This window comes from Yersinia sp. 1252 StPb PI (assembly GCF_048593885.1).
GTDB classification, from domain to species: Bacteria; Pseudomonadota; Gammaproteobacteria; order Enterobacterales; family Enterobacteriaceae; genus Yersinia; species Yersinia enterocolitica_E.
Map to the genome: position 1 here is coordinate 1 of NZ_JAZGQE010000019.1, position 42,877 is coordinate 42,877.

Below are 42,877 nucleotides of genomic sequence, written 5' to 3' on the forward strand. Positions count from 1 at the left end.
ATGTAAATTACTGTATGAGCATATATAAGATACTTTATGTGAATATCTTGTTCACGCACTTATCTATGGGCGTTATTAACTGAAAGGGAGGGAGGGAATTAATACTTTTGCATTTATACAAGGATGAGACTCATTTTACCTGATAAGAGTAATGATGAGAACATTGGCATCGTTAATAGTAAGAGAATAAAGATATTTTGAGGTATGCAAAAGTATCAGCAGGATTCTTCTATTAATCATGTCATCTGCATAAAGATCAGTGGAGTTAAGCATGCTTGAACACAACTTAGTAGCCGACGACCAAGTAACTAAAAAGAAGGTAGTGATGTTCACTTAAGAAGTGTCGACCTCAATTTATTAACGGTTTTTGATGCTGTGATGCAAATGCATAATGTAACACGTGCAGCCCAGTCACTGGGGATGTCCCAGCCTGCGGTGAGTAACGCAGTCGCCCGCTTGAAAGTGATGTTTAATGATGAGCTGTTTGTTCGTTATGGCCGTGGTATCCAGCCTACCGCCAGGGCTCGTCAGTTGTTTGGCCCGGTTAGACAAGCTCTACAATTAGTTCAAAATGAGCTACCCGGTGCTGGCTTTGAAGCCAAAAAAAGTGGGCGAATCTTTAATCTATCTATTTGTAGCCCGTTAGATATTAGATTGACGGCACAAATAATAGAAAGTGTTAAGCAATTAGCGCCTAATGTTCAACTCATTATCAAATCTTATTTGAATGATAATATTGAGCATCAGTTACGTTATCAAGAGACCGAGTTTGTGATAGGTTATACCAAGTTTGAGCGCCCAGACTTCCATTACTTATCAATATCTAATGATGAGTCCGTTTTGGCGGTCTCAAAAAATCACCCCCGTATTGATAATTCAATTACGCAAGAACAGCTCCTTTCAGAGTCACACGCGGTAGTGTCATTGGATAAAATAGGTTCTTTCAGTGAGCATTATTATGAATCAGAAATAAGTGCTCAAACTATTGTATATGAAAGTACCGATATGAATAGTGTGCTTAATATTGTATCCCAAACTTGCTTTGTGGCTATTGCCCCTCGCTGGCTTGTTCAAACATACAGTGAAGCACTTAATCTGAAACTTATCTCTTTACCTTGGAAGGAAACATGCCGCCCATGTTATCTCACGTGGCACGAATCTACTGATAGAGATAAAGGCCATCAGTGGATGAAAGAGTTACTCAGCCAATTGGATACTCCTGAGTAATTACTTTTGTTAACCCCTGCTGCTGGAATCATATTATTTTCAGTGGCAGGTAAAGGTAACAACTAAATTAAAACATATTTTGTTTCCAGCCATTGGTCAGTTCAATACAACGTTATTGCCGTGTTTACCCCTCACTCCTATGGTTCTAAACGCTCTCTTTTTCATCAAAGTCAATTTCAGCTCACACTTCTACTCTGAATTTTGTTTGCCATAGCCAATAGAGCAGGTAGACTGCGCGAAAAAAAGTGAACACATGTAAGCTGAATGCCAATTAGTGGTAAGTTACAGTACACTTTAATGGATAATCAATACCCAATAGATTTCAAGGTGTAGCAAGGCGGTAAATGAAAGGCTCCCAATGAACGGACTCCGTCACGTGATTTGGATGAGCACCCGCCATCACACAGTAGCAACTTGGAAGACAGCAAGTATATAGCGAGCGGCGATGTTATGACCCACACATTAGAGCAATACCACCTTGTGCGCCGTCTGCGCCAACAAATCAGCCACCGTGCTGACCAGATAGCTTGGCGTGAATGGTCACCCGAGGGTGAAAAACAACTAAGCTGGCAGCAGGTTGACACGCATGTCACCCGGATTTCAGCAGCTTTGTTATCCCTCGGGGTTGCCATTCAGGAGCGCATTGGGATTTTTGCCAACAACAGTATGACTTGGTCGTTGGCGGATTTAGCTATTTTACAGTTGCGTGGCGTCAGCGTCCCACTGTATGCCACCAATACCAGCACTCAGGCGGCTTATGTGCTCAATGATGCCGATGTGCGTATTTTATTTGTCGGTGGACAGACACAATTTGATGTTGCCGCAACACTAAAGCCGCTGTGCCCGCAACTTGCTCAAATTATTGTATTAGACCCCGCAGTCGATTTGCGCGGTTGTGAATACGCCCAACACTTAGCTGATTTTGAGCAACAACCTGATGCGGTCCAACAGCACCTACTCACTACGCGTATAGATAGTTGCGACTTAAATGATTTATTCACACTGATTTATACCTCGGGTACCACGGGTGAACCTAAAGGTGTGATGCTGGATTACCGTAATATGGCAGCCCAGCTTTATTTGCACGATCAGCGCTTAACCCTGACAGCAGAGGATGTCTCTCTTAGTTTCCTGCCATTATCCCATGTGTTTGAGCGGGCGTGGAGCTTCTATGTAATGCATACCGGCGCACAAAATGTCTATATCAGCGACACTGATTGGGTGCGCTCGGCGATGCAGGTAGTAAAGCCGACAGTGATGTGTGCCGTCCCTCGTTTTTACGAGAAGATATTCAGTGCCATCAATGACAAAGTTGCTCTGGCAAAATGGCATCGCCGGATATTGTTTCGCTGGGCGGTAGGCCGGGGTGAGCGCAAATTCCAAAGCCTGCAACGTGGGGAAACATTATCATTGTTATCCGAACAGCTGTACCAGCTGGCGGATCGTCTGGTGTTGAGGAAATTGCGAGGGGTGTTGGGGGGTAGAGTGCGCTTTTTACCGGCCGCCGGTGCTCGGTTAGATGACAATATCATCCTGTTTTTCCAGTCCATCGGTATCAACATTAAGTACGGCTATGGCATGACCGAAACCTGTGCCACCGTCTCTTGTTGGGAAGAGCAAGACTTCCGGTTCGGCTCTATCGGTAAGCCATTACCGGGGATTGATGTGCGTTTGGGCGCAGAGAATGAAATTCAGGTACGTGGCCCGATTGTGATGCGTGGTTACTTTAATAAACCGCAACAGACGGCAGAGTCGTTCACCGAAGATGGTTGGCTCAAAACGGGGGATGCCGGGGCGTTGGATGCTCAGGGTAATTTGTTTATCACCGAACGGCTGAAAGATTTGATGAAAACCTCCGGCGGCAAATACATTGCGCCGCAAATGATTGAGGGCACACTCGGTCAGGATCGTTTCATTGAGCAGGTCGCGATTATTGCCGATACGCGCAAATTTGTCTCAGCGCTGATTGTGCCCTGTTTTGAATCAGTTGAAGAGTATGCTCGTTCGATAAACCTGAAATACCACGACCGGTTAGAGTTGTTACGCCATAGCCATATTGTCGGTTTGTTTGAACAAAGACTGAAAGATATGCAAAAAGAGTTGGCGATGTTCGAGCAGGTTAAGCGCTTTACGTTGTTACCACAGGCATTCACCATGGAAACCGGTGAACTGACACCGACGATGAAATTGCGTCGCAAAATCATTCTCCAGCGTTATCAGAATGAAATTGATTCGATGTACCGTGATTAATCGATAGTGTTATTACGTTGCTGTCTGTTGTTAACAGGCAGCCGCTGTTTTTCTGAACGTTCAGCACTTTCGCCACCTGGCTCGGTATCGCCCCCGGTTTTTTCTTCCTCCGATGCATAAAAATTATCAGCCTAATTAAGTTCTATGATTGGTCATCTTGACGGTGTTTAAACTAAGATCACTCCTTAACAGGCAGTGTTTTATGTTTGGAATGCGAGCAAAAACAGAGTGCGACCAACAGAATTGTCTTTAGCGCAGCGAATTGCCATTTGCCTGCCAGAAAATCTGACGTTATGTTAATAAGTTGGTTACGTTAAAAATAATAAATATAGGAATCAGGGCGTAGTGCCTTTCCTACAGGATCCCGTGGAAATGACTTCCCGTTATCCAATGAGCAAACAAAGCCTGGAGGCAAAACCCATGGAGATGTTGTCAGGAGCCGAGATGGTTGTCCGGTCGTTAATCGACCAGGGCGTGAAGCATGTATTCGGTTATCCCGGCGGGGCCGTACTTGATATCTACGATGCCCTGCACACGGTCGGCGGCATCGATCACGTGCTGGTACGCCATGAACAAGGCGCGGTTCACATGGCCGATGGTTATGCTCGGGCAACCGGTGAGGTTGGCGTGGTGCTGGTCACTTCCGGCCCTGGGGCGACCAATGCCATTACCGGTATTGCTACCGCGTATATGGATTCTGTACCGATGGTGGTGCTTTCCGGTCAGGTACCTAGCTCATTGATAGGTTACGATGCTTTTCAGGAATGTGACATGGTGGGGATCTCCCGCCCAGTGGTGAAACACAGTTTTCTGGTGAAGCGCACTGAAGATATTCCAATGGTATTGAAAAAAGCCTTCTATCTGGCATCGACTGGCCGCCCAGGTCCGGTCGTTATCGATTTGCCAAAAGATATCGTTGGCCCTGCGGTAAAAATGCCTTACGCCTACCCGGATCAGGTTAGCTTGCGCTCTTATAACCCCACGGTACAAGGCCATCGTGGGCAGATTAAACGTGCGCTGCAAACTATTCTGGCGGCTAAAAAGCCCATCATGTATGTCGGCGGTGGGGCGATTAATTCTGCCTGCCACGAAGAGCTGCTAGCTCTTGCTGAGCAACTGAATTTGCCGGTGACCAGCTCTTTGATGGGGCTGGGGAGCTTCCCGGGCACTCATCGCCAAAGCGTGGGCATGTTGGGGATGCACGGGACATTCGAAGCCAATATGGCGATGCACAATACGGATCTGATTTTTGCCGTTGGCGTGCGCTTTGATGACCGAACCACCAATAATCTGGCGAAATACTGCCCGAATGCCACTGTGGCACACATTGATATCGACCCGACTTCAATTTCGAAAACCGTAAATGCTGATATTCCGATTGTTGGTGATGCCAAACAAGTCTTGGTACAGATGCTGGAGCTGCTGTCTCAGATTGATTGCACACAAGATTGCGATAGTTTGCGTGATTGGTGGCAATCCATCGAACAATGGCGTGCCCGTAATTGCCTGAGTTACAACAAAGACAGCGGAAAAATCAAGCCGCAGGCAGTGATCGAAACCCTACATCGCCTCACCAGCGGTGATGCCTATGTCACCTCTGATGTCGGTCAACACCAGATGTTCGCCGCACTTTATTATCCGTTTGATAAACCACGCCGTTGGATTAACTCAGGAGGCCTTGGGACAATGGGCTTTGGCCTGCCGGCAGCGCTTGGCGTTAAACTGGCGTTACCAGACGAAACCGTAGTTTGCGTTACCGGTGATGGTAGCATCCAGATGAATATTCAGGAGTTATCTACTGCACTGCAATATAACTTGCCAGTGCTGGTGCTGAACCTGAACAACCGCTATCTCGGCATGGTGAAACAGTGGCAGGATATGATCTACTCTGGCCGCCACTCACAGTCTTATATGGATTCGCTGCCTGACTTCGTCAAATTGGCTGAAGCTTATGGTCATATTGGTGTTTCCATCCGCACGCCGGATGAGTTGGAAAGCAAACTGGCTGATGCCCTGGCACAATTATCCGCGACCAAGCGTTTGGTATTTGTAGATGTGACGGTTGATGAAACGGAGCATGTTTACCCGATGCAGATTCGTGGTGGTGGCATGGACGAAATGTGGCTTAGCAAAACGGAGAGGACATAATTATGCGCCGCCGGATTTTATCAGTTCTACTGGAAAACGAATCAGGTGCCCTCTCAAGAGTGGTGGGCCTGTTTTCTCAACGTGGTTATAACATTGAGAGTTTAACGGTTGCGCCGACCGACGATCCTACACTTTCCCGCATGACGATTCAGACCGTAGGTGATGCCAAAGTTCTGGAGCAGATAGAAAAACAGCTACATAAATTGGTGGATGTACTGCGCGTCAGTGAGCTGGTTTCTGGCTCACATGTTGAACGTGAGATTATGCTGGTGAAGTTGCAGGCCAGTGGCTACGGGCGTGAGGAAGTGAAACGGTGTGCGGAAATATTCCGTGGGCAAATTGTGGATGTTACCGCCACGCTCTACACTGTCCAACTGGCGGGCACCAGTGATAAACTGGATGCATTCCTCAATGCGGTGCGGGAAGTGGCAGAAATTGTTGAAGTTGCCCGCTCAGGCATTGTTGGTGTGTCACGCGGTGACAAGATTATGCGTTAATGAAACTTATTAACACTGACTAATCTCCAATAATCAGGCTCGGCAGGTGTGTCGGGCTTTTTTTTTCTTATTTTTTAACCGAGATAGCGTTATAGGGCGGTTAAAGCGGTTGCTCAATAGTGAGTTCTGCGGTTAGATCTACAGTGTGCTATATCCGTAGTTAAACTATGTCTATAAATCGTGTGTTTTAGCCTGTAACACTGCGGTTTATTGGCGTATTGAGAAACGCTGGGATATTTAGCTCTGGCAGACATCATGCCTTTCATCACTTTATTGGGTTTATAAGGGGTTAATGTGAAACTGGATGAAATCGCGCGTCTTGCGGGCGTTTCGCGTACAACGGCCAGTTATGTCATTAATGGCAAAGCGAAACAGTACCGAGTCAGCGATAAAACAGTAGACAAAGTTATGGCGGTTGTCAGGGAACATAACTATCACCCAAATGCTGTTGCGGCAGGATTGCGCGCGGGCAGAACCCGCTCCATCGGTTTGGTGATCCCGGATCTTGAGAATACCAGCTATACCCGCATTGCAAATTATCTGGAACGCCAGGCGCGCCAGCGCGGTTATCAACTGTTGATAGCCTGCTCGGAAGATCAACCAGATAACGAGATGCGTTGTATCGAACACCTGTTACAGCGTCAGGTTGATGCCATTATCGTTTCTACCGCATTGCCCCCTGAGCACCCTTTTTACCAGCGCTGGGCTAATGATCCATTGCCAATAATTGCATTGGATCGGGCGCTAGATCGGGAGCATTTCATTAGCGTCGTCGGCGCGGATCAAGAAGATGCACTGATGTTGGCACAAGAACTGCGTGCCTTCCCGGCGGAATCTGTATTGTATTTAGGCGCGCTGCCGGAGCTGTCAGTCAGTTTCTTGCGTGAGATGGGATTCCGTGAGGCGTGGAAAGATGATCCACGTAAAGTCGATTACCTGTATGCCAATAGCTACGAGCGCGAAGCTGCCGGTGTGCTGTTTGCGCAGTGGCTTAAGACCCACCCAATGCCACAGGCGTTGTTTACCACCTCATTCCAGCTACTACAGGGCGTTATGGATGTTACCTTAAAGCAAAGTGGGCGTTTACCCAGTAATCTGGCGATTGCTACTTTTGGTGATAACGAGCTGCTGGACTTCCTTGAGTGCCCAGTACTGGCGGTGGCACAGCGTCACCGCGATGTTGCCGAGCGCGTACTGGAGCTGGTATTAGCCAGTCTGGATGAACCGCATAAACCGAAACCGGGTTTAACCCGTATTCGCCGCAATTTGTTCCGCCGTGGCAGTTTGAGCCGCAAGTAACCGAGTAATAAACATTTCGGTTCGCTTAATACCCAATAGATTTTATGGTGCAGGAGGCGGCAGCGGCCTCAACGAGGTGAGGCCTATGGATGGGCCGAGTAGTGAGCACAGCCAACACACCTGCACCATGAAAGATGACGGGTATTCAAATATAGCCCGCCACGCGGAACAATCGACGGCAATATTCCAGGAAATAGCCGTAAGCCACACCCATCGCCATCGAAACCAACGCGTTACTGGTAACCGCTGTAGTGATTTGCTCTAAATCAGCCCCGACCGACCACAAAATCATGGCATAAACCGGAGACTGGAAGCTGACATAGGCCAGTAAGTCTGCCAGATTCCGTGCCCAAAAATACTTGCCGGCATGATGACGCGCAAAGCGGATAAAGGCATCCCGATACACCCCATAAGGCCAGGCAATAAGGATATTGACCGGTATTGAAACCAGGCGAGAAGAAAGAGACTGCTGGAAGGTCATTCCCGAGATCACGATTTCAATTATCATGCCGATGACAAAACAATACACTACCAGTGCAAAAGTATCGGCTGCGGCACTACGCAGACGGGACCCAGTTGAAAACATTGTGATTAACTCCCTACTTGGGGGGAAAATCTGCTAAAACGCCAATTCATGAGATTATTAGCAGGATTTATATATTGCTCATCATTTGAATGACAGGTGATTGTATTGCTTTTTTGCTTTTGATGTAGTTTACAGTGCTATTGTTTGTAATATAACCAGCTCAAAATTTTTATTTTTAACATTTGGCTGATTTTTATACTTTGTACTGTGAGTAATTGAGCTTTTGGTGGTTTTTTAAATGGTAAGGTGTCTTGTTTTACTTTAAAAACAGATAGTTGTGTTTCTACGTTATCAGCCGAGGGGGGCCGGCAAAGGTCAGTCAAATTTAAAATAATGAGTGAGGCAAAAACTAAATCATTCAATTTTGCTAATTTAAGATTTATCTGTCTGAAGGCATTCATATTTCAGTGATGCCCGGAAATAGACACCAATAATTTATTTCAAAATAGATTAATCCCCGTCGGTTAATTGAAGTAAAATGTCGCGCCAGTAACACTTGTTGTTCTCAAGGTTATTATTGTGTTGCTGTGGGTTTTGCCGTCGATTACCGCTGTTTTTCCTTAGGAGACGCCAGCGGCAGCGGGTTTTGTGCTCAGGCTGTTTATTTTTAGACCGTACAATTTTCATACTAAAAATGAGACATTCCTTGCAGAAGGAAATAATGAGACAATTAATCGACAATTAATTATTTATTTAAGTAGCTGGAATTACTGGCGGAAAAATAGCCCGTTTATCATGACGTTAATTTCTATTACAACCACTAAAATAGCCCCTTCTACGAGATATATCTCAAAAACGGCCCATAAATATTGTCAAAGCGCATCGGCTCTGGCTTGACAAGGTTTTCATACCATCCGTAAACTCTTTAATGTGGGGATTTGTGGGGTAAAGTGGCGAATTGGGTCATGAAGGGGTAACTCAGTCATGTTTCGTGGTGCAACGATGGTTAACCTCGACAGTAAAGGGCGGCTTGCCGTACCTACCCGTTATCGGGATCTACTGAATGAGGAATCGCAGGGCCAGATGGTCTGTACCATAGACCTTCACCAACCATGCCTGTTGCTTTATCCACTCCCTGAATGGGAAATCATTGAACAAAAATTATCCCGTCTGTCGAGCATGAATCCGGCTGAACGTCGGGTTCAGCGTTTGCTGTTAGGGCACGCCAGTGAATGTCAGATGGATGGTGCTGGGCGCTTACTGATCGCAGGAACACTGCGACAGCATGCCGGGCTGAATAAAGAAGTGATGCTGGTTGGGCAGTTCAACAAGTTTGAACTGTGGGATGAACAGACCTGGTATCAACAAGTCAAGGATGACATCGACGCAGAACAGTCCACTCAGGAACCATTGTCTGAGCGGCTACAGGACTTATCGCTATAAGCATGGTAGATAACAACAAAATTGTAGATAACAACTACAAGCATACAAGCGTATTGCTGGATGAGGCGGTAAATGGCCTGAACATCCGCGATAACGGCATCTATATTGACGGAACTTTTGGCCGTGGTGGCCATTCGCGTCTGATTCTGTCCCAGCTTGGGCCAGAAGGGCGTCTGATTGCAATTGACCGTGACCCACAAGCTATCGAAGCGGCAAAATCTATTACAGATCCGCGTTTCTCTATCGTACACGGTCCTTTTTCCGAGTTAGCACATTATGTGCGAGAGCTGGACTTAGTGGGCCGGATTGACGGTGTATTGCTGGATCTCGGGGTTTCATCACCACAGTTGGATGACCCTGAGCGTGGCTTCTCTTTCATGCGTGACGGGCCGTTGGATATGCGCATGGACCCCTCCCGTGGATTATCTGCTGCTGAATGGTTGATGAAAGCCAGTGCTGACGATATCGCGTGGGTGCTGAAAACCTTTGGTGAAGAGCGTTTTGCCAAGCGTCTGGCCAAAGCCATTGTTGAGCGCAACCTTACTCAACCGATGACTCGCACCAAAGAGCTGGCGGATTTGATTGCCAACGCCAGCCCATTTCGCGAAAAGCACAAACATCCTGCTACCCGTAGCTTCCAGGCTATTCGTATCTATATCAATAGTGAGTTGGAAGAGATTGAGCGCGCACTTGATGGCGCACTTGAAGTCCTGGCCCCTGCGGGCCGTTTGTCAGTGATTAGCTTCCACTCTCTTGAAGATCGCATTGTTAAAAACTTTATTCGTCATCACAGCCGTGGACCACAGGTGCCGGCGGGGTTGCCATTGACGGAAGCGCAATTACGCAGCATGGGTGGGCGCACATTGAAATCGGTTGGCAAGATGATGCCTCCAGATGCTGAAGTGGCTGAAAACCCACGGGCACGAAGCTCGGTATTGCGTTTTGCCGAGAGGATTAAAGAGTGATAGGCAGCGAACGCCACGGTTTAGTTGGGGTCATCGGCGGTGATTTAATCCGCAATGCGAAGATCCCGTTGATTTTACTGATCGCGGTGTTGGTATCTGCTGTTTTCGTGGTAACCACCGCCCACCGTACACGCTTGTTGACCGCAGAGCGTGAGCAGTTGGTGCTGGAACGGGACGCGCTGGATATCGAGTGGCGTAACCTGATTCTGGAAGAGAATGCGTTGGGTGACCACAGTCGTGTGGAAAGTATCGCGACTGACAAATTGAAAATGCAACATGTTGATCCATCACAAGAAAATATTGTGGTTAAACAATAAATTTCTCCAATAAATAAAGGAATGAGTCGCCACCATGACGCCTAGCAGCCAAGGTAACGGATGAAAGCAACGCGCCCCGGGAAGTTAAAGCGCCAGGAAGAACAAGCCAGCTTTATTAGCTGGCGTTTTGCGTTGCTGTGCGGCTGTATTTTACTGGCATTGGTCGGTTTGATGTTACGTACTGCATACCTGCAAGTGATTAACCCTGACAGACTGGTGCGTGAGGGTGATATGCGCTCGTTGCGGGTACAGGAAGTGCCAACAGCCCGTGGCATGATCAGTGACCGTTCAGGCCGCCCGTTGGCGGTTAGCGTACCGGTTAATGCGGTTTGGGCAGATCCGAAAGAGCTGACCGAGCGTGGGGGGATTACGTTAGATACTCGCTGGAAAGCGCTATCGGATGCACTGGAAATTCCACTGGATCAATTGGCGGCCCGAATTAATGCTAACCCGAAGGGACGTTTCGTTTATCTGGCGCGTCAGGTTAATCCTGCGATTGGCGACTATATCCATAAACTGAAACTCCCCGGTATCTATTTGCGCCAGGAATCACGCCGTTACTATCCGGCAGGCCAAGTGATGGCACACATTATCGGTGTGACCAACATCGATAGCCAAGGTATTGAAGGGGTTGAGAAAAGTTTTGACCGTTGGCTTACCGGGCAACCGGGTGAGCGTACGGTACGTAAAGACCGCTATGGCCGTGTCATTGAGGATATCTCTTCTGTCGATAGTCAGGCAGCACATAATCTGGTGTTGAGTGTTGATGAGCGTTTACAGGCGCTGGTGTATCGCGAATTGAACAATGCGGTGGCATTCAACAAAGCAGAATCAGGCACTGCGGTGCTGGTAGATGTGAGTACCGGCGAAGTATTAGCAATGGCGAATAGCCCGTCTTATAACCCGAATAACCTGACCGGAACGCCGAAAGATGCCATGCGTAACCGGGCGATAACCGATATTTTTGAACCCGGCTCCACAGTGAAGCCCATGGTAGTGATGACGGCATTGCAGCATGGCGTTGTGAAAGAAAACAGCGTGCTGAACACCTTGCCGTACTTTGTTAACGGTCACCAGATTAAAGACGTGGCCCGTTATGCAGAACTATCTGTGACCGGGATCTTGCAGAAGTCGAGTAACGTCGGCGTTTCTAAGCTGGCGTTAGCGATGCCATCCTCAGCGTTAGTAGATACTTACTCACGGTTTGGGTTTGGGAAAGCGACCAATTTGGGGTTGGTCGGAGAAAGCAGTGGCTTATATCCTAAAAAACAACGGTGGTCTGACATAGAGAGGGCCACCTTCTCTTTCGGCTACGGGCTAATGGTAACACCGTTACAACTAGCGCGAGTCTATGCAACCATCGGCAGCATGGGGATTTATCGCCCGCTGTCGATCACTAAAGTTGACCCGCCAGTGGCCGGTGAACGCGTTTTCCCTGAACCGCTGGTTCGTACCGTGGTTCATATGATGGAAAGCGTGGCATTACCTGGCGGCGGGGGCACCAAAGCCGCCATTAAAGGCTACCGTATTGCCATTAAAACCGGTACCGCCAAGAAAGTTGGCCCGGACGGTAAATATATGGACCGATACCTCGCTTACACCGCCGGCGTAGCGCCCGCGAGTAACCCTCGATTTGCTCTGGTTGTGGTCATCAATGACCCGCAGGCAGGGAAATATTACGGTGGTGCGGTTTCTGCACCGGTGTTCGGTGCCATCATGGGCGGCGTCCTGCGTACCATGAACATTGAGCCAGATGCGTTACCCACCGGTGATAAAAGCGAATTAGTGATTAATACAAAAGAGGGTTCAGGTGGCAGATCGTAACTTGCGCGACTTACTCGCTCCTTGGGGGCTAGACGTCCCGGAGCGTGCGCTACGGGAAATGACATTAGACAGCCGTGTTGCCGCTGCCGGGGATTTGTTTGTCGCCATTGTCGGCCATCAGACGGACGGGCGTCGCTATATCCCGCAAGCCATTGCACAAGGTGTTGCGGCAGTGGTCGCTGAAGCCGATGGTGTAGCGCCGGATGCCCGTGTGGTAGAGATGCACGGCATTCCTGTTATTTATTTGCGTAATTTGAATCAACATTTATCCAAGCTGGCGGGGCAATTCTACCATCAGCCGGGTACAGCATTACGTTTGGTCGGTGTGACGGGGACCAACGGCAAAACCACCACCACCCAACTGCTGGCACAATGGAGTCAGGCACTGGGGGAAACCAGCGCGGTAATGGGTACGGTTGGCAATGGTCTGTTAGGGCAAGTGATTCCGACGGAAAATACCACCGGTTCAGCGGTTGATATTCAACATTTACTGCGCAATTTGGTTGAGCAAGGGGCTACTTTTGCGGCGATGGAAGTTTCTTCCCACGGTTTGATTCAGAACCGCGTAGCCGCACTGCCGTTTGCAGCAGCAGTGTTTACTAACTTAAGCCGCGATCATCTGGATTATCACGGTAATATGGCGAGTTATGAGGCGGCAAAATGGTTGCTGTTCTCCACCCATCAATCCGAACATAAAATTATCAATGCTGATGACGAAGTCGGTCGCCGCTGGTTAGGGCAGTTGCCGCAAGCTGTTGCTGTCAGCATGGAAGACAAAGTTCCTACGGGCTGGAATGGCCCGTGGTTATCGGCGAGTAACGTTCATTATCACGATAACGGTGCCAGCATCACTTTTGACTCAAGCTGGGGCGAAGGCCAATTAGAAAGCCGTCTGATGGGGGCGTTTAACGTCAGTAATCTGCTGGTGGCACTGTCAACCCTCCTTTCTCTGGGGTATCCGTTAGCACAATTATTAGCAACCGCACCAAACCTGCAACCGGTGTGCGGGCGTATGGAAGTGTTTAACGCGCCCGGTAAGCCGACGGTGGTGGTGGATTATGCCCACACCCCGGATGCCTTGGAAAAAGCCCTGGCTGCGGCCCGCTTACACTGTAAAGGCCAGTTGTGGTGTGTGTTTGGTTGCGGTGGTGATCGTGACAAGGGTAAGCGCCCACTTATGGGCGGTATCGCAGAACAACTGGCGGATCGGGTGGTCGTCACCGACGATAACCCGCGCAGTGAAGAGCCGCAGGCTATCGTGGCGGATATTCTCAGTGGCTTGCTGGATGCCGGACATGCATTGGCAATTCATGGCCGTGCTGAAGCGGTGACCAGTGCCATTATGCAAGCCAAAGAAGAAGATGTCGTGCTGGTGGCGGGTAAAGGACATGAAGATTATCAATTAGTGGGTAATCGCCGCCTGGATTATTCAGACAGAGTTACCGTCGCCCGTTTATTGGGGGTGATGGCATGATTAAGGTCTCACTGCATTTTCTGTCTACGCTGCTTAATGCTGAATATATTGACAGTGAAAACGTCGACATCACCGAAGTGACCATTGATACCCGTAAGGTCACACCGGAGTGTTTGTTCGTGGCGCTGAAAGGCGAGCGTTTTGATGGGCATGATTTTGCAGAAGATGCTGTTGCCGCAGGTGCAGGCGCTTTGCTGGTAAGTAAACGCTTACTGGTGGGGGCACCTCAGTTAGTGGTCAAAGACACGCGTCTGGCACTGGGGCAATTTGCTGCGTGGGTGCGTGAACAAGTGCCTGCTCGGGTGGTGGCTTTAACCGGCTCATCCGGTAAAACCTCGGTAAAAGAAATGGTTGCCGCCATTTTGCGTCAATGCGGCAATGTGCTGTATACCGCCGGTAACTTCAATAACGATATTGGGGTGCCACTGACTTTACTGCGTTTGACGCCTGAACATGATTTTGCCGTGATTGAGCTGGGTGCTAATCATGTGGGCGAAATCGCCTACACCACGGATTTAAGCCGCCCTGAAAGTGCTTTGGTTAATAATTTAGCGGCCGCTCATCTGGAAGGTTTTGGTTCACTGGCAGGGGTGGCGAAGGCTAAAGGTGAAATTTTTGCCGGGTTGCCTGCTAACGGGACGGCAATTATTAATGCTGATAGCAATGACTGGCCGCATTGGCAGGAAATGCTGCACAACAAGCGTGTTTGGTATTTTTCACCTCGCGGCGCAGAAGATATCGATTTCTATGCCAGTGATGTGCGTATTACACCACAGGCGACACATTTCACCCTGCATTCGCCATTTGGCACCATAGCCATCGAATTGCCACTGCCGGGGCGACACAATATTGCTAACGCCTTGGCTGCAACGGCGTTAGCCATGTCGGTTGGCGCTGATTTAGCTGCCGTCCGCCAAGGGCTGGCACAATTACAAGCTGTACCGGGCCGTTTATTCCCGATTCAATTATCGGCAGGTAAATTGCTGCTCGATGACTCCTACAACGCCAATGTCGGCTCTATGACTGCCGCGGCCCAAGTGTTGGCAGAAATGCCCGGTTACCGCGTGCTGGTGGTGGGGGATATGGCCGAATTGGGTGATACCGCCGTAGATTGTCATCGCCAGGTGGGTGAGGCGGCCAGGCAGGCGGGAGTGGATAAAGTGCTGAGTGTTGGCACATTGAGTCAAACACTGAGTGATGCGAGCGGCAACGGCGAACATTTTCAGGATAAGAACACATTAGCAGCCCGTGTGAGTGAATTGCTGCTCGAACATCCGGTTATCACCGTCTTAATTAAAGGTTCACGTAGCGCCGCCATGGAAAATGTCGTGCGTGCGTTACAGGAGAATGCATCATGTTAGTTTGGTTGGCTGAATACTTAGTAAAATTTTACTCGGGCTTTAACGTCTTTTCCTATTTGACGTTCCGAGCCATTGTCAGTCTGTTGACGGCACTGTTTATTTCTTTGTGGATGGGGCCGCACCTGATTGCTTATTTGCAGAAATTGCAGATTGGTCAGGTAGTACGTAACGATGGGCCAGAGTCACACTTCAGTAAACGCGGCACGCCGACCATGGGCGGCCTGATGATTCTGTTCTCTATCACCATTTCAGTGCTGATGTGGGCTTACCCCTCCAATCCGTATGTCTGGTGTGTACTATTCATTCTTATCGGTTATGGCATCGTCGGTTTTATCGATGATTATCGCAAAGTAGTGCGTAAAAACACCAAAGGGTTGATCGCCCGCTGGAAGTATTTCTGGCAGTCAGTGATTGCACTTGCGGCAGCATTCGCCATGTACAGCATCGGTAAAGACACCGCGGCTACCGAGCTGGTGGTGCCATTTTTCAAAGACGTCATGCCGCAACTGGGTTTGATGTATATCTTGCTGGCTTACTTTGTGATTGTCGGTACCAGTAACGCGGTGAACCTGACTGACGGATTAGATGGTTTGGCCATTATGCCGACCGTGTTCGTCGCCGGTGGTTTTGCCTTGGTTGCCTGGGCGACCGGTAACGTGAATTTCGCCGCATACCTGCACATTCCTTATCTGCGCCATGCCGGTGAACTGGTGATTGTCTGTACCGCGATTGTGGGGGCTGGGCTGGGCTTCTTATGGTTTAACACCTATCCGGCACAGGTCTTTATGGGGGATGTCGGCTCGTTGGCCTTGGGTGGTGCGTTAGGCACTATCGCGGTATTACTGCGCCAAGAGTTCTTATTAGTGATTATGGGCGGGGTATTCGTGGTTGAAACGCTGTCGGTAATCCTACAGGTAGGTTCCTTTAAGTTGCGTGGGCAGCGTATTTTCCGCATGGCCCCGATTCATCATCACTACGAACTTAAAGGCTGGCCAGAACCACGGGTTATCGTGCGTTTCTGGATTATTTCGCTGATGCTGGTGCTGATTGGCCTGGCGACGCTGAAGGTGCGGTAATTATGGCTGATTATCAGGGTAAAAAAGTAGTCATTATCGGGCTGGGGCTAACCGGCCTTTCCTGCGTTGATTTCTTTATGGCGCGCGGGGTTACGCCGCGTGTGATGGATACCCGTATTAATCCGCCAGGCCTGGATAAATTGCCTGAAAGCGTTGAGCGCCATGTCGGCGACCTTCATCAGCAGTGGTTATTAGATGCAGATTTGATTGTGGCCAGCCCAGGCATCGCGCTGGCACATCCTGCCTTGAGTGACGCCGCTGAGGCGGGTGTCGAGATTGTCGGCGATATCGAGCTGTTCTGCCGTGAGAATCAGGCACCTGTAGTAGCGATTACCGGCTCTAACGGTAAAAGTACCGTGACCACGCTGGTGGGCGAGATGGCTAAAGCGGCGGGCTGGCAGGTTGGCGTCGGTGGCAATATCGGTGTTCCGGCTCTTACGCTATTGAAACAAGAAAACCAGTTGGTGGTATTAGAGCTATCGAGCTTCCAGTTGGAAACTACCTCAAGCTTGCATGCCAGTGCGGCCACCATCTTGAACGTAACAGAAGATCATACCGACCGTTATCCGTTCGGTTTGCAGCAATATCGCGCAGCTAAACTGCGAGTCTATGAAAACGCTAAAGTTTGTGTGGTGAATGCCGATGACGCGCTTACCATGCCGGTGCGTGGCGCTGATAGCCGCTGTATCAGCTTTGGTGTGGATGTGGGTGACTACCACCTGAATAAGCAGCAGGGGGAAATCTGGCTGCGGGTTCGGGGTGAGAAAGTGTTGAATACCCGTGAAATGAAATTGACCGGTCGCCATAACTATACCAATGCGTTGGCAGCACTGGCGCTGGCTGATGCTGTGGGGATTCCCCGCTCGTCAAGTTTGAAAGCATTGACCACCTTTACCGGTTTATCACACCGTTTCCAACTGGTGTTTGAGCACAATGGCGTGCGTTGGATTAATGACTCTAAAGCCACCAATGTTGGCAGTACGGAAGCAGCGTTGGATGGCTTGCAGGTTGACGGCACCTTGCATTTATTGTTGGGCGGCGACGGTAAATCCGCTGATTTCTCTGGGTTGACGCGTTTTCTGCAAGGCGACCATATCAAAATTTACTGCTTTGGCCGTGATGGTGAGCAACTGGCTGAATTACGCTCTGAGGTCTCTCAGCTTACCGAGACGATGGAACAGGCCATGGTACTGCTGGCGCAGAGACTGGCACCGGGAGATATGGTGTTGCTGTCTCCTGCTTGCGCCAGTTTGGACCAATTCCGCAGTTTTGAACAACGTGGTGATGAGTTTGCTCGCCTGGCAGAGGAGTTGGGCTGATGCGCATGCCGGGGCTGGGGCTGTTTAATACCGTAAAACATTTTGTGATGGGATCGCGCGAAAGCGACACCACCAGCATGGTGCTTTACGACAGAACCTTGCTGTGGCTGACATTCGGTTTGGCGATTATCGGCTTTGTGATGGTGACATCGGCATCAATGCCGATTGGTCAGCGTCTGGCCAGTGATCCCTTCTTATTTGCCAAACGTGATGCTCTCTATCTGGCGCTGGCATTGGGTTTGTCGCTGGTGACATTACGTATCCCGATGGCGGTCTGGCAGCGCTATAGCAATATCATGTTACTGATTTCGATAGTAATGTTGCTGGTGGTGTTGGTGGTGGGTAGCTCGGTAAACGGGGCATCACGCTGGATTTCATTGGGGCCGCTGCGTATTCAGCCAGCGGAATTATCCAAGCTGTCACTGTTTTGTTATCTGGCCAGCTATCTGGTGCGTAAGGTTGAAGAGGTTCGCAGTAATTTCTGGGGCTTCTGTAAACCGATGGGGGTCATGGTTATTCTGGCGGTGTTACTGCTGGCACAGCCTGATCTAGGCACGGTGGTGGTGCTGTTTATTACCACGCTGGCGATGCTGTTTCTAGCTGGCGCGAAAATGTGGCAGTTTTTGGCGATTATCGGCTCTGGTGTGTTTGCGGTTTGTCTGCTGATTGTTGCTGAACCCTACCGTATGCGCCGTGTGACATCCTTCTGGAATCCATGGGCGGATCCGTTCGGTAGTGGTTATCAGTTAACCCAGTCGCTGATGGCTTTTGGCCGTGGTGAATTCTGGGGGCAAGGCTTAGGTAACTCAGTGCAGAAACTGGAGTATTTACCGGAAGCGCATACCGACTTTATTTTCTCGATTTTAGGCGAGGAACTGGGGTATTTCGGTGTGGTTCTGGCACTGTTAATGGTATTCTTCGTCGCTTTTCGTGCTATGTCCATCGGCCGTCGCGCGTTGGAGATAGATCAGCGATTTTCTGGCTTTTTGGCTTGCTCAATCGGCGTCTGGTTCAGTTTTCAGGCTCTGGTTAACGTTGGGGCTGCTGCCGGAATGTTGCCGACCAAAGGGTTGACCTTACCACTGATCAGTTACGGTGGTTCGAGCTTGATTATTATGTCAACGGCAATTGTGCTGTTGCTACGCATTGATTTTGAAACACGTCTGGCAAAAGCCCAGGCGTTTGTAAGGAGTGCCCGATGAGTGGCAAGACCAAGCGTTTAATGGTGATGGCTGGTGGCACCGGGGGGCATGTCTTCCCCGGATTGGCCGTGGCACATCATCTGATGGCGCAAGGCTGGCAGGTGCGTTGGCTCGGCACCGCAGACCGAATGGAAGCGTCATTGGTACCCCAAAATGGCATTGAGATTGATTTCATCCAGATTTCTGGTTTACGCGGCAAGGGGCTAATGGCTCAACTGATGGCACCAGTGCGGATTTATCGTGCGGTGCGTCAGGCCAGGAAAATCATGCGTGACTACCAGCCGGACGTGGTGCTGGGCATGGGCGGTTATGTTTCCGGTCCCGGTGGTTTGGCGGCATGGCTGTGCGGTATTCCAGTAGTGTTGCATGAGCAAAATGGCATTGCCGGTTTGACTAATCGCTGGCTAGCCAGAATTGCCAAAAAAGTGTTACAGGCCTTCCCCGGCGCATTCCCAAATGCTGATGTGGTGGGCAATCCGGTTCGTACCGATGTTCTTGCGCTGCCATTGCCGGCGCAACGTTTGGTCGGCCGTGAAGGCCCGGTTCGTGTGTTGGTTATCGGTGGTAGCCAAGGTGCGCGGGTGCTAAATCAGACGATGCCGCAGGTTGCCGCACAGTTGGGTGAGAAAATCACGCTGTGGCATCAGGTAGGTAAAGGCGCATTGCCAGAAGTATTACAGGCATACCAGCAAGTCGGGCAGGGCGATGATAAGCATAAAATTACTGAGTTTATCGACGATATGGCAGCCGCTTATAGTTGGGCCGATGTGGTGGTGTGCCGTTCAGGTGCGCTGACGGTCAGTGAAATTGCCGCCGCAGGTTTACCGGCGATTTTTGTGCCGTTTCAGCATAAAGACCGGCAGCAGTATTGGAATGCACTGCCGCTGGAAAAGGCCGGTGCGGCCAAGATTATCGAGCAGCCGCAATTTAGCGCCGAGGCGGTCAGCAGCTTATTGGAACAGTGGGATCGAGCAACCTTACTAACTATGGCTGAACAGGCAAGGTCCGTGGCTATCCCGGATGCTACTGAGCGCGTAGCTGCTGAAGTGGTCGCGGCCAGTAAGTAATAGTAAAAACAGATAATGAACAGCAGGTAGTTAGGTTAATGCGGGCTGTGAATATGCAACAGACAAAAAAGTGAAGAGAAACGTGAATACACAACAACTGGCGAAACTACGAACTATCGTGCCCGAGATGCGTCGCGTCCGGCACATTCACTTTGTTGGCATCGGTGGTGCCGGCATGGGTGGTATCGCTGAAGTGTTGGCTAACGAAGGTTATCAGATTAGCGGTTCAGATTTGGCACCTAACCCGGTCACTCAGCATTTGGCCTCTTTGGGCGCACAAATCTATTTCCATCACCGTCCTGAAAACGTTCTGGACGCCAGTGTGGTCGTGGTTTCAACTGCAATCTCTGCGGATAATCCAGAGATAGTTGCGGCTCGCGAGGCGCGTATTCCGGTGATCCGCCGCGCAGAAATGCTGGCAGAGTTGATGCGTTTTCGTCATGGCATTGCGGTTGCAGGCACTCACGGCAAAACCACCACCACGGCGATGGTTTCCAGTATCTATGCTGAAGCCGGTCTGGATCCAACCTTTGTTAACGGCGGGTTGGTGAAAGCGGCAGGGACCCATGCTCGTCTTGGGTCCAGCCGTTACCTGATAGCAGAAGCCGATGAAAGTGATGCGTCATTTTTGCATCTGCAACCGATGGTGGCGATTGTCACGAATATCGAAGCCGACCATATGGATACTTATCAGGGCGACTTTGAGAACTTAAAACAGACGTTTATTAACTTTTTACACAACTTGCCATTCTATGGTCGTGCGGTGATGTGTATTGACGATCCGGTGGTGCGCGAGTTGCTACCACGGGTAGGCCGCCACATTACCACCTACGGTTTCAGTGATGATGCCGATGTGCAGATCGCCAGCTACCGGCAGGAAGGCCCACAGGGGCACTTCACGCTCAAACGCTTGGATAAGCCATTGATGACGGTGACCTTGAATGCACCGGGTCGTCATAACGCGCTGAATGCAGCGGCGGCGGTGGCCGTGGCGACAGAAGAAGGTATCGAAGACGAAGATATTCTGCGTGCGTTGGCAGGGTTCCAGGGGACTGGTCGCCGCTTTGATTTCCTCGGCAACTTCCCGCTGGCATCGGTCAATGGCAAAGAAGGCAGTGCGATGCTGGTTGATGACTACGGCCATCATCCAACTGAAGTGGATGCCACCATTAAAGCTGCGCGCGCGGGTTGGCCGGATAAGCGCATCGTGATGGTCTTCCAGCCGCACCGTTATACCCGTACCCGTGACCTGTACGACGACTTCGCCAATGTGTTATCGCAGGTTGATGTGCTACTGATGTTGGATGTGTACGCTGCCGGTGAACCGCCGATCCCAGGGGCTGATAGCCGCTCGTTGTGCCGCACCATCCGTAATCGTGGCAAGTTAGACCCAATTTTGGTTTCAGACAGTGAAACCGTACCTGAAATATTGGCGCAAGTGCTGAAAGGCGATGACCTGATTCTGGTTCAAGGCGCAGGTAACATTGGTAAAATTGCCCGTAAATTGGCTGAGCTTAAATTGCAGCCACAGATAAAAGATGAGGAACATCATGGCTGAGAAAGTCGCGGTACTGCTGGGTGGTACCTCCGCTGAACGTGAAGTGTCATTGCTATCAGGTCAGGCGGTATTAGCGGGCTTGAGAGAAGCAGGTATCGATGCCCATGGGATTGATACCCGAGACTTCCCAGTGACTCAGCTTAAAGAACAGGGCTTCGATAAGGTCTTTATCGCTTTACATGGCCGTGGTGGTGAAGATGGCACCTTGCAAGGGGTACTGGAATTCCTGCAACTGCCTTATACCGGCAGTGGTGTGATGGCGTCAGCCCTGACGATGGACAAATTACGCACCAAATTGGTGTGGCAGGCTTCAGATCTGCCGATTTCGCCTTATGTCGCGTTGAATCGTCAACAGTTTGAAACACTTTCGTCAGAGGAATTAGCAGCGGGTGTCGCTAAGCTTGGCCTGCCATTAATTGTTAAGCCAAGCCACGAAGGCTCCAGCGTTGGCATGAGTAAGGTTGATCACGTCGATCAATTGCAGAGTGCCTTGGTTGAAGCTTTCCGGCACGACAGTGATGTGCTGATAGAGCAATGGTTGAGTGGCCCGGAATACACCGTCGCGATCCTCGGTGATGATGTTTTACCGTCAATCCGTATTCAGGCGCCCGGCGTGTTCTATGATTATGAAGCCAAGTATCTGTCTGACGAAACACAATATTTTTGCCCAAGTGGTTTGAGCAATGAGTTGGAGCAACAATTGGCGACGCTGGCATTGCAGGCTTATCAGGCGCTGGGTTGCAGCGGTTGGGGCCGGGTGGATGTCATGCAAGACAGTGACGGCAGTTTTTACCTGCTTGAAGTGAACACTTCACCGGGTATGACTAGCCACAGTTTAGTGCCGATGGCAGCCCGCCAGTCAGGGTTGAGTTTCTCCCAACTGGTCGCTCGAATTTTGATGTTGGCTGACTGATATGTCGCAAGCTGCCCTGAATGCGCGTGAACGTGCGGCTGAAAACAGCGTGGCCCGACGCAGTAACGGAGGCCAACTAGCAGGTCTGATTTTCCTGCTAATGGTTCTGGGTACCATGCTCTGGGGTGGGTGGGTCGTAGTGGGGTGGATGAAAGATGCCAGCCGATTGCCACTGTCAAAACTGGTGGTGACCGGTGAGCGCCATTACACCACCAATGATGATATTCGCCAGGCAATTCTGGCATTAGGCGCACCGGGTACCTTTATGACGCAGGATGTGAACATCATCCAACAGCAGATTGAAAGGTTGCCTTGGATTCAGCAGGCCAGTGTGCGTAAACAGTGGCCGGATGAGCTGAAAATCCATCTGGTGGAGTATGTGCCTTTTGCTCGCTGGAATGATTTGCATATGGTTGATGAGCAAGGGCGGTCATTTAGTGTGCCGTCCGAGCGGGTCGGTACACAGAAATTGCCATTACTGTATGGCCCGGAAGGCAGTGAACAGGATGTTCTGGAAGGCTACCGGGCAATAAATAAGGTGTTAGCGGCCAATAAATATCAGCTAAAGATGGTGGCGATGAGCGCCAGACATTCTTGGCAGTTGGCCTTAGATAATGATGTTCGGCTGGAGCTGGGACGGGATGACCGGATGGGGCGTTTGCAACGTTTCATCGAGTTATATCCGATGTTGCAACAGCAGCCAGATAAACGAGTCAGTTATGTTGATTTGCGATATGAGACAGGGGCTGCAATAGGTTGGGCTCCGGTATTTATCGGCAGTCAGGGTGGTGAGCCACCAATAAATGGCCAGCAGAACAGTAATCCGCAACAGAATCAGGCACAGGCAAAACAACAATGATCAAGTCGACGGACAGAAAACTGGTAGTAGGTCTTGAGATCGGCACGGCAAAGGTCTCCGCATTGGTAGGGGAAGTTCTGCCCGATGGCATGGTCAATATTATTGGGGTCGGCAGTTGCCCATCCCGTGGCATGGATAAGGGTGGGGTTAATGATCTTGAATCGGTAGTGAAATGCGTGCAGCGCGCTATCGATCAGGCTGAGTTAATGGCGGATTGCCAAATTTCATCTGTTTATTTGGCGTTATCGGGTAAACATATCAGTTGCCAGAATGAAATAGGGATGGTTCCTATTTCAGAAGAAGAAGTAACTCAGGAAGATGTAGAGAACGTAGTGCATACCGCGAAGTCGGTGCGTGTGCGTGATGAGCATCGTATCCTGCACGTTATTCCACAGGAATATGCCATCGATTATCAGGAAGGCATCAAAAATCCTGTTGGTCTGTCTGGCGTGCGGATGCAGGCTAAAGTGCACCTGATTACCTGCCATAACGATATGGCGAAGAATATTGTTAAAGCGGTGGAACGTTGTGGTCTGAAAGTGGACCAACTGATTTTCGCCGGTTTGGCAGCAAGTTATGCAGTATTGACTGAAGATGAGCGTGAGCTGGGGGTCTGTGTCGTTGATATCGGCGGTGGCACCATGGATATGGCGGTTTATACCGGTGGCGCTTTACGGCACACCAAAGTTATCCCTTACGCCGGGAACGTGGTCACCAGCGACATAGCTTATGCTTTTGGTACGCCGCCTACAGATGCGGAAGCGATTAAAGTTCGGCACGGCTGTGCGCTCGGGTCGATAGTCAGCAAGGACGAAAGTGTAGAAGTGCCAAGTGTTGGCGGACGCCCTCCCCGTAGTCTGCAAAGACAGACGCTCGCTGAGGTTATAGAACCACGCTACACCGAGTTGCTGAATTTAGTTAATGACGAGATTTTACAATTGCAGGAGCAGTTGCGTCAGCAAGGGGTGAAGCATCATCTGGCAGCCGGTATCGTGCTGACTGGCGGTGCTGCACAAATTGATGGGCTGGCTGAATGCGCACAACGGGTGTTCCATGCCCAGGTTCGTATCGGTCAACCGCTCAATATCACCGGGCTGACGGATTATGCACAGGAACCTTATTACTCCACTGCTGTTGGGTTATTGCATTACGGTAAAGAATCTCATCTCAGTGGTGAGTCAGAAGTAGAAAAACGTGCCTCAGTGGGCAATTGGTTTAAACGTATCAATAGCTGGCTGAGAAAAGAGTTTTAATGTTTCAACAAAGAGATCATGCTGAACATATTTTTTGATCTCGAAGCGACAGGCACAAAACGGAGAGAAACTATGTTTGAACCTATGGAACTAACCAATGACGCGGTGATTAAAGTCATCGGCGTCGGTGGTGGCGGTGGTAATGCCGTCGAACACATGGTGCGCGAGCGCATCGAAGGTGTTGAATTCTTCGCCGTTAATACAGACGCTCAGGCGCTACGTAAGACGGCTGTTGGCCAAACCATCCAAATTGGTAGCGGTATTACCAAAGGGTTGGGTGCTGGCGCGAACCCAGAAGTGGGTCGTAATTCAGCCGAAGAAGACCGTGAAGCTCTGCGTGCAGCTCTTGAAGGCGCGGACATGGTCTTTATCGCCGCAGGTATGGGCGGTGGTACCGGTACTGGTGCTGCTCCTGTTGTTGCCGAAGTGGCAAAAGAACTGGGTATTCTGACAGTCGCCGTGGTTACCAAGCCTTTCAACTTCGAAGGCAAGAAACGCATGGCATTTGCTGAGCAGGGTATTGCTGAGTTGTCCAAGCATGTGGACTCACTGATCACTATCCCGAATGACAAATTATTGAAAGTTCTGGGGCGTGGCATCTCTTTACTGGATGCATTCGGTGCAGCGAACGACGTATTAAAAGGTGCTGTTCAGGGGATCGCCGAATTGATTACCCGCCCAGGCCTGATGAACGTTGACTTTGCCGACGTGCGCACCGTGATGTCCGAAATGGGTTATGCCATGATGGGCTCCGGTGTGGCTTGTGGTGAAGATCGTGCAGAAGAAGCAGCAGAAATGGCTATCTCCAGCCCGTTGCTGGAAGATATCGACCTGTCTGGTGCCCGTGGTGTATTGGTTAACATCACTGCTGGTTTCGATTTACGTTTGGATGAGTTCGAAACTGTGGGTAATACTATCCGTGCATTCGCGTCCGACAATGCCACCGTTGTTATCGGTACATCGTTAGACCCGGAAATGAACGACGAACTGCGCGTAACTGTTGTTGCGACCGGTATCGGCATGGATAAACGGCCAGAAATTACGCTGGTTACCAACAAGCAGACTCAGCCTGTTATGGACCATCGTTACCAGCAGCATGGCATGTCACCTTTACCTCAGGAAGTTAAACCTGCGGCTAAAGTGGTCAATGACCCTACTGCTCAAACCAATAAAGAGCCCGATTATTTGGATATCCCGGCATTTTTGCGTAAGCAAGCCGATTAATTTTCGAATATTTGGAATCTCCGCTCTTTGTGCTAAACTGTCCCACCGATCTTGTTATAAGCTTGGTCGGTAGGATGGATAACATTGCGAGATAAAACGATGATCAAACAAAGGACTTTAAAACGTATTGTTCAGGCGACTGGCGTCGGTTTGCACACCGGTAAGAAAGTCACGCTGACAATGCGACCCGCGCCGGCTAATACCGGGGTCATCTATCGTCGCACTGACTTGAATCCACCGGTTGATTTTCCGGCAGATGCAAAATCCGTGCGTGATACCATGCTCTGTACTTGCCTGGTCAATGAGCATGACGTGCGTATTTCTACTGTTGAGCATCTCAACGCTGCTTTGGCAGGGTTAGGGATTGATAACATTATTATTGAAGTTAACGCTCCCGAAGTGCCGATTATGGATGGTAGTGCCAGTCCATTCGTGTACTTGCTGCTGGATGCCGGTATCGAAGAGTTAAACTCTGCGAAGAAATTCCTGCGTCTGAAAGAGACTGTGCGGGTTGAAGACGGTGATAAATGGGCTGAATTGTCTCCATTCAATGGATTCCGTTTAGATTTTACCATTGATTTTAATCACCCGGCGATTGACTCAAGTACTCAGCGTTACCGTCTGGATTTCTCGGCCGATTCATTCGTCCGTCAAATCAGTCGTGCGCGTACTTTTGGTTTCATGCGTGATATCGAATATTTACAGTCCCGTGGTTTGTGCCTGGGCGGTAGTTTCGATTGTGCCATTGTGGTAGATGATTACCGCGTGCTTAACGAAGATGGCTTACGCTTTGAAGATGAGTTTGTTCGTCACAAAATGCTGGACGCGATTGGCGACCTGTTTATGTGTGGCCACAATATTATTGGCGCATTTACTGCGTTCAAATCCGGTCACGCCTTAAATAACAAGTTGTTGCAAGCTGTTTTAGCGAAGCAAGAAGCTTGGGAATTTGTGACGTTCCAAGATGAAGCCGAAATGCCACTGGCATTTAAAGCTCCGTCTACAGTATTAGCTTACTAAGTACTTTTGTACCCAAACTCATTGGCATTACAGCCAGCTAACATCGCTGTAAGTTCAAGTGTGAAGGGAAAAGCTACTTATCACTTTTGGTTGCGTTGGCACTCTCTCCGGCCAACGCAGCCAATCGTTCCAATATTATTCTAAGTTTTTCAGGGCTACGGCTCGCTAATCCTCTTAATTCCTTAGCACTTTCCAGACTTAAATGACGTAATGGCGGCGATTTTTCAGGATCTTGCGCCGATTTTGCCACATCTTGCGTAATGTTATGGCCCTTGGCCATTAACGACGGATTAATCCTGATGTCGATTGAAGACAATGATGGTAGAATTTGTGCTCGTAGTGCAGAGAGCAGAGCGGGTTGTTCATAACGTAAGCGCATTAACCAGCTAGCGTTCGCAGTCTCTAGCACTAAAACACTCTGTCGATAGTTAGCGACACGGCACCACGGCTGCATTTGTGAAGGGAGCAATCCTTTTACCGCACGGTTAAGTTTTAACAGTGCAGTAGCGCGTTGTTGTACGTTATGTAGCGGTCCGTTTTCTGCTGCAATGGCATCATCGAACAGAACATCTAATAATTGTGGGCGGTTTTCACGCATTGACAAGGCTCCGGCGGATTTTAAACTTGTGATCGGTATTCTAAATCGTTGGCGACAATTTGGTAGACGTTATTTCTGGCCGCATCTCTTGTTAGGGATGGTAGCGGCGAGTCTTGGCGTGCCATCAAACCTGTCTGGCGTTCCAGATCAAACTGCAATACCGAATACATCATCAAGCCAAAGCCGTCAGAATTACGGTGTGACAAACTTTAACAGTTTGGCATTGTTGCATGATATGCATCGCCGTCCTTCATTCAGCGTAGACTACTGGCAACAGCATGCACTGCGCACGGTTATTCGTCACCTCTCATTTGCGTTGGCACCTCAGGTCGCTTATGCGCGGGTGCAAGAAGTTACAGCAGTCGAGCAAGCTGAGCCATCACAAATTCAGCAGCTTGCACTGTTGGATACCCTCAATGCGCTACTGACACATGAGTTTAAGCCACCGGCTATCATTCGTTACACCGAGCAAGTTAAGCGGCCTATTCTTTCGTTACACAAACCCGGACTCTGGCTTGCACAAGTGCAAGGCATTCGTGCCGGGCCTACTATCCTTATACCTTAAATAATTCGAGTTGCAGGAAGGCGGCAAGCGAAAGACAAATTGGTTGTAAACCATTTTGAACAGCGCTTGCGCTGGCCCGTAGGGTGAGCCTCTGATGAGGTTCATAATCTCGGTGAGCTTACATAAGTAAGTGATTCGGGTGATTGAATGTAGCCAACGCACATGCAGCTTGAAGTATGACGGGTATAAGCTAATTATTCTCTTGGTTTACCTCAATTTTATACAACCTTTGGCCGCCGGTTTGGTGGTCTTGTAAGAGATATTAAGAATCATGCTAATCAAATTATTAACCAAAGTCTTTGGCAGCCGTAACGATCGTACTCTGCGCCGTATGCGCAAAGTAGTTGATCAAATCAGCCGTATGGAACCAGAAATTGAAAAACTGACCGATGCTGAGTTGCGTGCCAAAACAGATGAATTCCGCGAGCGTCTGGCAAAAGGCGCGGTGCTGGAAACCTTGATCCCTGAAGCTTTTGCGGTTGTTCGTGAATCAAGTAAACGCGTGTTTGGTATGCGTCACTTCGACGTGCAGTTGCTCGGCGGTATGGTATTGAATGAGCGTTGCATCGCAGAAATGCGTACCGGTGAAGGTAAAACGCTGACTGCAACGCTGCCAGCTTACCTGAATGCGTTGAGTGGCCGTGGTGTTCACGTGGTTACCGTCAATGACTATTTGGCTCAACGTGACGCCGAAAATAACCGCCCATTGTTCGAGTTCCTCGGTCTGAGCGTCGGTATCAACTTGCCGAATATGACAGCACCAGCCAAGCGTGCCGCTTATGCTGCTGACATCACTTATGGTACTAACAACGAATACGGTTTTGACTATCTGCGCGATAACATGGCTTTCAGCCCGGAAGAGCGTGTGCAGCGTAAATTGCATTATGCGCTGGTGGATGAGGTTGACTCCATCTTGATCGATGAGGCCCGTACCCCGCTGATTATCTCTGGTCCGGCGGAAGACAGTTCCGAGATGTATATTCGAGTTAACAAACTGATTCCAAAACTGATTCGTCAGGAAAAAGAAGACTCGGACACCTTCCAGGGTGAAGGCCACTTCTCGGTCGATGAAAAATCACGTCAGGTTCACTTAACTGAACGTGGCCTGATTCTGATTGAACAAATGTTAGTGGAAGCGGGCATCATGGAAGAAGGCGAGTCGCTGTACTCTCCAACCAACATTATGCTGATGCACCACGTCACGGCCGCGCTGCGCGCCCATGTGCTGTTTGCCCGTGATGTTGACTACATTGTGAAAGATGGTGAAGTTATCATCGTCGACGAACACACCGGCCGTACCATGCAAGGGCGCCGTTGGTCAGATGGCTTGCATCAGGCTGTTGAAGCAAAAGAAGGCGTGGAAATCCAGAACGAAAACCAAACACTGGCTTCCATTACCTTCCAGAACTATTTCCGTCTTTATGAAAAACTGGCCGGGATGACCGGTACGGCGGATACCGAAGCGTTTGAATTTAGCTCAATCTACAAGCTCGATACCATTGTTGTACCCACTAACCGCCCAATGATTCGTAAGGATTTAGCTGATTTGGTCTATATGACTGAACAGGAAAAAATTGGTGCGATTATCGAAGATATCCGTGAGCGTACTGCGAACGGTCAGCCAGTATTGGTTGGTACTATCTCGATTGAGAAATCTGAAGTGGTATCTGCCGAATTGACCAAAGCTGGCATTGAGCACAAAGTTCTGAACGCCAAGTTCCATGCCATGGAAGCAGAGATAGTCTCTCAGGCGGGTCAACCAGGCGCGGTAACTATCGCTACCAACATGGCTGGTCGTGGTACCGATATCGTGTTGGGGGGGAGCTGGCAGAGTGAGATTGCTTTGCTGGAAGATCCGACTGAAGATCAAATTGCCGCCATTAAGGCCGCCTGGCAGATTCGCCATGATGCCGTGCTGGCATCTGGTGGTTTACACATTATTGGTACCGAGCGTCATGAGTCACGCCGTATTGATAACCAGTTACGTGGTCGTGCGGGCCGTCAGGGTGATGCCGGTTCTTCACGCTTCTACTTATCAATGGAAGATGCCTTGATGCGTATTTTTGCCTCTGACCGTGTGTCTGGCATGATGCGTAAATTGGGTATGAAACCGGGCGAAGCCATTGAGCATCCATGGGTGACGAAGGCCATTGCTAACGCACAGCGTAAAGTTGAAAGTCGTAACTTCGATATTCGTAAGCAACTGCTTGAATATGATGATGTGGCCAGTGACCAGCGTCGTGCCATCTACAGCCAGCGTAATGAACTGCTGGACGTATCTGATGTTAGCGAAACCATTAACAGCATCCGTGAAGATGTATTCAAAACAGTTATCGACAGCTACATTCCTACCCAGTCACTGGAAGAAATGTGGGATATTGAAGGCCTAGAACAGCGCCTGAAAAATGATTTCGACTTGGATATGCCAATTGCACAATGGTTGCAAGATGAGCCACAGTTGCATGAAGAAACATTACGTGAACGCATTCTTCAGCAAGCGATTGAGGTATATCACCGCAAAGAAGAAGTTGTTGGCATCGATATGATGCGTAACTTCGAAAAAGGCGTGATGCTACAAACGCTCGACTCCTTGTGGAAAGAACACTTGGCTGCAATGGATTATCTGCGTCAGGGGATCCATCTACGTGGTTATGCGCAAAAAGATCCTAAACAGGAATATAAGCGTGAATCTTTCGCCATGTTCGCTGCCATGTTGGAATCACTAAAATATGAAGTGATCAGTGTGCTGAGCAAAGTACAAGTGCGGATGCCAGAAGAGGTAGAAGCGCTGGAAGTACAACGTCGTGAAGAAGCCGAGCGTTTGGCGAAACAGCAGCAACTAAGCCATCAGTCTGACAGCAGTGCCTTGATGTCAAAGGATGAAGTCAATGTAGCCGCTAGCCTTGAGCGTAAAGTGGGTCGTAATGATCCGTGCCCATGTGGTTCAGGCAAAAAATACAAACAGTGTCACGGCAGCCTACAGTAATACTTTAGGCCATTGGTAATACTGAAAATGAGGGCGGCTTAAAAACCGCCCTTTATTTTGTCGTTCTTTTTAGGACAGATACCAAGAGGCCATATAACTTACTGTTTATGCTCTGATCAGGAGAAAGAGAATTGAAACATTTACAGATAGCGGTAGGGATTATCCGCAACCCCCAGCAGGAGATTTTTATTACTCAGCGCGCTGCTGATTCTCATATGGCGGGTTTTTGGGAGTTTCCCGGTGGCAAGGTTGAGCAGGGTGAAACAGCGGAGCTTGCTTTAAAACGTGAGTTGTCAGAAGAAGTAGGGATCGTGGTACAAGAGGCTGTTCTACTCAACGTCTTGGAGCATACTTTTACCGACCGTATCGTGACATTAAGTTTCTATATGGTTGAAGCGTGGGATGGTGAACCCTTTGGCCGCGAAGGGCAACCCATTCGCTGGGTAAGGCAATCCGAATTGGTTGCCGAGGAGTTTCCGCCAGCGAATGCCGCAATCATTGCATTACTCACCCGATAACTCCATGTTGCGCTTAATAAAATTGTAATTAATATAATGGGAAGGGAGCAAAATAGGGTTGCTCCCCAATGATATGCACATCAATGAGTTGGGGGTTCTTCCTCACTCCATTCATCACTGTCAGATAACTCGCCATGGCTTGAAATACGCTTTTCTTCGTCAGCCCACTCGCCTAGGTCGATCAGTTGACAGCGTTTGCAGCAGAAAGGGCGATATGGGCTTTGCTCTCCCCAGATAACGATTTTCCCACAGGTAGGGCAGTTAACTTCGATTTCTTCTAAGTCCATATTCTCTCCTTAAAAACCAACTGATTGATTGCCACATCAGCAGCAGGCTAATTCAAACGATAAACGGGCCGGAACGGTACCATTTTCACTGTCGAGCGGTAAAAAGCGAATAGCATACCGTGTTTTATGACCAGAAATTTGTGGGTATAGTTGTGGGTCTAATGGCAAGCGCAGCCGGAGTAGATCAGCACCTTCGGCATTATCTTGAAAGAAACCATTCAAGCTGATTTGTGCCCGTAACGGACCCGACTGACGAATTAAATCTAAAATGATGGTCAGAGACTGATTGAGTGGCGCTAAGCTTACCAGCAATTTATCAATATGTTGGTCACGCTGCTCCTGTGGCTGATGTAGCCAGGTATGTAACGTGGGTAAATCAAAGCTACAGTAGCCACCGGGAATGCTAAGGCGCTGGCGAACGACAGCGATTAAGCGGTCATCTTTTAATGATTGCCCGATACGTGGTGCGGACATTAATACTGTGGCATGGTTTTTTAGTTTACTGCGCAAGGAGTCCACTCGCGACATATCCACACCGGGTATATCGGCCCATTGCTGTAACTTCTGTTGTTGGCGCTCAAGCTCTTTGAGCAAATCAGTGCGGACTTCGCCGCGATCCAAAACTTCAATCAAATCGCATGCGGCGCGGAAAAACGTTAATGCAGTGGCAATATTATCTAACGAACGTTGGCTTTCTAATTGTTGTAATAAAAATTCTATTCTCAGCCAGGTACGCATTTTTTCATTCAGCGGATGTTCAAAAAGTATTGTTGAGGTGAGGTCACTCATTGGTGTAGATCCTGTTGGGCCGCGGCTGCCAATATTAAATACTGTTGGTGTAATGAAGCAACTTGCGAGGCGATAATGGATGGATCGCCGCTATTGTCAATAATATCATCGGCACAGGCTAGCCGTTGTTGCCGCGAAACCTGTGACGCTAAAATATGTTCTGCCTGTTGGCGGGTAATACCATCTCTTGCCATCGTGCGCGTGAGTTGTATTTCAGGCGCTACATCTACCACTAACACACGATTAGCACGGTGCTGTAAACCATTTTCAAGCAACAAAGGAACAATCCAAAGTGCATATGGTTTATCAATATTCGCTAATTGGTGCTCAGTTTCTTGCTGAATAAGTGGATGCAACAGTGAATTTAACCATGCTTTTTCCTGTGGTTCACTGAAAATTTTTGCGCGTAATGCACTCCGGTTTAATGAACCATCTGCTTGCAAAATAGTGTCGCCATAGCGGGATGCGATAGCCGCTAATGCTGGCATACCCAGTTCAACAACCTGGCGAGCGATAATGTCAGCATCAACAAGGGGCACCCCAAAATCGGCGAATGCATCTGCTACGGTACTTTTGCCGCTGCCAATCCCGCCGGTGAGAGCCACAATATAGGTCATTACCTAGCCTTGTATACTGTTTATGAGTGGCAGAATTGTATCTGAAAGCGGGCGGGAAGGGATAGTAAGGTATGCATTCTGTTTGAGCTAGATGGAAAAATAAGTGAAGTGAGCGCGCAGATAAAAGAGTGGTTGCTATTCTCCAAGTAATTTGTGGGATTATAGCGTAAATAAAGGTGGATTCGCAGTCTTGCCGTAGAATTATTCATGCGTATGATAGCTTCACTGGGATGGCGTGATTTACGCCCGATCACTTTTTGCGATCTATCGCCACTAACCAGGAAATAATAAGCCATGCGCATTGAAGAAGGTTTGAAATTAGGTTTTAAAGATGTGTTAATCCGCCCTAAACGTTCCACACTGAAAAGCCGCTCTGAAGTAGAGCTCGAGCGCCAGTTTACCTTCAAACATTCAGGTTGGAATTGGTCTGGTGTACCTATCATCGCTGCTAATATGGATACTGTTGGCACCTTCCGCATGGCTGAAGTTTTGGCATCATTTGATGTGCTTACCGCAGTTCATAAGCACTACACGGTTGAACAATGGGCTGAATTTGTAAAACGGGTTCCTGAATCTGTATTGCGTCATGTCATGGTGTCGACAGGGACTTCCTCTGCCGATTTCGACAAAATGAAGCAAATTCTGGCATTATCACCGGCACTGAAATTCATCTGTATCGATGTAGCTAATGGCTACTCTGAGCATTTTGTTTCCTTCTTGCAAAAAGCTCGCGAAGCCTGCCCGGACAAAGTGATTTGTGCTGGCAATGTGGTGACTGGTGAGATGGTAGAAGAGCTTATCCTTTCTGGTGCAGATATTGTTAAAGTGGGTATTGGTCCAGGTTCTGTTTGTACCACGCGAGTTAAGACCGGTGTTGGTTATCCACAGCTATCTGCTGTGATCGAGTGTGCCGATGCTGCCCACGGTTTGGGGGGACAGATTGTCAGTGATGGCGGCTGCTCTGCACCGGGCGATGTGGCTAAAGCTTTCGGTGGTGGTGCTGATTTCGTGATGCTGGGTGGCATGCTAGCAGGACACGATGAGTGTGAAGGCCGCGTGGTGGAAGAAAATGGCGAGAAATTCATGCTGTTCTACGGTATGAGTTCAGAGTCTGCTATGAAACGCCACGTAGGCGGAGTCGCTGAATACCGCGCCGCAGAAGGTAAAACAGTTAAACTGCCATTACGCGGTTCCGTTGATAACACAGTGCGCGACATTATGGGTGGCTTGCGTTCTGCTTGTACCTACGTGGGTGCTTCACATTTAAAAGAACTGACCAAGCGCACCACCTTTATCCGAGTTGCAGAGCAAGAAAACCGTGTATTTGGCAGTAACTGATTACTGATGGAAACAGGGCGTTATTTAACGCCCTGTTTCGACCCCCCCTTTCCCCACGATACTTCGCCCTTAACACCCGTATTACCCAATAACATCCCCTAGTTGAAATATCGGTAAATACATTGCGATCACTAGAACCCCGACGATGCTGCCAATAATCAACATCAACAGTGGTTCCAACATTTGTGTGAGATTATCGGCTAAATCCTGTGTTTTTTGCCGATGCCAACCTGCTAGTTTTTCTAATAACACATCCAACGCGCCAGATTCTTCACCCACCCGAACCATTTGTTGGCATAGCGACGGGAATAGATGATGTTGTGCAAGAGCGATATGCAGAGGCTCACCTTGGTTGATCTGTTGTTGAATATGTTTTAGTGCTTGCTGATAGGTACAGTTATTGATGGAAAGGAGTGCGGCATCCAATCCGGCAGTTAGCGGTAATCCGGCATGTTGAGTGATAGCTAATGTTTGAAAAATTTGGCTAAGGCAACTTCCTCGGATTAATGTGGAGATGAGTGGGAGACGTAATAACAGTGTTTGCTCCCATTGTTGCACGTGCACCTGACGCCGCCGCGCATAAAGGTACCCCATACATATTGATGTTAATAACACCGCAATATACGGCCCGTAAGTAGTAAGAAATACTGAAATCAGCAGCAGCGTGGCAGTCAGTGTGGGTAATGGTGTATCAAATGATTGATAGATTTGTGCAAATTCAGGCAGCACCATGACCAGCATAACGAGGCTAACAACCATCGCGATAACGCAAACAAATATTGGATATTTGAGTGCCTTAATCACTTTCTTTTGTAATTTTTGCTGCCGTTCCTGGTGCTGTACTAACTGAATACAGCACTGTTCAAGGTTACCCGTCAGCTCCCCCATTGCAATCACTGGGGGGTATAATCGGGGGAATGTGTGTGGGTAACTCGCCATCGCTTCAGATAGTGATTGGCCCTGTGAAACCAGTTGGCTTATGTCCTGCAATAAGCAGCGCCACGGTAATGCATCTATCTCTTTCGCTAGCAGTTGCAGGCTATTAACCAAAGGCAGTCCGGCTTGCAGTAGCGTCGCCAATTGGCGAGTAACAGCCACCAGGTGCTCACCTTGCCAATAACTGATTGATAATCGCTTACCACCCTTAACGTTTAATGGTTGTAACCCTTGGCGGAACATTTGTTCATAAACAATATTTCGCTCTGTTGCCAATTGTGCTCCAGTCTGTAACTGTCCTGTAGTATCAATGGCTTTCCAGTAAAATAAACGTTGATAACTCACAGGATTGCCTCGAATTCTTTCAGAGTTCCCACAACACGATTAATTTCACTAAGCGTAGTAACACCGCTTTCAACTAATGCTAAACCAGCAGAAAGTAATGTTACTTGTTCTTGCTCTTGTGCAATCTGAGTGAGCTTTGCCGGGCTGACATTGTTGAGCAAAGCTTGCTGGATTGGCGGGGTGACACTTAACATTTCGTAAATACCTGTGCGACCATAATAGCCTGCGCAACAGTGTTCACAGCCCACGGCGAGATAATGTTGCAATGGACTCGCCCAAACACCTGCCGGAGCCTGAAAAAGAGTGGGAGATGCCTGGCGACAGTGCAGGCAGAGCCTGCGAACCAGTCGTTGGGCGATAACTAACGTCAGGCTCGATGCAATTAAGTGACGTTCTATTCCCATTTGTGTCAGGCGTATTAGGGTTTCAGATGTTGAGTTGGTATGCAGTGTTGAAAGTACCAGATGCCCCGTTAATGCGGCCTTAACCGCTATCTCGGCAGTTTCATTATCGCGAATCTCGCCGAGCATAATCACATCAGGATCCTGGCGTAGCATCGCGCGTAATACGCAAGAAAAATCCAATCCAATCCTATTGTTAGTCTGAGTCTGATTTATGCCATCAACCTGGATCTCTATAGGATCTTCAACACTACAGATGTTTCTTTGCGGTTGATTGAGTTGGTCTAAACTGCAATAGAGCGTCACAGTTTTTCCACTTCCGGTAGGCCCAGTCACCAGAACTAAACCTTGCGGAGCAGATAATGCGCGCGTGAGTTGTTGGTGGGCCATGGTTGTCAGACCCAGACTGGCCAGCGTTGGTTGTTGATGAATATTCAGTATACGCAGCACCACTTTTTCACCGAACTGTACGGGGAGGGTGGCTATTCTTATGGAGTAGCGGGTGCCATTTAACACTAAAGCTAGCTGGCCATCCTGCGGTAACCGTTTTTCCGCGATATTCAATTTAGCCATAACTTTTAGGCAACTGCTGATACGGCTGGCTAATTCAGTTGTTGGAGGTGGGGATTCGTGCAAAACACCATCAATTCTTAAACGAATACGATAATGATGCTGATAAGGTTCAAAATGGATATCTGAGGAACGTTTCTGAATCGCCAATCTGAGTGTTTGCGTTATAAATTGAATAACGGGAATATCACTTTCATTATCCAGCAATGTCTCATCTAAATCCTGTTGTGGCAGAGAAGCTGAGCCTCCTCCTCCTTGTCGTTTTCTCTCTTGTCGCGATACGCTTTGACTATTTTCGGTAGATTCTACTTCTAGGTTTAGGTGCTCTTTTGCTGATGGCTCAAGGTTTAATAACTGTTCAATCTTAGCCTCAGGCCAGTATTCTACGGTAATTTTACGACCACAGGTAAAACGCAGGGCAGTTAATAATTCGTCATTCACTGGTTTGGATGACGCTATAGCAAGGTTTTTGCCATCGAGTTTTAAGGCTATTGCCCTATAACGACGACAGAGTTTGTGTAATTCAGCGCTGATTCGCTCGGGTTGGTGTGCCATGAATTCAGTCATTGGATTAGGCCTTATCATTGAAACGGAACACGGTCTTACAGCTATCAGCAAGGTTGTTATCTACGGTAGTACATGTTCTGGTCCAGACAATATTTCCACTACTACTAAGTGTGGGGGTCATCGAGAGACTCAGGTCAGCAAGGGTATGTTGACCCGTAAGTGTAATCACACCTTTATCAATGGTTGTTGCACTGACATAACGCGATGGTTGCCCAGCCGGTACGCCGTTATTGCCCGCATTACAGCTATCGAACTTGGCATGCTCCAGAGCACAAAGTTCTACCGCCATTTTGTAGGGCACGATGGCTTGTAACATATCGGTGAGGGCTGCTTTTTGGATATAGCGCTGATAGGAAGGAATACCAATACCGCTAAGTACAGCAATGATGGCGATGGCAACCATTAATTCAATTAAGGTAAAACCCTGTTGCTTGTTCATTTGTCACTCTCCTTGTGTGTGAGAAAACAAGGCAAGGGTGCAACTTTTTAATTGATGGCAACAGGGGCATTACATTGATTTGCGAAGCAGGCTGTCGAATATTTAGGTTGTTACAGTGAAATCACAGATAACTTCGGCGATGCTCGCAAAAACAGAATTAGAGTCTGCTAATGGCTATCATCGGCCGAAGATAATTTGGTAGGCTTATTTAAATCGCATGGACAGGTCTAAAGCTGTCACGTGCTTTGTTAGTGCACCGACTGAGATGAAATCAATACCGGTTTCGGCATAGCTTCGCAGTGTTTCTAGCGTAACGTTGCCAGAAACTTCCAGTTGAGCACTCTCTTGGGTCTTGGCCAACTCATTACGCATGTGCACAGCATCACGCATCATTGGAATGGTAAAATTATCCAACATAATGATATCGGCACCAGCGGTTAATGCTTGTTGCAATTCATCAAGGGATTCAACTTCAACTTCGACGGGAACATCGGAATGAATCCAAAATGCTTTAGCAACCGCTTCTTTGATAGAACCAGCAGCAATAATGTGATTTTCCTTGATAAGGAAAGCATCAGATAAGCCGAGTCGATGATTATTACCGCCACCGCAGAGGACGGCATATTTTAAGGCGGTACGCAGCCCTGGCAAGGTTTTCCTGGTATCGAGTAATTGCGTATGCAACCCAGAGAGCTCCGCCACATAACGGCTGACCTCGGTAGCGACACCGGATAAGGTTTGCAAGAAATTAAGTGCGGTGCGTTCACCGGTAAGTAGGATACGGGCAGGGCCAGTCAGATGGCAAAGTGTCTGATTAGCTATCAACTTGTCTCCATCGTTGACTAACCATTCAACTGTCACTTGGGCGCCAAGTTGAATAAACACTTCATTTAGCCAGCGCTGACCACAAAATATACCAGCTTCGCGCGTAATAATCGTGGCATTAGCCTGTTTATCTGCTGGGAGTAATTGTGCGGTAAGGTCGCGATCTGCATTAACCTCACCACCCAGGTCTTCGCTCAAAGCTTGGGCAACAGTGAAAGGGATATCACATTGAATTCGTTCCAATAGCTCGGCACGGCGGCTGTCGGCATTATAGCTGCGGGTCGGCATATAAAACTCCGAAATGGCGGATAGATAATAGTTCAAACATGCTACTCTGTTGCTGGCTGAAGTGCCATAAAAGAGCCAGTTGAAGTGTACTATTAGGGGGCTTAGATAAACAATGCAGTTAGAAAATGGCTGGATTTTAGGGGTTAAACGGGTCGTTTCTCCCCATTTTGATCAACGGCCAGAATGCGAGGTACCTTCGCTGCTGGTAATTCATAATATCAGTTTGCCCCCTGGTGAATTTGGTGGCCCCTATATCGATCAGCTTTTCACTGGCACACTAAATGCCGATGAACATCCTTATTTTGCTGATATTGTTCACTTGCGAGTTTCAGCCCACTGTCTGATTCGTCGTGATGGTGAAATTATTCAATATGTTCCGTTTGATCAACGCGCTTGGCATGCTGGAGTCTCAAGCTTTGGCGGGCGTGAGCGGTGTAACGATTTTTCTATTGGGATCGAGCTGGAAGGAACGGATATGTTACCGTTTACGCCCGCACAATATCGGAGTTTGAATGAGATAAGTGTGCTGTTATTTGCTCATTATCCGATAACTGTTGATCGGGTGACGGGCCATAGTGACATTGCGCCACAACGTAAAACCGACCCTGGCCCCGCTTTTGATTGGGCTTTGTATCAGCAGAGTTTGGTGAAGTTAACATCGCCATCGTGATGCTGGTCAGTCTTCACCACAGGTTTGTTGTCGAGCAGCTCAGCTGCTTGTTGCCTGGTTTTATAGTGTGGTTTATACATGCCGGGAGGCATATGCCCTGTTTCCAGGGCTGGTTAAGTGCAAAGGGAGAATAAGAGCTAATGACACTGTTTACGCTGTTGCTGGTGCTAGCATGGGAGCGCTTGTTTAAACTCGGCGAACATTGGCAGTTAGACCACCGCCTTGAAGTCGTATTCACGCGTTTACACCGTTTTTCGTTGGCGCAAACTATTTTGCTGACTGCCGTGTGGATGGCCTTGGTATGGCTGATTTTGCAGTTAGTGCAGAATATCTTGTTTGGTTTCCCCCTGTTGTTGATTTGGATTCTGATTTGCCTGCTATGCATTGGTGCCGGGGGGATTCGTAAACACTATCGAGCCTACCTTAAAGCTGCGCGCCAAAATGATGCCCATGCCACCGATAAAATGGCAGAAGAGTTAGCATTAATCCATGGTTTACCCATGGATAGCGGAGAGAAAGCTCGCTTACAATCCCTACAAAATGCCTTGTTGTGGATAAACTTCCGTTACTATTTAGCGCCTATCTTCTGGTTTGTTGTGTGTGTTAACTATGGTCCCGTGGCGCTAGCAGGTTATGCGATGTTACGCGGATACCAAACCTGGTTAGCCCGACACCATACGCCTTTACAGCGTTCTCAATCTGGTATTGATCGTCTGTTACATTGGCTGGACTGGATACCTGTGCGGTTGGTGGGCGCGGCATATGCCTTGTTGGGGCACGGCGAAAGAGCATTACCAGCTTGGTTTGCCTCATTAGGTGATTTCAGAACTCAGCAGTATCAGGTTCTGACCCAATTAGCGCAGTACTCTTTGGCTCGTGAACCTCATTTAGACCCAGTACAGACGCCAAGGTCTGCGGTCTCGTTAGCACGAAAAGTGACACTAACGGTGATTGTAGTCGTGGCTTTACTGACCATTTATGGTGCACTAGTTTAGTTTTCTGATTTATGGCACTGGCCGGAGAGTTTGTGCCCGGCCAGTGCGGTCTTAACGAAATATGATTAATTAGCCCGCATACCTCATCCCCATCTCATATCTGATCTTTTCCTTCACTATTAGTTCTGTATTCATGGATATTCTCTCCGTTATGGATCAAAAACAGTCATTGAAGATGGATTATTGCTGTTCAATCGGGGAGATATCAGAAGTTAATGGTTATAGAGATGGACAAATGTACCATCGCCATCAAAGTCTGAACCAGACGGCAAAAAAGAGACGTGACAAATTCAATACATAAGTAATATCAAACTGTTCATTATCTGGTTTGTACTGTTGGGGGGAGCAGCACTATAGGATCAGTGGGTTATGGAAGATGGCGGGTCAGTCGAACACGGTTTTGTTAAACAATAAAATAAACGGGTCAGCGCTGTAGCTGACCCGTTAGCTATGATGTCGTCAGATTCTCGAGAGAAATCTGCTATGTTCTGCTATCAGGATTTGGCGCGTTGGTTACGATTTTTTAGGATGTAACCAATAGCTAGTAGCAATACCCAAGCTGGAATTAATAGCACAGAAATCTGGATACCCGGTGTCAGATACATAATGACCAAAATGCCGGTGAGGAACAGCAAGCACAGGTAGTTGCTGAACGGATACCAGAAGGCTTTGAACTGTGGGATCACGCCTTGGCGGTTTTTAGCGGCACGGAATTTAAGGTGCGCAAGGCTAATCATCGCCCAGTTGATCACCAGCGCCGATACTACCAGTGCCATTAGTAATTCGAAGGCTCGGCCTGGGATCAGATAGTTAATCAGCACGCAGAAAGCGGTGGCAAATGCAGAGACGGCGATAGCAATAACAGGTACCCCGCGACCATCGACTTTTAGCAGCATTTTCGGGCCGTTGCCTTGTTTGGCTAAACCAAACAACATGCGGCTGTTACAGTAAACACAACTGTTATAGACCGACAATGCTGCTGTCAGTACCACGATATTCAATACAGTTGCGACCACATTGCTGTTCAGTGCATGGAAGATCAGTACAAATGGACTACCGCCTTCGACCACTTTTCCCCACGGGTAGAGTGATAATAAGATTGCCAGAGAACCAATATAGAACAGCAAGATACGGTAGATAACCTGATTGGTTGCTTTGGGGATGCTTTGGGCTGGGTTTTCGGCTTCTGCAGCGGTAATCCCGACTAACTCAAGGCCACCGAAGGAGAACATGATCACCGCCATTGCCATAACCAAGCCCATGACACCGTTAGGGAAGAAGCCGCCTTGTGCCCACAAGTTAGTCACAGTGGCTTCCGGACCGCCTTGCCCGCTAAGTAGTAACCATCCACCGAACAGAATCATTGCAATGATAGCGACCACTTTAATGATGGCGAACCAAAACTCCATTTCACCATACACTTTGACATTTGCCAGGTTGATGGCATTGATAGCTAAGAAGAATACTGCCGCTGACACCCATGTTGGGATCTCCGGCCACCAATATTGTACATAGATACCTACGGCGGTCAGTTCGGCCATCGCCACTAACACATACAGTACCCAGTAGTTCCAACCGGAAGCGAAACCGGCAAAGTTCCCCCAATATTTGTAAGCAAAGTGGCTAAAAGAACCCGCGACTGGTTCTTCGACTACCATTTCTCCTAACTGGCGCATAATCAGAAACGCGATAAAGCCGCCGATTGCATACCCCAGTAGCACTGAAGGCCCCGCCATTTGAATGGTTTGCGCGATACCAAGGAATAATCCGGTACCAATTGCGCCACCTAAGGCAATAAGCTGTATGTGGCGGTTTTTAAGCCCCCGCTTTAGCTCTGCACCTTCCTGTTGAACACTCATTGTTGCATCCTCTGTCGTTGTCACTTTTAGCGGGCAAACCCGTCATCTTTCAAACTGCAAATATATTGGCTGTACTCGTTACTCAGCCCATCCTTGGAATAATCTGTTACCGCCTTCCCGCAACTTGAAATCTATTGGGTATAAATAGGTGCCGTTTGCTATGCGTAAGGTTTTGATTACATTATTTGTATTATTTTGTTTACGGTGGCTTTTCTGGGAATTTTCTCTTTAGGCTACCGTTTAAAAGAGAATAGTGGTAGGCGAGAATTATTGCATCTGCTTTTTATTTTAATCGGTGAAGTTTTAGCCAAAACAGCAAGAAAAATGTTGATGCGTGATCAAGCTGTTGTTTTGAGGAAAAGCAGGAATGTGCTTTTTTGGGTTGAAAAGCCACCAGTAAGCCATTTTTATAATGGTCATACCAGTTTTAAGGCGAGAGACCGAGGGATACAGACTTTTCTT

38 protein-coding genes and 1 pseudogene are annotated in these 42,877 nt (G+C 48.6%); 28 read left to right on the forward strand and 11 right to left on the reverse strand.

Annotated elements, in window-relative coordinates:
- Positions 1-271 precede the first annotated feature (271 nt).
- The 5 genes and pseudogenes from leuO to cra all read left to right on the forward strand — a co-directional run bounded on the left by leuO (position 272) and on the right by cra (position 7,421).
- Positions 272-1,227, forward strand: a pseudogene (leuO, locus tag V2A85_RS04905) (transcriptional regulator LeuO).
- 450 nt (positions 1,228-1,677) lie between these two features.
- Positions 1,678-3,477: an AMP-dependent synthetase/ligase gene (locus tag V2A85_RS04910; RefSeq protein ID WP_420070976.1), complete on the forward strand. Its 1,800-nt coding sequence runs from the start codon at positions 1,678-1,680 to the stop codon at positions 3,475-3,477.
- Between the two features lie 420 nt (positions 3,478-3,897).
- Positions 3,898-5,625 carry an acetolactate synthase 3 large subunit gene (ilvI, locus tag V2A85_RS04915; protein ID WP_420070988.1) on the forward strand — a complete coding sequence of 576 codons (1,728 nt, stop codon included), beginning with the start codon at positions 3,898-3,900 and terminating at the stop codon, positions 5,623-5,625.
- Positions 5,626-5,627: 2 nt separating this feature from the next.
- Positions 5,628-6,122 (forward strand): acetolactate synthase small subunit, encoded by a 495-nt coding sequence (ilvN, locus tag V2A85_RS04920; RefSeq protein ID WP_004388986.1) that lies wholly within the window; start codon positions 5,628-5,630, stop codon positions 6,120-6,122.
- 294 nt (positions 6,123-6,416) lie between these two features.
- Positions 6,417-7,421, forward strand: a complete 1,005-nt coding sequence (gene cra / locus V2A85_RS04925) for a catabolite repressor/activator (protein WP_005181395.1) — start codon at positions 6,417-6,419, stop codon at positions 7,419-7,421.
- A gap of 145 nt (positions 7,422-7,566) precedes the next feature.
- Here the strand turns inward: cra and V2A85_RS04930 are convergent, their stop codons facing one another.
- Positions 7,567-8,007: an L-alanine exporter AlaE gene (locus tag V2A85_RS04930; protein WP_372558000.1), complete on the reverse strand. Its 441-nt coding sequence runs from the start codon at positions 8,005-8,007 to the stop codon at positions 7,567-7,569.
- A gap of 137 nt (positions 8,008-8,144) precedes the next feature.
- Positions 8,145-8,408: a hypothetical protein gene (locus tag V2A85_RS04935; RefSeq protein WP_420070977.1), complete on the reverse strand. Its 264-nt coding sequence runs from the start codon at positions 8,406-8,408 to the stop codon at positions 8,145-8,147.
- Positions 8,409-8,931: 523 nt separating this feature from the next.
- Between V2A85_RS04935 and mraZ the strand changes: the two genes are divergently transcribed.
- The 16 genes from mraZ to lpxC all read left to right on the forward strand — a co-directional run bounded on the left by mraZ (position 8,932) and on the right by lpxC (position 26,822).
- Positions 8,932-9,390, forward strand: a complete 459-nt coding sequence (gene mraZ / locus V2A85_RS04940; RefSeq protein WP_004875568.1) for a division/cell wall cluster transcriptional repressor MraZ — start codon at positions 8,932-8,934, stop codon at positions 9,388-9,390.
- A 2-nt stretch (positions 9,391-9,392) separates the two neighbouring features.
- Complete coding sequence (rsmH, locus tag V2A85_RS04945; RefSeq protein WP_083160537.1) at positions 9,393-10,355, forward strand: 16S rRNA (cytosine(1402)-N(4))-methyltransferase RsmH; 963 nt, start codon at positions 9,393-9,395, stop codon at positions 10,353-10,355.
- Positions 10,352-10,672 carry a cell division protein FtsL gene (gene ftsL, locus V2A85_RS04950; RefSeq protein WP_083160535.1) on the forward strand — a complete coding sequence of 107 codons (321 nt, stop codon included), beginning with the start codon at positions 10,352-10,354 and terminating at the stop codon, positions 10,670-10,672. Before rsmH ends, ftsL begins: the two co-directional genes overlap by 4 nt.
- Positions 10,673-10,732: 60 nt before the next feature.
- Positions 10,733-12,496, forward strand: coding sequence for a peptidoglycan glycosyltransferase FtsI (locus V2A85_RS04955; RefSeq protein WP_083160533.1), 1,764 nt, complete (start codon positions 10,733-10,735; stop codon positions 12,494-12,496).
- Positions 12,483-13,970 (forward strand): UDP-N-acetylmuramoyl-L-alanyl-D-glutamate--2,6-diaminopimelate ligase, encoded by a 1,488-nt coding sequence (murE, locus tag V2A85_RS04960; RefSeq protein ID WP_420070978.1) that lies wholly within the window; start codon positions 12,483-12,485, stop codon positions 13,968-13,970. The genes V2A85_RS04955 and murE overlap by 14 nt, the downstream gene beginning before the upstream one ends.
- Positions 13,967-15,331 carry a UDP-N-acetylmuramoyl-tripeptide--D-alanyl-D-alanine ligase gene (gene murF, locus V2A85_RS04965; protein ID WP_420070979.1) on the forward strand — a complete coding sequence of 455 codons (1,365 nt, stop codon included), beginning with the start codon at positions 13,967-13,969 and terminating at the stop codon, positions 15,329-15,331. The genes murE and murF overlap by 4 nt, the downstream gene beginning before the upstream one ends.
- Entirely contained in the window at positions 15,325-16,407 is a 1,083-nt protein-coding gene (gene mraY / locus V2A85_RS04970) for a phospho-N-acetylmuramoyl-pentapeptide-transferase (protein ID WP_083160529.1), read from the forward strand. The genes murF and mraY overlap by 7 nt, the downstream gene beginning before the upstream one ends.
- Before the next feature lie 2 nt (positions 16,408-16,409).
- A complete protein-coding gene (murD, locus tag V2A85_RS04975; protein ID WP_420070980.1) occupies positions 16,410-17,726 on the forward strand; it encodes a UDP-N-acetylmuramoyl-L-alanine--D-glutamate ligase in 1,317 nt (438 codons plus the stop codon).
- On the forward strand, positions 17,726-18,928 hold the full coding sequence (ftsW, locus tag V2A85_RS04980) for a cell division protein FtsW (RefSeq protein WP_050086107.1): 1,203 nt from the start codon (positions 17,726-17,728) through the stop codon (positions 18,926-18,928). The genes murD and ftsW overlap by 1 nt, the downstream gene beginning before the upstream one ends.
- Positions 18,925-19,995: an undecaprenyldiphospho-muramoylpentapeptide beta-N-acetylglucosaminyltransferase gene (murG, locus tag V2A85_RS04985; protein WP_420070981.1), complete on the forward strand. Its 1,071-nt coding sequence runs from the start codon at positions 18,925-18,927 to the stop codon at positions 19,993-19,995. Before ftsW ends, murG begins: the two co-directional genes overlap by 4 nt.
- Before the next feature lie 82 nt (positions 19,996-20,077).
- The gene (gene murC, locus V2A85_RS04990; RefSeq protein WP_420070982.1) at positions 20,078-21,553 is read left to right on the forward strand and encodes a UDP-N-acetylmuramate--L-alanine ligase; all 1,476 of its coding nucleotides are present in this window, start codon (positions 20,078-20,080) and stop codon (positions 21,551-21,553) included.
- Positions 21,546-22,466, forward strand: a complete 921-nt coding sequence (locus tag V2A85_RS04995) for a D-alanine--D-alanine ligase (protein WP_372558007.1) — start codon at positions 21,546-21,548, stop codon at positions 22,464-22,466. Before murC ends, V2A85_RS04995 begins: the two co-directional genes overlap by 8 nt.
- A 1-nt stretch (position 22,467) precedes the next feature.
- Positions 22,468-23,325: a cell division protein FtsQ gene (gene ftsQ / locus V2A85_RS05000; protein WP_083160517.1), complete on the forward strand. Its 858-nt coding sequence runs from the start codon at positions 22,468-22,470 to the stop codon at positions 23,323-23,325.
- Positions 23,322-24,578 carry a cell division protein FtsA gene (gene ftsA / locus V2A85_RS05005; RefSeq protein ID WP_002210431.1) on the forward strand — a complete coding sequence of 419 codons (1,257 nt, stop codon included), beginning with the start codon at positions 23,322-23,324 and terminating at the stop codon, positions 24,576-24,578. The genes ftsQ and ftsA overlap by 4 nt, the downstream gene beginning before the upstream one ends.
- A 72-nt stretch (positions 24,579-24,650) precedes the next feature.
- Positions 24,651-25,802 (forward strand): cell division protein FtsZ, encoded by a 1,152-nt coding sequence (gene ftsZ, locus V2A85_RS05010; RefSeq protein ID WP_004389003.1) that lies wholly within the window; start codon positions 24,651-24,653, stop codon positions 25,800-25,802.
- A 99-nt stretch (positions 25,803-25,901) separates the two neighbouring features.
- A complete protein-coding gene (gene lpxC / locus V2A85_RS05015) occupies positions 25,902-26,822 on the forward strand; it encodes a UDP-3-O-acyl-N-acetylglucosamine deacetylase (protein ID WP_005181431.1) in 921 nt (306 codons plus the stop codon).
- 73 nt (positions 26,823-26,895) lie between these two features.
- Here the strand turns inward: lpxC and V2A85_RS05020 are convergent, their stop codons facing one another.
- Positions 26,896-27,420, reverse strand: coding sequence for a DUF721 domain-containing protein (locus tag V2A85_RS05020; RefSeq protein WP_193784725.1), 525 nt, complete (start codon positions 27,418-27,420; stop codon positions 26,896-26,898).
- A gap of 28 nt (positions 27,421-27,448) precedes the next feature.
- On the opposite strand from V2A85_RS05020, the gene secM reads away from it, so the two are divergent.
- The 3 genes from secM (at position 27,449) to mutT (ending at position 31,489) form a co-directional block, all read left to right on the forward strand.
- A complete protein-coding gene (gene secM, locus V2A85_RS05025; RefSeq protein ID WP_372558008.1) occupies positions 27,449-27,985 on the forward strand; it encodes a secA translation cis-regulator SecM in 537 nt (178 codons plus the stop codon).
- A gap of 271 nt (positions 27,986-28,256) precedes the next feature.
- A complete protein-coding gene (gene secA / locus V2A85_RS05030) occupies positions 28,257-30,971 on the forward strand; it encodes a preprotein translocase subunit SecA (RefSeq protein ID WP_420070983.1) in 2,715 nt (904 codons plus the stop codon).
- A 131-nt stretch (positions 30,972-31,102) separates the two neighbouring features.
- Entirely contained in the window at positions 31,103-31,489 is a 387-nt protein-coding gene (gene mutT, locus V2A85_RS05035) for an 8-oxo-dGTP diphosphatase MutT (RefSeq protein ID WP_372558010.1), read from the forward strand.
- 80 nt (positions 31,490-31,569) lie between these two features.
- On the opposite strand, the gene yacG is transcribed toward mutT, so the two are convergent.
- From yacG to coaE, 3 genes are read right to left on the reverse strand one after another with little or no spacing between them, the layout of a single operon-like run.
- Positions 31,570-31,776 carry a DNA gyrase inhibitor YacG gene (yacG, locus tag V2A85_RS05040; protein ID WP_050086102.1) on the reverse strand — a complete coding sequence of 69 codons (207 nt, stop codon included), beginning with the start codon at positions 31,774-31,776 and terminating at the stop codon, positions 31,570-31,572.
- A 36-nt stretch (positions 31,777-31,812) separates the two neighbouring features.
- On the reverse strand, positions 31,813-32,565 hold the full coding sequence (gene zapD, locus V2A85_RS05045) for a cell division protein ZapD (RefSeq protein ID WP_372558011.1): 753 nt from the start codon (positions 32,563-32,565) through the stop codon (positions 31,813-31,815).
- Positions 32,562-33,182, reverse strand: a complete 621-nt coding sequence (coaE, locus tag V2A85_RS05050) for a dephospho-CoA kinase (protein ID WP_372558012.1) — start codon at positions 33,180-33,182, stop codon at positions 32,562-32,564. Before coaE ends, zapD begins: the two co-directional genes overlap by 4 nt.
- Positions 33,183-33,476: 294 nt before the next feature.
- Here coaE and V2A85_RS05055 point away from each other — a divergent pair, with 294 nt between their 5' ends.
- Positions 33,477-34,520 carry a GMP reductase gene (locus V2A85_RS05055; RefSeq protein ID WP_083160502.1) on the forward strand — a complete coding sequence of 348 codons (1,044 nt, stop codon included), beginning with the start codon at positions 33,477-33,479 and terminating at the stop codon, positions 34,518-34,520.
- A gap of 81 nt (positions 34,521-34,601) precedes the next feature.
- Here the strand turns inward: V2A85_RS05055 and hofC are convergent, their stop codons facing one another.
- The 4 genes from hofC to nadC all read right to left on the reverse strand — a co-directional run bounded on the left by hofC (position 34,602) and on the right by nadC (position 38,891).
- On the reverse strand, positions 34,602-35,801 hold the full coding sequence (gene hofC / locus V2A85_RS05060) for a protein transport protein HofC (RefSeq protein WP_420070984.1): 1,200 nt from the start codon (positions 35,799-35,801) through the stop codon (positions 34,602-34,604).
- Complete coding sequence (gspE, locus tag V2A85_RS05065) at positions 35,798-37,339, reverse strand: type II secretion system protein GspE (protein WP_420070985.1); 1,542 nt, start codon at positions 37,337-37,339, stop codon at positions 35,798-35,800. The genes hofC and gspE overlap by 4 nt, the downstream gene beginning before the upstream one ends.
- Positions 37,340-37,343: 4 nt before the next feature.
- Complete coding sequence (gene ppdD / locus V2A85_RS05070) at positions 37,344-37,778, reverse strand: prepilin peptidase-dependent pilin (RefSeq protein WP_420070986.1); 435 nt, start codon at positions 37,776-37,778, stop codon at positions 37,344-37,346.
- Between the two features lie 204 nt (positions 37,779-37,982).
- Positions 37,983-38,891 carry a carboxylating nicotinate-nucleotide diphosphorylase gene (gene nadC / locus V2A85_RS05075; protein ID WP_083160496.1) on the reverse strand — a complete coding sequence of 303 codons (909 nt, stop codon included), beginning with the start codon at positions 38,889-38,891 and terminating at the stop codon, positions 37,983-37,985.
- A 112-nt stretch (positions 38,892-39,003) separates the two neighbouring features.
- Between nadC and ampD the strand changes: the two genes are divergently transcribed.
- Both ampD and ampE read left to right on the forward strand, forming a co-directional pair.
- Positions 39,004-39,561 carry a 1,6-anhydro-N-acetylmuramyl-L-alanine amidase AmpD gene (gene ampD / locus V2A85_RS05080; RefSeq protein ID WP_372558016.1) on the forward strand — a complete coding sequence of 186 codons (558 nt, stop codon included), beginning with the start codon at positions 39,004-39,006 and terminating at the stop codon, positions 39,559-39,561.
- Between the two features lie 140 nt (positions 39,562-39,701).
- Positions 39,702-40,556, forward strand: coding sequence for a beta-lactamase regulator AmpE (gene ampE / locus V2A85_RS05085; RefSeq protein WP_372558017.1), 855 nt, complete (start codon positions 39,702-39,704; stop codon positions 40,554-40,556).
- Positions 40,557-41,050: 494 nt separating this feature from the next.
- Here ampE and V2A85_RS05090 read toward each other — a convergent pair whose 3' ends face one another.
- A complete protein-coding gene (locus V2A85_RS05090; protein ID WP_083160490.1) occupies positions 41,051-42,415 on the reverse strand; it encodes an amino acid permease in 1,365 nt (454 codons plus the stop codon).
- A 195-nt stretch (positions 42,416-42,610) separates the two neighbouring features.
- Here V2A85_RS05090 and V2A85_RS05095 point away from each other — a divergent pair.
- Positions 42,611-42,877 (forward strand): hypothetical protein (locus V2A85_RS05095; protein ID WP_420070987.1); only part of this gene is annotated, 267 nt, incomplete at its 3' end.

Excerpts from the sequence above, each read along its gene's own strand:
- V2A85_RS04910 (WP_420070976.1), top strand. The coding sequence starts at position 1,678 with ATGACCCACACATTAGAGCAATACCACCTTGTGCGCCGTCTGCGCCAA.
- ilvI (WP_420070988.1), top strand. The coding sequence starts at position 3,898 with ATGGAGATGTTGTCAGGAGCCGAGATGGTTGTCCGGTCGTTAATCGAC.
- ilvN (WP_004388986.1), top strand. The coding sequence starts at position 5,628 with ATGCGCCGCCGGATTTTATCAGTTCTACTGGAAAACGAATCAGGTGCC.
- V2A85_RS04930 (WP_372558000.1), bottom strand. The coding sequence starts at position 8,007 with ATGTTTTCAACTGGGTCCCGTCTGCGTAGTGCCGCAGCCGATACTTTT.
- V2A85_RS04935 (WP_420070977.1), bottom strand. The coding sequence starts at position 8,408 with ATGAATGCCTTCAGACAGATAAATCTTAAATTAGCAAAATTGAATGAT.
- mraZ (WP_004875568.1), top strand. The coding sequence starts at position 8,932 with ATGTTTCGTGGTGCAACGATGGTTAACCTCGACAGTAAAGGGCGGCTT.
- rsmH (WP_083160537.1), top strand. The coding sequence starts at position 9,393 with ATGGTAGATAACAACAAAATTGTAGATAACAACTACAAGCATACAAGC.
- V2A85_RS04955 (WP_083160533.1), top strand. The coding sequence starts at position 10,733 with ATGAAAGCAACGCGCCCCGGGAAGTTAAAGCGCCAGGAAGAACAAGCC.
- murF (WP_420070979.1), top strand. The coding sequence starts at position 13,967 with ATGATTAAGGTCTCACTGCATTTTCTGTCTACGCTGCTTAATGCTGAA.
- mraY (WP_083160529.1), top strand. The coding sequence starts at position 15,325 with ATGTTAGTTTGGTTGGCTGAATACTTAGTAAAATTTTACTCGGGCTTT.
- murD (WP_420070980.1), top strand. The coding sequence starts at position 16,410 with ATGGCTGATTATCAGGGTAAAAAAGTAGTCATTATCGGGCTGGGGCTA.
- ftsW (WP_050086107.1), top strand. The coding sequence starts at position 17,726 with ATGCGCATGCCGGGGCTGGGGCTGTTTAATACCGTAAAACATTTTGTG.
- murG (WP_420070981.1), top strand. The coding sequence starts at position 18,925 with ATGAGTGGCAAGACCAAGCGTTTAATGGTGATGGCTGGTGGCACCGGG.
- V2A85_RS04995 (WP_372558007.1), top strand. The coding sequence starts at position 21,546 with ATGGCTGAGAAAGTCGCGGTACTGCTGGGTGGTACCTCCGCTGAACGT.
- ftsQ (WP_083160517.1), top strand. The coding sequence starts at position 22,468 with ATGTCGCAAGCTGCCCTGAATGCGCGTGAACGTGCGGCTGAAAACAGC.
- ftsA (WP_002210431.1), top strand. The coding sequence starts at position 23,322 with ATGATCAAGTCGACGGACAGAAAACTGGTAGTAGGTCTTGAGATCGGC.
- ftsZ (WP_004389003.1), top strand. The coding sequence starts at position 24,651 with ATGTTTGAACCTATGGAACTAACCAATGACGCGGTGATTAAAGTCATC.
- lpxC (WP_005181431.1), top strand. The coding sequence starts at position 25,902 with ATGATCAAACAAAGGACTTTAAAACGTATTGTTCAGGCGACTGGCGTC.
- V2A85_RS05020 (WP_193784725.1), bottom strand. The coding sequence starts at position 27,420 with ATGCGTGAAAACCGCCCACAATTATTAGATGTTCTGTTCGATGATGCC.
- secA (WP_420070983.1), top strand. The coding sequence starts at position 28,257 with ATGCTAATCAAATTATTAACCAAAGTCTTTGGCAGCCGTAACGATCGT.
- yacG (WP_050086102.1), bottom strand. The coding sequence starts at position 31,776 with ATGGACTTAGAAGAAATCGAAGTTAACTGCCCTACCTGTGGGAAAATC.
- zapD (WP_372558011.1), bottom strand. The coding sequence starts at position 32,565 with ATGAGTGACCTCACCTCAACAATACTTTTTGAACATCCGCTGAATGAA.
- coaE (WP_372558012.1), bottom strand. The coding sequence starts at position 33,182 with ATGACCTATATTGTGGCTCTCACCGGCGGGATTGGCAGCGGCAAAAGT.
- V2A85_RS05055 (WP_083160502.1), top strand. The coding sequence starts at position 33,477 with ATGCGCATTGAAGAAGGTTTGAAATTAGGTTTTAAAGATGTGTTAATC.
- gspE (WP_420070985.1), bottom strand. The coding sequence starts at position 37,339 with ATGACTGAATTCATGGCACACCAACCCGAGCGAATCAGCGCTGAATTA.
- ppdD (WP_420070986.1), bottom strand. The coding sequence starts at position 37,778 with ATGAACAAGCAACAGGGTTTTACCTTAATTGAATTAATGGTTGCCATC.
- nadC (WP_083160496.1), bottom strand. The coding sequence starts at position 38,891 with ATGCCGACCCGCAGCTATAATGCCGACAGCCGCCGTGCCGAGCTATTG.
- ampD (WP_372558016.1), top strand. The coding sequence starts at position 39,004 with ATGCAGTTAGAAAATGGCTGGATTTTAGGGGTTAAACGGGTCGTTTCT.
- ampE (WP_372558017.1), top strand. The coding sequence starts at position 39,702 with ATGACACTGTTTACGCTGTTGCTGGTGCTAGCATGGGAGCGCTTGTTT.
- V2A85_RS05090 (WP_083160490.1), bottom strand. The coding sequence starts at position 42,415 with ATGAGTGTTCAACAGGAAGGTGCAGAGCTAAAGCGGGGGCTTAAAAAC.